The sequence below is a fragment of the Oerskovia flava genome (assembly GCF_026163685.1).
Lineage (GTDB): Bacteria > Actinomycetota > Actinomycetes > Actinomycetales > Cellulomonadaceae > Oerskovia_A > Oerskovia_A flava.
Genome location: NZ_JAOXSR010000001.1, coordinates 171,375 through 227,946, shown reverse-complemented (window position 1 = coordinate 227,946; position 56,572 = coordinate 171,375). Strand labels below are relative to the sequence as shown.

The window sequence follows — 56,572 nt, the reverse complement described above, 5'->3', positions numbered from 1 at the left end:
AGACCCACCGTGCCCGAGCTCGTCACTCCCTCCTCGTGGAGCCCGTCCCGTCGCGACGTCCTGCGCCTCGGCGGCCTCGGCGCCCTGGCCCTCGCCCTCACCGCGTGCGGCGGCCCGACCGTCGGCGGGACGGGGTCGAGCACCCCGTCAGCCGGCACCGGGATCGACTGGTCGTCGATCACGCCTGCCTCGGAGATCACGTGGTGGTCGAACCACCCCGGCGCGTCGAAGGAGGTCGAGGAGGAGCTCATCCGCCGGTTCACGGCGCAGCACCCCGAGATCTCGGTCCGACTGGTCACGGCCGGCGCCGGGTACGACGAGATCGCGCAGCGCTTCCAGGCAGCATCCGGCACCGACAACCTGCCCGACCTCGTCATCGCGTCCGACGTGTGGTGGTTCCGCTACATGATCAACGGGCAGATCATGCCGGTGGACGAGATCTTCGCCCACCTCGAGGTGGACGTGGCGGACTACAACCCGACGCTGTACGGCGACTACTCCTACGACGGCAAGCACTGGGCGGCACCGTACGCCCGCTCGATGCCGCTGTTCTACTACAACAAGGAGATGTGGGCGGCCGCCGGCCTGCCGGACCGTGGCCCCGAGACGTGGGCGGAGCTCGAGGAGTGGGCGCCCGCGCTGCGCGAGCAGGTGCCCGCCGACGGCGCCCCGCTCGGCCTCGGCACGGGCACGTCCTGGTCGGCGTGGTGGTTCGCGAACATGCTGTGGGGTCAGGGTGGACAGTACTCCCAGGAGTGGACGGTCACGCTCGAGACGCCTGAGGCCGTAGCGGCGGGCCAGTTCGTGCACGACCTGTTCCACGCGAAGGAGATCGCGGCCGTCGGTACCGACACGAACGCGGACTTCGCGGCTGGTGTCTTCGCCTCCGTGGTGGGCACGACGGGCAGCCTCACCGGTCTGCTCGACACCGTCTCCTTCGACCTCGGTGCCGCGTACATGCCCGACGGCCCCGCAGGGACGGGCGTTCCCACGGGCGGCACCGGCCTCGCGATCCCCTCCTCGCGTACCCCTGAGCAGCAGCTCGCGGCCGCGATGTTCCTCGCCTTCATGACCGATCCTGAGAACACGGCGTACTTCTCGCAGAGCACGGGCTACATGCCTGTGCGAACCTCAGCACAGGAGGGAGAGACGATGAGCGCGATCTACGACTCCACACCGCAGTACCGCACCGCCGTCGATCAGCTCGCGACGAAGGCCCGGTCGCAGGACTGGGCGCGCGTCTTCGTCCCGTCCGGGGACCAGATCCTCACCGACGGGATCGAGGAGATCGTCCTCAAGGGGACGGACCCGGCTGAGGCGCTGGCCGCACTGACGCCTCGGCTCGAGCGCGCGTTCCGCGAGAACGTGGAGCCGTACCTGTGACGGTGCTGCGACCGGCAGGGGCCACCGAACCGGTGGTGATCGCCCACCGCGGGAACTCGTCGGTGGCCCCGCAGAACACGCTCGCCGCGTTCGAGTCGGCATGGCGTGCCGGCGCGGACGCCATCGAGCTCGACGTGCGCCTGTCCCGCGACGGTCGCGTGGTCGTGATCCACGACAGCACGGTGGACGACACCACGGACGGCAGCGGGGCGGTGGAACAGCTCGACCTCGCGACACTGCGCGCGCTCGACGCCGGCTCGTGGTTCTCGCGCGCCTTCGTCGGTCAGCGGGTCCCGACGCTCGACGAGGTGCTCGCCCTCCTCGTCGAGCGTCCCGGGACGGATGTGCTGCTCGAGGTCAAGGGCGCCTGGACGCCGACGGAGGCGCGCCGCGTCACCGACGCGGTAGACGCCGCCGGCCTGGCAGAGCGAGTGGTCGTGCAGAGCTTCTGGCCCCAGACCGTCGAGGCCCTTCGCGACGCCGCCGAGCACCTGCCCCGCGGACTGCTCCTCGCGCTTCCGCCCGACGGTCCGGACGAGCTCCTGCGAGTCTGCAAGGAGCTCGACGTGGTGACGTGCAACCCGGCCGGCACGCTGCTCGCCGCCGATCCGGGCCTCCTCGACCGCCTCCGTTCCATGGGCCTGCAGGTCATGGTGTGGACGGCGAACGAGCCCGCCGAGTGGGAGCTGCTGTGCGAGGCGGACGTCGACGCCATCATCACCGACCGGCCCGACAGGCTGCGGGGGTGGCTGGCAGGCCGTCGCTGACGCCGACCGGCCGCCTCAGCCGCGCGACGCCTCGCCGTGGTGGTCGTGATGGTGGTCGTGGTTCTCGTGCGGGCCGTCCTCGGCGGCGTGCTCCTCGCGCTCGTCGATGACGTCCTGACCGGGCCCTGTGAACGCCCGCGAGCGCTCGACGGCGGCCAGGCTCCCGGTGAACATCGCCGACTCCGCCGCCGCGGGGACCTCGCGCGTGCCCGACGACCGGTCGGCGGGTGCCGGCCCGTCATTGACCGGTTCCAGCAGCAACGTCTCGACGACGTCGTCCGGCACGGCCCTCCGGACAGCGGTGCGGCGGGGGATCCGCGGACGCTCGGGCGGTGCGGGCTGCTCCCGGTCGCCGCGGCCGGGTGCGGCGACGGTCCCGTCGGACGGGGCGTCGTCGGGCAGCACGGGCTCGCCCAGGTCGACCGGGGCGGACGTGTCGACGGACTTCTCGACCGGGGCCGCGTCCTCGACCTGCGCGGCGACGCCACCCTCGAGGCGGGTCCGTGGCAGCGCGCCGGGCGCGTCACGCTGCAACCAGTCGACCAGACCCTCCCGCACGAAGCAGCGCAGGTCGAACAGCGTCGGGGCGTCGTGGGCGCTGACGAGCGCACGCACGCGCACGGTGCCGCCGGTCGCCTCGGTCACCTGGAGGATGCCGACGCGCTCGTCCCAGAGCTCCGTGAGGCCGAGCAGCCGTTTGAGCTCCGTGCGCATCTCCCCGACGGGGACACGGAAGTCGAGGTCGAGCTCGACCGTGCCCAGCAGGTCGGCCGCCCGCCGCGTCCAGTTCTGGTAGGGCGTCGTCGTGAAGTACGTCGAGGGCATGATGAGGCGGCGGTCGTCCCACAGGTGCACGACGACGTACGTCATCGTGATCTCCTCGATCCGACCCCACTCGCCCTCGAGGACGACGACGTCGTCGACGCGGATGCCGTCGGTGAACGCGATCTGCATGCCGGCGAAGACGTTCGCCAGGGAGGTCTGGGCCGCCATGCCGGCGACGATGGAGATCAGCCCGGCGGAGGCGAGCAGGCTGGCTCCGGCCGCGCGCGCCTCCGGGAAGGTCAGGAGGATCCCGGAGAACGCGCACACCACGAGCACGGAGACGGTCAGCCGCCGCACCACCGTGATCTGCGTGCGCACCCGGCGCGCGTGCCGGTTGTCGGGGACGTCGGTGCGGAACCGCGACAGCGCGCGGTCCTCGAGGACGAACGCGAGCGCCCCTGCCAGCCACGCGCCCGTGATGATGAGCGCGATGAGCAGCAGGTGCTCGACGACGGAGCGCCAGCCCACGCTCGGGTCGGTCGACACGCGGACCGCGATCCACACCGCGACCACGACGAGCACCGCACGCACGGGCCGACGCATGTGCCGGGACAGGTCGTCCGCCCACGGCTTCGTCCGGCCCGCGCGCCGGACGAGGGCCGAGATCACCGTCCCGAGCACGAAGGCGACGACCACGGCAGCGGCCACGGAGCCCAGCATGACGAGGACGTTGGTGGCGGTCTCGATCTCTTCGTCCATCCGTCCAGGCTATGCGCAGCCCTGCCGTGCCCCGTTCAGCGGGACAACCACCCGGCCAGGAGCCGCGTGACCCGCGGCAGCACGAGGTACGTCATGACGGGAGTGAGGACGAGGGTCGTGACGAGCACGCGCGGCAGGACCGCCACGGTGTCCCAGTCCGGAACGAGGCGCCCGACGAGCAGCGCGAAGGCGAGGTTCACCGGGAAGAACCCGAGCCAGATGCTGACCGACTGCTTCCACCGGGCGGGTGCCGCCCCCGGCTCGTGCCGGTCCTCGGCAGGCCCGGGTGTGGCGTCGTCGACCCGGGACGGGTCGTCGAACCAGCCCTCGATGCCGGTCCGCCGCTCGACCCGTCGCTCCTCGACGAGTCCCCGCCCCTGCTCGAGCCAGCTCGCGCGGTCGTCTGAGGACTCCCACGCGTCGAGGGTCCCGGCGTCGGCGAACCGGTAGAGCATGTGCCACTCGGTCGAGTCCCTCGCGGCCCGGATCCACCCCGAACCGAGGAAGCCCGGGTACCGGTTGGCCAGGTTGACCCCGGCCTGCACCCACGACGTCGCGTCGGCGACGTTCTGCGGGCTGACGGTCCGATGGATGGAGACGGTGACGGGGACGTCCGCAACCCGCGCGGAGGCGGGGTCGCCGCCGGGCGCTGCATCGTGCGGGGGGTGTCCGGGGAGGGAGGTCATGGTCGCAGTACACGGTGCCGATGTTTCGACGACGCGTCGCCCGGTCCCCGTGGGACGAACCGTCCCGGTGCGTGGGCGAGCCGGACGCGGGCACCCTACGGTGGGGTGATGATCTCGTGGGACCGCGCCCGTGCCCTGAGGGAAGTCGGCGTCCGCTGGCATCCCGTCTCCGGAGACCGGTTCCGGCTGCTGGCGACCGGTGCGGGGGGTGACGTCTTCACGGTGAGCGACATGACGATCGAGCCGCACGAGTTCGACACCGGGGTGATCCTCGGCTTCAACGGAACCACCGAGTGGGCGCTCGACTCGGTCGCGCTCGACGACGCGCTGTGGCACCCGCTCGAGGAGCAGCTGCGCACCCTGCTCGGAGGCACTTTCCGCGCACTCGAACGCGTGGCGTCGGGCTACACGGTCCGCACGGAGCTTCTCGGCGAGCAGCGCTCGTTCACCTGCGACGACCCCGCCGACGCGTACGCCGACGCGCTGCTCGCGCTCGCCACCGAGGCGTCCGCACCTGCCGGCGCTTGACGTCCGTGGCTCCGTCGTCGGGGCGACGCTCGTCCCCTCTTCACCGTCTGGGCACGTTCTCGCCACGTCATCCTCGACGCTTCCGCGTGGTTTCCGGGGGCCGCCTTCAGGAAGATGGTTGAAGATGAGACAACCGGCAGGCGCTCGGAGGACCATCCGCGGCGCCTGTCTGCACGCACCGAGCCCGGCGGCGACCCCGACGGTGGCGCGGTGAACACCTGCTGAGCCAGGAGGCGCACAGCCTCCGGCCCGAGCGTGCCCCCGTGCCCGCGCCTCGAGCGCGACGGACCCTGCACGCCTCGCTCAGCCCGAAGAACGGAACCTTGCGTGAACCCTGCACGAGAGCATGCACGAGGCCTTGGTGTGACCGAGCCCTCCGCGCAGCGCGCCACGAGCGGCACCTGCCTGCCCCTCGTCCTGCGTGCGCCGGAGGGTGGTCGCTGAATGGGTCGTCACACCGCACCCCGTCGTACCGCACGCCGTCGCACCCCGCAGGCCGTGACGACCTTCCGGCCCCACCGGTCGACCTTCGGCGTCGCCGCCTCGCTCACCGCGATGGCTCTGACGACCGCCGTCGCCACCGCGGGATTCGCCTCCCCCGGCGGCGCGACCGCCCCCTCGGCCGACGCCCCGACCGATCCGACGACGTCCGCGCCTGACGCAAGCACCACCCGCACCGCGTCCGGTGCCGGCTGGCAGGCCCCGCGCACCGCGGCTGGCGGAACCTTCGGCCTCGTGGTCGAGTCCACCGACCCGCAGGACGACGGGCAGGACTCGGCCGAGACCGATCCCCTGACGGAGGCCGTCGAGGAGGCGAGCGCGGCGCTGGCGCGATCCGAGATGCTCGCCGCCCAGAGCACGGGCGCCGTCTCCGCCGACCGGCTGGAGAAGATCAACGCCGAGACCGCCGCCCTGCGCGAGCTGGTCGACACCACCCGGTCCACGCTGGAGGACGCCCTCGGCCAGGAGACCGGCGCCACGCCCGGTGACGTGCTCGACCCCGAGATCGACCTCGACACGCCCGAGCTCGAGGTGCCCGAGCCGCTCCTCGCAGCGGACTCGACCGACCGCACCACCGAGCGCGCGAGCCGCGACAGCGAGCGCAGCCCGCTCACGCTCCTCGAGGACGACGCCGACGCCACTGCCGGGACCGACGCCGAGGAGGTCGACGCCGAGCCGCGTCCGACCGACACGCAGGCCGACGACGCGGCCGACACGGACGCCGACGCGGGGACCGCCGAGCCCGACGCCGCCGAGTCCGACGACGCGGCCGAGGAGGCCGAGGAGGCCGAGGCCGCCGGGTCGCAGGCCCCGACGCCTGAGGAGATCGCCGCGACGACGAAGAGCCTGACGGCTCTGCTCGACGGCGCCAGCTCGGACCTCGCGGTCCAGGTCGAGCCCGCACCGCCGACGGCGGAGGAGATCGCCGCGGAGCGTGCGGCCAAGGCGGCCGCGGAAGCGGCGAAGCTGGAGGCCGAGCTCGAGGAGCGCGCGGCCGACGCCGCCGCCATGACCGCCGCGGTCCAGGGGTACTCGAACGGCAACATCCCCACCGACCTGCTCCACACGCCGTCCTTCGCGCCGGGGCACTACGTCCGCGCGGACGCCGGGGTGGCGCTCGAGGCCCTCAACGCGGCCTACCGTGAACAGTTCGGACGGGACATCTCGATCAACTCGTCCTACCGCTCGTACGCGACCCAGGTCGCCGTGAAGGCGGAGAAGGGCTTCTTCGCCGCGACGCCGGGGACCTCCGACCACGGGTGGGGGCTGGCGATCGACCTCGGCGACGGGGTCAACTCCTACGGCACCGCCCAGTACGCGTGGATGCGCGAGAACGCGCCGCGCTACGGCTGGGACAACCCCGTATGGGCGCGCGCCGGCGGGTCGAAGAACGAGCCGTGGCACTGGGAGTTCGACACCGGTTCCTGAGCACCGGCGTCGCGCGCCTCAGCCGAGGGCAGTCCACAGGAGCAGCATCGTCACGCAGAACCCCGTGACGAGGTTGAGCCACAGGAAGGTCCGCCACCCGGCGTTGGCGCGCTCGCAGTCGTCGTCGCGCACGGTCCAGAACCGGAGCACGTTGACGACGTACGGCAGCGGGAGCACCGCGGCGAGCACTCCTGGCCACGGCAGCGCGAGGAGCACGGCGGCGGCGGCGAGATAGGTCGCGGCCGCCGCGACGACCGTGCTGTGCGCGCCGATCACGGTCGCCACCGAAGCGATCCCGCCCTCGCGGTCGGCCCGTACGTCCTGCACCGCACCGAAGGCGTGCGAGGCCATGCCCCAGGCCACGAACGCGGCGAGGACCGGCCACACGGTCCGCGCACCGAGCGGCGCGTCGACGAGCACCAGCGCGTAGAGCAGCGGCCCGACGAAGTGCATGGCCGACGTGAACGAGTCGAGGAACGGGCGCTCCTTGAACCGCAGGCGCGGCGCGGAGTACGCCACGACCAGGAACACGACGAGCGCGAGCACGAGGTTCGCCGCCGCCCCGCCGAGCAGGACCAGAACCACGAGGAACGGCACGTTGGTCACGACGCACGCCACGAGGATCAGGCGGTGCGTGACGCGCGCCGTGGCGGGGTCGGCGAGCGCCCCCTCGATACCGCCCTTGCGCGGGTTGCGCAGGTCGCTCGCGTAGTCGAACACGTCGTTCACGCCGTACATGAGCAGGTTGTAGGGCACAAGGAAGTACAGCGTGCCGACGACGAGCGCGACGTCGAACCGCCCGTCGGTCGCGAGCAGGTAGCCCGCCGCGAACGGGAACGCGGTGTTGATCCACGAGAACGGGCGCGACGCGGCGACGACGTCCCGCACCCCCGTCGCCCGGTGCGCCACGGCGGCGCTCACCTCTGCGCCCCGTGGCTCGTCGACGAGTCGGCGGGACGGTCGCTCGCCGCCCGCCGGTCGCCCAGCCACGTCCACACGGCGGGCACGAGGAGTACGGCCGCGAGCGGGTACGCGAAGTCCTCGAGGGGCGCCCCCCAGATCCAGATGCCGAGGATCTTGTCTGGTGCGTACACGTACAGGCCGACCGCGATCATGAGGGTGTCGAAGACGAGCGTGAGCAGGAGCATCACGAGCGCGGCGGCGACGAGCGGCCGGGTGCGGCCGCGACGCAGCGTCCGGAACGTCACGGCCGACAGCACGCCGAGGACGACGACGTTGAGCACGATGTTGGTCATGCCTCGCCTCCCGCCGCCGCGCGCACGGGCCACCGCCGGGCGAAGGCACGCCAGACCAGCAGGGTGTTGTAGCAGAGCAGGGTGAGGAACACCGCCTCTTCCACCGGCAGCTCCGGGGCCAGGAGCAGCCCGGTCATGTGCGGCGAGTCGCCCCGGGCGAAGATGCCGAGGAGCAGCCCCGCGACGTCCCACAGCAGGAAGAACACGAGGCCGACGGCGAGGGTCAGGGCCGTCCGGCGCCAGTCGTGCCAGAACGCGAGCCGGAAGCGTCGGTCCAGGACGGCGAGCCCGCCGAGCGAGACGAGCAGGGCACCCAGGTAGACGAGCCCGATCATCCGGCGCTCACCGGGCCGTCCTGGTCGCGCGCGGCCGGCTCGGCCGCGGTACGGCGCGAGGCCGGACGCCGGCTCGCGGCGAGGAAGCCGGGACGCAGCGGTGCGGGCAGCGGCCGCGAGGAGGTCTCGCCGAGCAGCCGCTTCGCGACGAGCTCGGCGCTGATGAGGCACATCGGCAACCCGACGCCGGGGGCCGTGCCGCCACCGGCGTAGTAGAGGCCCTCCACCCGTCGGGAGACCCCCGCGGGCCGGAACATCGCGGACTGCCGCAGCGTGTGCTCCATCCCGAGGGCCGTCCCGCGCCATGCCGAGAACGAGTCGGCGAAGTGCGCGGGACCCACGACGCGGCGCAGCACCACCCGCTCGCGCAGGTCGTCGATCCCCGCCCACCGGCCGACCTGGTCGAGGTACCCGTCGGCGAGGGCGTCGAGGCTGCGACGTGACGGGACGTCCCCCCCGAGGTCCGGGTCCGCCGGGAACGGCACGAGGAGGAACAGGTTCTCGTGGCCCGGCGGCGCGGCCGGGTCGGCGGTGTCGACGGTGTCGGTCGCCGAGGTCCGCGAGACGTACAACGAGGCGGGCTCGGGCACGCGGAGCTGCGCGACGGGGCTGTTCGTGTCCTGCCCGAGGATGTCGGCGAAGTTCCCCGGCCAGTCCCGCGTGAAGAACAGCGAGTGGTGCGCGAGCTCGGGCAGCTCGCCGCGGACCCCCGCCATGACGAGGAGCGCGCTGATGCCGGGGCCTCGCCTCTCCCAGTACTCGGCCGGGTACGTGGCGTGCTCCGGTGCCAGGAGCTGCGTCTCGGTGTGGTGCAGGTCCGCGGCGGAGACGACCACGTCGGCGCTCAGCACCTCGCCACCGGCGAGCCGCACGCCCGTGGCGCGGCCTCGGCGTCGGGCAGGTCGACCGAACGCGCCGCGCGCCGGGTCGTCCTCGACCTCGATCCCGACGACGTCCGCGCCCGTGCGGACCGTGACCCCCTGGGCGCGGGCGATCTTCTCGAGAGCGGAGACGATCGTGTACATCCCGCCGCGCGGGAAACGTACACCGTCCACCAGGTCGAGGTGGCTCATGAGCGAGTAGAGCGCGGGGACCCGGTACGGCGAGGACCCGAGGAACACCGCGTGGTACCCGAGCACCTGGCGCAGGCGCTCGTCGGAGACCGTGCCCGCGACCTTGCGGGCGAGCGTCGAGCCGAGCAGGCGCGCGAGCCGGGGCAGCCGTCGCAGCACGTCGACGCCCACCGCCCGGTCCGTGCGCTCGAACGTCGTGTAGAGGAAGTGGTCGAGCGCCATGCGGTACGCCTCGGAGGAGTCCGCGGCGTACGCACGCATCCGCTCCCCCGCGCCCGGCTCGATCGCGTCGAACGTCGCCCAGTTCTCCTCCTGGTCCCGCACGACGTCGAACGGCGTCGCCGCGCCGCCGTCCACCGGCTCGGGGAACACCCGGTAGGACGGGTCCAGGGGCACGAGGTCGAGGTGCTCGTCGACGTCCTCGCCGAAGAGCGCGAAGAAGTGCTCGAACACCTCGGGCATGAAGTACCACGAGGGCCCGGTGTCGAAGCGGAAGCCGTCGACCTCGAGCGTCCCCGCCCGGCCGCCGACCTGGTCGTGGCGCTCGAGCAGCGTCACGCGCGCGCCGCCGCGCGCCAGCAGCGCCGCCGTCGCGAGACCTGCGACACCACCGCCGACGACCACCACCTCCTGCTGGGCGCTCACGCCGCACCACCCTGCGCACGGTCGGCGCCGGGCGCGAACGAGCGGACGACCACGCGCGCGACCACGAGCACCTTCTCCGCGTCCGGAACACGCACCCGGCAGCGCAGGAGCTCGGCGGGGCTGGTCGCGGCCAGCTTGGTCAGCAGCCGCTCGTAGAGCGCGAGCGTCGACGCCACCGCGATGCGCGGGCGGCGCGGGAGGTACGGCAGCGCCTCGCGCGCGGCCTGCACGTCGGCCCCGATCTCGGCCAGGATCGCGTCCAGGTCGTCCGTGCTGAGGGACTGCGGCGTGACCCCGGGGAGGTAGCTGCGGCCGAGGGTCTCGACATCGGTGCGCAGGTCGCGCAGGAAGTTGATCTTCTGGAACGCGGCCCCCAGGGCACGGGCTCCCCGCACCAGGCGGGCGTCGCCCCCGATCAGCGGCTCGTCCGGTCGGCGGTCGGCATTGAGGAAGACCGCCAGGCACATCAGCCCCACGACCTCGGCCGAGCCGAACACATACTGCTCGTAGCTGGCCTTGTCGTGGACCGACACCGTCAGGTCCATGCGCATCGAGGCGAAGAACGGGTCGATCTCGGCGTGCCCGATCCCCACCCGCCGAGCCGTCCGTGCGAACGCGTGCACGATGAGGTTCGTCGAATATCCCCGCTCCAGCGCGAGGGCCGTCTCCTCCTCGAGCGCGTCCAGGAGGTCGCCCGCGGTCGCGCCGCGGTGGGTGTCGACCACCTCGTCGGCGACTCGGACGAGTCCGTAGACCGCCTCGATGTCACGGCGCATGCGCTCACCGAGCAGACGCGACCCGGCACCGAACGAGGTCGAGTAGGTCGCGAGCACGGCCCGGCTAGCACGGGCCGCGGTGCGGTCGTAGAGGGAGGGGGGTGTGGCACGGGGGGAGGTCATGCGGGCCTCTCGATCAGGCGGTCCGGTCGGCGAGCGCGTCGGCGAGGTGGGTGAGGTAGGAGGTCAGATCGGGGGGCAGTCCGCGCGACGCCGCCGCCCGGGCGTCGTCGAGGCGTTCGCGCGCGACGTCGCGCACCTCGCGGACAGCTCCGCTCGAGTGCAGCGCCTCGCGCACGAGGGCGGCCCCGGCCTCGTCGAGGTCCGGGCGCCCGACGTGCGTGTCGAGGACGGCGCGCTCGGACGGCGTCGCACGGCGGTGGGCGAGCGCGAGCAGATGCGTCCGCTTACCCTCGCGAAGGTCGGACAGGACCGACTTGCCCGTGACCGCGGGGTCTCCGAACACACCGAGGTGGTCGTCGACCAGCTGGAACGCGACCCCGAGCGCCGAGCCGTAGCGCTCGAGCCGTTCCCGCTCGCTCGTGCCGGCACCGGCGAGGACGGCACCGGACAGCAGGGGGATCACGCAGGTGTACGACGCGGTCTTGAGCTCCGCCACCCGCAGGGCGTCGACGTCGCGGGCCGGGCGTGCCTGCCCTGCGACGTCGAGCAGCTCACCCGCCACGGTGGTGTGCACAGAGCGGACCAGCAGCGAGATCATCTCGAGCTTCTCGTCCGGCTCGAGTTCGCCGCGCACCACGACGTCGACCGCGCTGATGAGCGCCAGGTCGCCGCCGAGGAGCGCCGCGGACTGGACCTGGTCGTCGGCGCGACGGCCGTCGAGCCCGGCCGCCGCGACCCGTCGCCGGTAGGTCCCGGCGAGGTTGGGCCGCCCGCGTCGTACCTCGTCGTGGTCGAGCAGGTCGTCGTGGACGAGCATCGCGGTGTGCAGCAGCTCGTGGGCGACCGCGGCGGAGCGGACCCGACGGGCGTCCTGCCCGCCGAGACCCAGGTATGCCGCATACATCAACCGCGGCCGCAGGAATTTCCCGCCGACCTGCCCGCCGAGCGTCGCCCACAGGGCGCCGTACGCGGCGTCGGTGTCCTTGGCGTCGGCGGTCGCGTCGTCCAGGTACTCGTCCAGCGCGACCCGGGTCACGTCGAGCGCCGCGGCGACCCTGACCTCGAGGCCCTGGCCCACGGGGCGTGAGCCCGTCGCGTCCGCGGCCGACCGAACGCCACCGACCTCGGGGGCGAGCTGCTCCCCGGGGTCCCGCAGGCGCTCCGGCGCTCTCGCCGTGTCCGTGTGCTCCATCGACTCCCCGCTCCTCGTAGATGCTCAGCATACTGAGCATTTACGGGGGTGTCATGACGCCCCGGTCAGCGTCGACCTTCAGCCATCGTCACACATCGATGCGCCGCGGTCCTGCCTGCCACGCCTCCCAGGCCGAGGAGATGATCTCCGGGAGGGCCTTCGAGCCGCGCCAGCCCAGCACCTCGTTGATGCGCTCGGGTGACGCGACGAGCTGGGGCGGGTCCCCCGCACGCCGCGGGAAGATGTCCGCCGTCACGTCGAGGCCGCTCGCGACACCGATCTCGTCGATGACCTCGCGCACCGAGGACCCCGTGCCGGTCCCGACGTTGAAGACGTCGAACGGACGCGCCTCCACGCCCAGGTAGTCGATCGCCGCGAGGTGCGCCTCGGCCAGGTCCAGCACGTGGATGTAGTCCCGGATGCAGGTGCCGTCCGGCGTCGGGTAGTCGTCCCCGAAGATCTTCGGGCGCTCGCCGCGCGCGAGCCGGTCGAGCACCATCGGCACGAGGTTGAGGACGGCCGGGTCACCGAGGTCGGGCCAACCCGCCCCAGCGACGTTGAAGTAACGGAGCGCGACGAACCGCAGCCCCCAGGCACGGCTGGCGGAGCGCCCGAGCCACTCCCCCACGAGCTTGGTCTCGCCGTACGGGTTGATCGGTTCCGCGTGCAGCTTCTCCTCGACGAACGACACCGACGGCATGCCGTACGTGGCGGCGGAGGACGAGAAGACGAGTCGGTCCACGCCCGCCGCCTCCATCGCCGACACCAGGTTCGTGAAGCCGCCGACGTTCTGCTGGTAGTACCAGGCCGGCTTCTCGACCGACTCGCCGACCTGCTTGCGGGCGGCGAAGTGGATCACCGCACGGACGTCGTGCTCCCGCAGCGTGCGCGTGAGCACGTCCGCGGCCTCCGGGCTCGCGACGTCGAGCTGCACGAGCGTCGCGTCGCCGATACGCCCTGCCTCGCCCGTGCTGAGGTCGTCGACCACCACGACCTGCTCGCCCCGCTGCTGCAGCAGCCGCACCACGTGCGCGCCGATGTAGCCCGCTCCACCCGTCACCAGAATCGTCATGGTGCCCAGCCTAGTCAGCCGTCGGGCTTCGCTCCGTGTGCGTTCACCGGTGGGCGGAGGTCTCCGCGTGCCGACGTTCGGGCGGCTCGACCTGGAACGTGCAGTGGTCGACGTCGAAGTGCCCGCGCAGGCACGACTGGAGCTGGTCCAGGACGGCCGTGCCCTCACCCCGGGCGAGGCGGTCGGGCTCGACCTCGACGTGCGCGGACATCACCGGGACGCCGGACGTGATGGTCCACGCGTGCAGGTCGTGGACGCCCACGACGCCCGGGACCTGCTCGATGTGCCGCCGGACCTGGTCGAGGTCGACACCGTCGGGGGTCGACTCGAGGAGCACCCTGGCGACCTCGCGGAGCAGGAGGAGCGCCCGCGGGAGGATCATCAGGCCGATGGCGATCGAGGCGAGCCCGTCCGCGCGCGGGAAGCCCGCGGCCACGGCGACACCCGCCACGATCACCGCGACCGAGCCCAGGAGGTCGCCGAAGACCTCGAGGTAGGCGCCCCGCACGTTGAGGCTCTCCTTCTGGCCGCCGGCGAGGAGCCGCAGGCACACCGCGTTCGCCGCGAGGCCCACCAGCGCGACCACGACCATCAGGCCGGCGTCGATCTCGGGGGCGGGCTCACGGACCCGGGCGACACCCTCGACGATCACGACCACCGCCACGAAGCCGAGCAGCAGGGCGTTCGCGAGCGCGGCGAGGATCTCGGCGCGCTGCCATCCGAAGGTGCGGGCCGTCGTCGTCGGCCGGGTCGCGAGCCAGCTCGCGAAGAGCGCGATCCCGATGCCGGTCGCGTCCGTCAGCATGTGGCCCGCGTCCGCGAGGAGCGCGAGCGAGCCGGAGACGAGCGCCCCGACCACCTCACCGACCATCACGACGAGGGTCACCACGAGCACGACGACCAACCGGCGGCGGTGGGCCGCCGTCGCCGTGCCGTGCGCGTGCGAGTGCCCGGTCACGGCGCACCGGCCGCGGCGTCGACGACCCGCTCGGCGTCGGCGAGGAGGTGCGCGACCTCGGGTCGTACGAGCCGGTACCAGGACGCACGGCCCTCGCGCCGCACGGCCACGACACCGACGTCCCGCAGCATCACGAGGTGGGCGGAGACGGTGGACTGCGCGAGGCCGAGCGCCGCGGTGAGGTCGACGACCCGGCGCTCGCCCTCGGCGAGGAGGTGCACGAGGGCGAGGCGGTTCGGGTCCGCGAGGGCGCGCAGGAGGTGCGCGACGGCGTCGTGGTCGTGGGCCGGGCCGCTCGCCCGCCCGGCGGCCTCGTCGTGCGCCGGCACCTCCTCATTCATCGTCATGTAGCGATGATATCGATGAACGACGATGCTGTCACACCTGGCTCGTCACGCCCATCCGAGCTCGTGCAGCCGGTCGTCGTCGATCCCGAAGTGGTGCGCGATCTCATGGACCACGGTGACCGCGACCTCGTCGACGACCTCCTCGCGCGTCTCGCAGATCGCGAGCGTCGGGTTGCGGTAGATCGTGATCCTGTCCGGGAGCGCCCCGGCCGCCCACATGAGGTCCCGCTCCGTGAGGGGCACCCCCTCGTAGAGGCCGAGCAGCTCCGGGTCGTCCGCCGGCGCGTCGTCCTCGACGAGCACCACGACGTTGTCCATCCGCTCCGCGAGGTCCTGCGGGATCTCGTCGAGCGCGTCTCGGACGGCATCCTCGAACTCGGCACGTGTCATCTCCACCACACCGCCCATCCTCCCCTGTCCGCGCCACCGGGCCGACGTCGGGCCGTCAGCAGAACTGTTTTGCGCAGGGCCGCCCCCGGACCGTATGCTGACCGAGGTCTTCGACGGTTCGCGCCCGTGCAACCACCCGGGCGAGCCCGGGCAGTCAAGGACCTAGGCCCCCATCGTCTAGCGGCCTAGGACCCCGCCCTTTCACGGCGGTAGCACGGGTTCGAATCCCGTTGGGGGTACGTGATCCACCCGCCGCAGCGCACGATTTACGGATCGCGCGATCGGTACGGTAAGATTCACGCGGTTCCTCAGGGAGCCACGCAAGGCCCTGTAGCGCAGTTGGTTAGCGCGCCGCCCTGTCACGGCGGAGGTCGCGGGTTCAAGTCCCGTCAGGGTCGCTCGACGGCGAATCGCCCGGTCGTCGGTCATCGACAACCGGGCTTCGCTGTTCGGGGCTCTGTAGCTCAGTTGGTAGAGCGTTCGACTGAAAATCGAAAGGTCACCGGATCGACGCCGGTCGGAGCCACCACATCGAACCCCCGCCCGGGTACCGGGCGGGGGTTCGTCGTCTTGCGACCAGCACGCAGGGAGTTGCGAGCGCGCACCCCGCCCGGTTGAGTGGGACGAGACTCACCTCGAGAAGGGCGACCACCATGAGTGACTGGGACGACGGGCGCACACCGCCCACCACCGACAAGCCGACGATCGGACGGCTCGTCGAGCAGCTCTCCGAGCAGGCCACACGACTCGTCCGCTCCGAGATCGCCCTCGCGAAGACCGAGCTGACCACGAAGGCCACCCGCGCAGGGCTGGCGATCGGCCTGTTCGTCGCAGCCGCCGTCCTGCTGCTCTACGCCCTCGGGTTCCTGCTGCACGCGGCGATGTCCGGGCTCGCGACTGCGCTTCCGCTGTGGCTCGCCGGACTGATCGTCGGCGTGGCGCTCGTGCTCGTCGCCGTCGTGCTCGGCCTCGTGGGCCGCAGCCAGCTCAAGAAGGGGATCCCCCCGACCCCCGAGTCGGCGACCCGCAACATCAAGGAAGACATCGCCACCGTGAAGGAAGGGCTGCACCCGTGACCGAGTCGAGCTCCCCGAAGGACACCAAGAAGTCGCAGGCCGAGCTGGAGGCCGAGATCGCCGTGACCCGCAAGGAGCTCGCGGCGACGATCGACGACCTCACGACACGGCTCGACCCTCGGGTCGCCGCCTCCCACGCCGCGCACCAGGCCAAGCAGGCAGCGGTCGACACGGGAAACCTGCTGAGCGGCGGCGGGCTCCCGGACCGGGACCCCGCCAGGAGCCGCAACGTGAAGGTGCTCATCGGTGCCGTCGTCGCCGGTGCTGCCCTCGCCGTCGCTGCGATCGTCCGCCGGAAGTCCTGAGCTACTCCGACGCTGCGGTGCCGTAGCTCGCGCTGCCACCTCGCCGTGGCGCCGCTTGTGCCGCCCGCTGCCGTGTCACTCCTTGGTGTCCTGACCCTCCGCGTTCTCGCTCGCCGCGCCCAGCAGGGCGCGGACCTCCGACTCGCGGTACCGGCGATGCCCACCGAGCGTGCGGATGGACGAGAGCTTGCCGGCCTTGGCCCAGCGGGTCACGGTCTTGGGGTCGACACGGAACAAGCTCGCCACCTCAGCCGGTGTGAGCAGGACCTCGGACTCTCCGTGGACGGACATCACTGCACCTCCTCCTAGCGGCGTACTGGTCCGACGGTGACGTCGGATCACGACGACAGCCCGTCGCTAGTCCTCACCATTGTTGCAGCATGCGGATTTTGCACGACTTGGCAGACAGGGTGAAATAGGTTTGGTTCTCCGGGTACAGGCGGTAGGCGTGGTGATCACCCCATTCCCACCATGTGGAGACAGTGTGACGAGCCCCGCGTTCGGGTCTTCCGAGTGGCTGGAATAGCCGCGGAGCATGTACCGTTGGACTCTGAACAGACGAAACTACACCCCGGGGCCGCACGTCTGAGTACGTTGCCGCCCCGCTTCTACGTTGAGGGGGTCGGAGCCATGGGCCGCGGCCGTCAGAAGGCTAAGCAGACCAAGGTCGCTCGTGCGCTGAAGTACTACAGCCCCGAGACGAACTACCAGGCTCTCGAACAAGAGCTGACCGGTCATAGCCACACCGATCTCGCGACGGAGTCCCGCTTCGGCGGTGAGGATCGTCGAGACCTCGAGAGCTATGACCAGCGGTACACCGACTGGTCGGACGACCGCTGACGGACACCCGTCGGTCCTCGCTCTGCAGAGACCTCGTGCTCTCGAGCACAGTGTGCGCAACCCCCCCGCACCTCCGACGGACGACCATCCCGTCATGAGGCTCGTGGACTGCGGTAGGTCATGAACGGACGACGGCGCCGGTTCCCCTCCTGAGAGGAACCGGCGCCGTCGTCCGTCGCGATCGTTCGAGGTCCTCGGTCAGCGGTAGTCGCCGACGAGCCGGACCGCGCCCGCCTGGACGCCCTTCGTGCCCGCGACAAGGCCCTCCTGGCCGGCGGCCGGGTCCTCGGCCGCGACGGTCCCGAGCGTCCACGCCGGGACACCGAGGGCAGCGCACCGGGCGAGGGCGGCGTCCGCGCCGTCGGCACCGACGATCGCGACCATGCCGACACCGAGGTTGAGCGTGTTCTCGAGGTCCGTGCGCGGCACGGCACCGAGCTCCCGCACGACACGGAAGACCGGCGGCACCTCCCAGCTCGCCCGGTCCACGGTCGCGACGAGGCCGGCCGGCAGGACGCGGGCCAGGTTGGCGGCGAGTCCACCACCCGTCACGTGCGTGAACGCGTGCACCTGGGCGGCGTCGTCGTGCGCGAGCGCGAGGCAGTCGCTCGCGTAGACCCGCGTCGGCTCGAGCAGCTCCTCACCGAGCGTGCGGCCGAACTCGTCGACGTGCCGCTCCAGTCCCCAGCCGGCGTGCTTGACCACGGCGCGCACGAGCGAGTAGCCGTTCGAGTGCAGCCCCGAGGACGCCATGGCGATGAGGACGTCGCCGTCGCGGACCCGGTCGGGCCCGAGGAGCGCGTCCGCCTCCACCACACCGGTCGCCGCGCCCGCGACGTCGTACTCGTCGACGCCGAGGAGGCCGGGGTGCTCGGCGGTCTCACCGCCCACGAGGGCGGTCCCCGCGACCTCGCAGGCCGCGGCGATCCCGCGCACGATGTCCGCGATGCGCTCGGGCACGACCTTGCCGCACGCGATGTAGTCGGTCATGAACAGCGGCTTCGCGCCGACCACGACGATGTCGTCGACCACCATGCCCACGAGGTCGAACCCGATGGTGTCGTGGGTGTCGAGCGCCTGGGCGATCGCCACCTTCGTCCCCACGCCGTCCGTCGAGGTGGCCAGCAGCGGCTTACGGTAGCGGGCGACCTCGGCGAGGTCGTAGAGCCCGGCGAACCCACCGACGCCTCCCAGGACCTGCGGCCCCTGGGTGCGGCGCACGGCGTCCTTCATCAGCTCGACGGCCTTGTCGCCGGCCTCGGTGTCGACCCCGGCGGCGGCGTAGGTCAGGCCGTCGGGCCGGGGCTCGAGGGATGCGTCAGGCACGAGTTCTGCTCCTGGTTCGGGGGGCGCGGCGGGACGCCACGACGAGTCGGTGGTGCGTGGTCACGTGGTCGAACGTCACGAGTGGTGGAGGGTCACGAGCGGGGGGTGGTCACGGGTGGTCGAGCGCGGTCGCGCCGCCGACGCCCACCGACAGGGTGCGCAGCCCGTCCTCGGGCGCGCCGAGCGGGAGCTCGTTCTGCTCCAGCAGGTGCTTGCCGAGCTGGTCGTCCGGCGGCAGCTCGATCGGGTACTTCCCGGTGAAGCACGCGGCGCAGAGCTGGGACGCCGGCTGCTCGGTCGCGGCCACCATCCCTTCCTGGGAGATGTACCCGAGCGTGTCGGCGCCCAGCGACTTGCCGACCTCCTGCGGGCCGAGGCCGTTCGCGATGAGCTCGGCGCGCGACGCGAAGTCGATGCCGTAGAAGCACGGCCACTTCACGGGCGGCGAGCTGATGCGCACGTGCACCTCGGCGGCGCCGGCCTCGCGCAGCATCCGGATGAGCGCGCGCTGGGTGTTGCCCCGCACGATGGAGTCGTCGACGACGACGAGCCGCTTGCCGCGGATGACGTCGCGCAGCGGGTTGAGCTTGAGGCGGATGCCCAGCTGGCGCAACGTGTCCGACGGCTGGATGAACGTACGTCCCACGTAGGCGTTCTTCGTGAGGCCCTGGCCGAACGGGATGCCGGACTCCGCCGCGTAGCCGACCGCGGCCGGGGTGCCGGACTCGGGCACGGGCATCACGAGGTCCGCCTCGACGGGGTGCTCGCGCGCGAGCTGGCGGCCCATCTCGACGCGCGCAGCGTGCACGGACCGACCGTTGATGGTCGTGTCGGGGCGCGCGAGGTAGACGTACTCGAAGACGCAGCCGGCGCGCTCGATCGGCGCGAACCGGGTGGAGCGCAGCCCGTCGGCGTCGATCGCGATGAGCTCGCCGGGCTCGACCTCGCGGACGAACGACGCCCCCACGATGTCGAGGGCGGGCGCCTCGCTCGCGACGACCCACCCGCGGTCCAGGCGGCCGAGGACCAGGGGGCGCACACCCTGCGGGTCGCGGGCCGCGTACAGCGTGCGCTCGTCCATGAAGACGAGGCTGAACGCGCCGCGCAGGCGTGGGAGCACCTCGAGCGCGGTCGCCTCGAGGGTGTGGTCGACGTCGCCGGCGAGCAGCGCCGTGACGAGGGCCGTGTCCGTGGTGTTGCCGCGGGCGAGCTCGCCGCGGCGCTGGGCGCCGTAGCGCTCGGCGACCAGGTTGACGAGCTCGGCCGAGTTGGTGAGGTTGCCGTTGTGCCCGAGCGCCACCGTCCCGGAGGCGGTGGGGCCGAGCGTCGGCTGCGCGTTCTCCCACGTCACGCCACCGGTGGTGGAGTACCGGCAGTGCCCGACGGCGATGTGCCCCGTCAGGGCGTTGAGCGCCGTCTCGTCGAAGACCTGCGAGACGAGTCCCATGTCCTTGTAGACGAGGATCTGCTCACCGTTGCTGGTGGCGATGCCGGCCGACTCCTGGCCACGGTGCTGCAGCGCGTACAGGCCGAAGTAGGCGAGCTTGGCGACCTCTTCGCCGGGCGCCCAGACTCCGAAGACGCCGCAGGCGTCCTGCGGGCCTTTTTCGCCGGGCATCAGGTCGTGGGTGAGAAGTCCATCTCCGCGGGGGGCCACGTTCCCCAGTCTCCCACAGAGGTACCCCGGCGACCGAAGCGGCCGGTCAGCGACCCGTCGACGGGAGGGTCAGCGCCTGCGCAGGCTGCGCCGGTCCGCGAGGACGGCCCAGAGCCCGGCGAGGAGCACCGTGACCATCGTCGTCCCGAGGACCGTCACCGTGAAGTAGACGCCTGGCTTGAGGAGACCTGACGCCTGCGGGTTCGACAGCAGGACGGCAGCGAGCACCGAGCCCAGGACGATCCCGGCGATCGCCCCGGTCCAGAAGAACGCGCGGTAGCGCGGGGCGCGCCGCACCGTCGCCGGGTCGACGGCCGACTCGATCTCGACCGACGGCGCGCCCGACGTCTCGGTCGGTTCGACCCGCTCGGTCGGGGCGTCTCCGTCCGGCGCCGGGCTGGGGGCAGGGGCGTTCGTGCTCACGGCACGACCCTACCCGGCGGTGCTGAGTACTCCCTGAGCCGCCGACTCGCCCCGGGACGGCGTCGGGCCCCGGCCGACGTGGTCGACCGGGGCCCGACGAGGTGTGTCAGCTGCAGCTGATCACGTCGAACGGCACCGTGTACTCCTCGGTCCCCTCACCGTCTCCGAACGAGCCGGTGACCGTGACCTCGCCCGCCTCGACGGACGTGGAGCGGGTGTTGAAGGACTGGTACGCGGACGCACCCGGACGCACGTTCTTGTACGTCTTGCTCCCGTAGGGCGTCGCGATCGTGATCTCGACCGGGACGTCCTCGCCGTTGACGGCGCGGACCGCAAGGTGCACGAACCTGCCCGTGCAGCGCGGCTGCGCCTCGACGCTCTCGAGCTCGACGCCGGACGGCACCGACGCCTCGACGGTCAGCGGCAGCCTGGTCGTGGTGCCGCTGGGCGACGCCACGACGTACAGGGCGTGCTCACCCGCCGGGGTGCTCTCCGGGACGACGACCTCGAGGGTCGCCGCACCGTCGGTCACGGTCGCGGAGCCGAGGGCGTCGCCCGGTGCGGCCGGGTCGAACGTCTCACCCTCGGGCACGAGGTAGGCCTCGACCGCGGTGTTCTGCGGTGACCCGAGAGACGTGAGGTCGAGCCGCGAGAGGCTCGCGCTCACGGTTCCGCCGGCCTCGACGGCCCCCGGGAGCTCGTCGACGACGACGCCCGTGCGGGCGAACGACGGCGAGACCGGCGAGTTGTTCTCGAGGTAGGCGATCCAGGCCTCCCGGTCGATGAGACCCGAGTCGCGGGCGTTCGTCCCCTCGGTGAAGACCCGGAAGTTGTCACCACCGGTGGCGAGGAAGGAGAACGTCGCGACCGTGTACTCGCCCTGCGGGTCGAGCGGCTCCCCGTTGATCGTCACGGAGGTGACGTTCGAGCCGGGAGTCGCGTTCACGTCCGCCGTGGCGACCGTGTAGGAGACGTTCTCCGAGAGCCCGAGGGCCAGGTACGGGCGAGACGGGCGGTTGCCCTGGGCGTCCGTCTGCCACTGCTGCTCGAGGAGCTCGACGACCTGCTCACCGCTCAGCGTGACGGTCCAGAGGTTGTTGACGAACGGCAGGACGCCGTTCGCCTCGGCGTACGTGATGACGCCGTCGTCGCCGTAGTACAGCTCACCGCGCAGGCCGCCCGGGTTGACGACGCCGATGTCGGCGCCGCCACGGTCGGGGTCGGCGAGGGTGGCGAGGAGCGCGTCGGCGACGAGGTTGCCGAGCGTCGACTCCGACGCGCGATCGTCCCGGCCTCCGCCGGTGTAGATCCCGTCCACGTAGGACCCGCCGGCGAACGCGGTCGTGATGTCGGCCGTGACCTCGCCGACGGGCTGAGCGCCGATGATCTCGGCCTCGGCGAGCGCGGCCTGGACGATCTGCTGGACCTCCGCGACGCGGGGGTACGCAGCCACCAGGTCGGCGTCCGCCGTGGTGGTGCGCGCGACGTTCACGCCGGTCGCCTCGAGCACCTCGAGGGTGTCGGAGTCGATCGTGAGCGTCGCGTGCCCGAGGTACTCGCCGTAGCTGCCGGTCTGGATGATCGGCCGCGTCCGCTCCGGAGAGCCGGGCAGCGGCGCGTCCCACGCGTACTGCTTGTGGGTGTGGCCGGTGTAGATGGCCGCGACCGCAGGGTCGGTCTCCTCGACGATGTCGGCGAAGATCCCGCCCGCGGCGACCTCCTCCTCGAGGGTCGAGCCGTCCGGCGTGCCGGCGCCCGCACCCTCGTGGTAGAGCGCGATGAGGACGTCGGCCTCGCCGTTGGACTCGTCCCCGTCGGTGAGCTGGGCTGCCACCCGGTTGACGGCCTCGACCGGGTCACCGAAGTCGATGTCGGCGATGCCTGCCGGGGTGACGAGCGCCGGCGTCTCCTCCGTCACGGCACCGATGATGCCGAGCCGCACGCCGTCGACCTCGATGACGTCGAACTCCTGGAGCGCCGGGTTCAGCGTGCCCTTGTCGTAGACGTTGGCACCGAGGTGGTTCCAGTCGCTCGCGTCCTCGACGCGACCGGTGAGGTCGTCGAGCCCTTGGTCGAACTCGTGGTTGCCCACCGCGGAGCTCGCGAGGTCGAGCGCGTTGAGGACGTCGATCGTCGGCTGGTCGTTCTGCGACGCCGACGCGAAGACCGACGCGCCGATGTTGTCGCCCGCCGACAGGAAGAGCGTGTTGTCGGGGTTCTCGGCGCGCAGCGCCTCGATCGTCCCCGCGAACTTCACGGTGTTGCTGTCGATCCGACCGTGGAAGTCGTTGATCGCCAACAGGTCGATCTGCGTGGTGCCGGACTGCTCGCCGGCCAGGTCGAGCCCGACGACCAGCGGGTCGTGGTCGGAGGAGCGGAACGGCGAGGTGTCGTAGAGGATCGTCGCGTTGTAGTTGTAGCGCGAGTACTCGTTCGCGATCGGCTCGACCGAGTTGATGTTCCACACGTCCGCACCGGTGACGGTCGCTGCCGCGGCCGGCGAGGCGAAGATGTGGTCGAGCGATCCGACGAGGCCACCGAACAGGTAGGTGTTCTCCCCGGTCGCGGCGCCCAGGCTCGTGTACTGCGCGTCGCGGAAGACCTCGAGCGGGTCCTCCTGGTCATAGGCGTTGAAGTCGCCGGCAAGCAGGATCTTGTCCGTCCCGGCGTCGTCGGCGACCTCCTGCGCGAAGTCGACGAGGGACGTTGCCTGACGCACGCGGGACGCGTTGGACGCCCCCTGGCCGTCGCCCTGGTCGGCGTCCTCACCCGTGCCCGAACCCTTCGACTTGAAGTGGTTCGCGACGACGAGCACCTCGCTGTCGTCCCCGCCGTCGACCGGGCGGAACACCTGGGCGAGCGGCTCGCGAGCGTTGGAGTACGCCGGGTCGTCGAGGAGGATCTGCGAGTCGCCCACGAGCTCGGCCGACTCCGCGCGGTAGATGAACGCGGTGCGGATCACGTCCTCGTCGGCGGGCACCGCTGCCGGGGAGGGCGCGAACGCCCACACCCCGTCACCGGCGACCTCGTTGAGGGCGTCGACGAGGTCGGACAGCGCCTGGTCGCGGTCCTTGCCGAACGGCTCGGAGTTCTCGATCTCCATGAGGGCCACGACGTCGGCGCCGAGCGCGTCGATCGCGGCGACGATCTTGGTCTCCTGGCGCTCGAGGTTCTCGGCGTCGGCGGCCCCGCGCGCGAGGCAGCCGGTCCGGACGGTGACGGGGTTGCCCTCACGGTCCGTGTAGTACTGGCAGCCGTTGAGCTGGTCGCCCGTCGTCGTGAAGTAGTTCAGCACGTTGAAGATCGCGACCTGCATGTCGCCGCCGACGTCCTCGGGGGCGTCGGTGCGCGTGTCGGCGAAGGTGGCGGGCTGGACGCCCTCGGCGTTGTCCGCCGTGAGACGGGTGAGCGGCTGGTAGGTCCAGGCGTCGAACCGGTAGTCGAGGATCACCGGGGTGACGAACTCGACCGCGGCACCCACCCGCACGGGCGCGTCCGGGGTGAGGTAGGGCAGCGGCGTGGCCTTGTTGGCCTGGGTGTTGAAGTTCGTCGTCGCGCCGTCGTCGAGCACGACGCCGCGGGCTGCGGCGTCCGCGACGGCCGCGGCGGCCTCCGGGCTGCCCGGGCGACCGGCCGCGGTGGGCTGGAGGAGGGGGGTGGTCCCGGTCGCCAGACCGATCGAGCCGTAGAAGTTCGTCGAGTAGTTGTCGGCGACGACGTGGTCGCCGGCCGGCTGCAGCAGCATGCCCTCGAGCGTCTCGCGCTGCGCGTCGTCGGCCGGGAAGGCGACGTTCGCGGGCTTGACGGCCTCCGCGGGCTCGTCGAGGACCGTCCACCCGCCGGCGGCGGGCGCGATCTGCGTCAGGGTGAAGTACTCGGAGACCGTGCCCGTCACCTCGACGTGGTCACCGATCTCGAGATCGGCGGCGGCGGCCGCGGAGTAGACGAAGATCGCGTCGGAGGCGTCGTGCTCCTCGAGGTCCAGGTCGCCGCCGGTGCCGGGCGTCTGGATGTACAGGCCGTCGTAGCCGCCGGTCGGGTACGACGCCGTGACGACGCCGCGAGCGGTGACGGTCTGGCCCACGCAGGGGCTCACGTCGCCGGTCCCCTGGATCTCGGCGATGGTCTCCGCCTCGCACACCTCGGGCTCGGGGTCCGGGCCGGGGTCGCTGCCGCTGTTCTGGGGCGTGACCGCGTCGAGGACCGCGAAGTCGGCCGAGTTGTCGTCCGTGTCGACGAAGCCGGTCCGGTTGAGGGACCCGCCCGCGTTGTTGGCTCGTCCCGCCGGTCCGGCCGCCGTCTCGAACGTGTTCGAGGTGCCGTATCCGAGGAGGTCCACGATCCGGTCGTCGGCTCCGACGACGTCGCCTGTGGGCAGCGTGATCGCGGCCGGGGCGTCGACCAGCGCGATGGTGCCGTTCTGGCCCTGGAAGTTCACCGAGCCCGAGGCGTCGGGCTCCGGCAGCGCCGCACCGTTGGTGCCGTTGGAGCCGCCCGCGACGAGGTAGTAGCCCTCGGCGTCGATGGTCCCGCTGAGGGCGACCGTGCCGTTCGACGCACCGGTGCCGGTCGCCGAGCGGTACTGCAGCGACCAGCCGTCGAGGTCGACCGGCGCGTCCGTCGGGTTGTACAGCTCGACGAACTTGGTCGAGTACGGAGCGTTGGCGCTCCCGCCCGACAGGTACGCCTCGTTGATGACGACGGTCGTGGCGTCGTCGACCGCGGCGCTCACGGCGGTCGGTGCCCCGGGGGCGGCGACGGCGGCGGACGCGGTGGGCACGGCGAGCGCCATGCTCAGCGCGGCAGCCACCACCACCCTCCGACGTCGCAGGTTCTGGTGGTGGTACACGCTGACTCCTTCATCTGGTGCGGACGGCACCGACGCGCGACCCGTTGTCCACGGACCGGACGCACGACGACCAGGTTCATCGAAGCGCACCCGTGTGAACTGTCGGTTGCGGCCGGGTCACGACCTGTCGAACGCCTGCGCACGTCACTGTGCTCGCGGCGTCCGACCGGCGTGTGCCGATCATGCCCAGTGACGCTAGCCGCCCGCCCGCCGGGACGCCACCCTTGGCGGCCGGAACGTTACCGATCAGTAGCCCTGCGGGCCACGGTGCCGACGAGGTGCCGACCGAGGTACCGCTGGACAACGCCGCTGACGTCGGTAACGTGGCGTGGACGCGACCCACCGATGTGCCCTCTGGGAGGTGCCCGAGACAGCCGCGCCGCTCGTCGACCTATGCCGTACTCCTGCTCCGCCCGGACCTGGGCCCGCGCCCGGCCTCCTCCGCAGCGCCCTGCCCCTGCTCAGGACGAACGCCGCCGAAGGAGACCGTATGACGACGCAGACGCCCGCATCCCCGACCGCACCGCAGACCGCCGAGACCGCGCGGCGGGACCTCTACCCGACGAGAGTGACGACGTCGGCCGGCACGATCGCCCGCGAGCACCCCACCGTGTGGGGCACCGAGGCGGACGGCCCGTTCGACGCCGCCGCGCTCGCCGCCCACGCCGAGCGCGGCTTCACGGTGCTCGAGGAGGTGCTCACCGCCGACGAGGTCGTCGCGTACCGCCAGGAGCTCACCCGGCTGACCACGACGCCGGCCGTCGTCGCCGACGAGCGGACCGTCACGGAGCAGTCCTCGGGCGAGGTGCGCTCCGTCTTCGAGGTGCAACGCCTCAGCCCGGCCATCGACGCCCTGTCGCGCGACCCGCGGATCCTCGGCCGTGCCCGCCAGCTGCTCGGCTCGGACGTCTACCTGCACCAGACCCGGGTCAACTACATGCCGGGGTTCAAGGGCACCGGCTTCTCCTGGCACTCCGACTTCGAGACGTGGCACGCGGAGGACGGCATGCCGATCCCCCGCGCCGTGAGCTGCTCGATCGCGCTGACCGACAACTACCCGTTCAACGGGGGGCTGATGGTCATGCCGGGCTCGCACCGCACCTTCGTGCCGAGCCTCGGCGAGACACCTGCGGACAACTACCGGTCCTCGCTCAAGGAGCAGAAGGCCGGTGTGCCGTCCGAGGAGGACATCTCCGAGCTGGCCCATCGCCTGGGCATCGAGCAGTTCACCGGCCCCGCGGGGTCCGCGCTGTGGTTCGACGCGAACATCATGCACGGGTCGGGCAACAACATCACCCCGTTCCCCCGCTCCAACATCTTCTTCGTGTTCAACAGCGTCGAGAACGCGCTCGACGAGCCCTTCGGGGCGTCGGGTCACCGGCCGTCGTACGTCGCCGCCCGGGACGCCACGCCCCTGCGCTGACCTGCACGTGGGTCCGGCGGTCGGACGCTTTGCCCTCCGGCCGCCGGTCGTCCACGATGTTCCGATGACTCACGACACCGCGCTCCTCGACGACTTCCGCCGCCGCACCGAGGAGCAGGACCTGGGGGTCTACGGGGTGCACGTCCACCGCGAGGGTCACGATCCGCTGGAGCACCGTTTCCGCGCGGACGACCGGGTGCACGTCTGGTCCGGGTCCAAGACGTTCACCGCGGTCGCGATCGGCATCGCGCGCGGTGCGGGTCTGCTCGACCTCGACGACCCGGTGCTCGACCACTTCGCCGACCACCGCGGCCGGGTGGGCGCCGGCGTCGACCAGGTGACGATCCGCCATCTGCTGCAGATGACGTCGGGCAGCCCGGTGACGTGGTTCGAGCTGCCCGCGGACGCGCCGCACGACGTCGCGGCGACGTTCCTCTCGGCGGACCTCGTGACCCGGCCGGGCGAACGGTTCGACTACTCGAACGCGTCGACCTACCTGCTCGGACGCGTCGTCGAGCGGGTCAGCGGCGAGGACCTGCGCGACTACCTCGTCCCCCGGCTGTTCGACCCGCTCGGCATCGCCAACCCGCAGTGGCTGCGCTGCCCGCTGGGGTTCAGCGAGGGGGCGAAGGGCCTGCACCTCACGACGAGCGAGCTCGCCCGCCTCGGCCGCCTCCTCCTGCAGCGCGGGACCTGGGAGGGAGTTTCCCTCGTCCCGGCGGACTTCGTCGACGCGATGCACACCGACGTCGTCAGCACCGCGCACTTCTCGACCGACCCCGAGTCGGCGGGCGGGTACGGCTACCAGGTGTGGACCTCGACGCCCGACGGCGCGTGGCGGGCCGACGGCCGGTACGGCCAGTTCTCGATCGTGCTCCCCCGCCAGCGCGCCGTCGTGACCGTCACGGCCCACAACGAGCGCAACGCCAACGACATCCTGCGCGCCGTCTGGGACGGCCTGCTGCCGGCCCTGTCCGCACCCGCGGCCTGAGGCTCAGTCCCGGCTGCGCGCCGCCTGCAGCGGCAGGAGCCCCGAGAGGTCGGCGCGCTCCCCGGACGCACGCACCCGCCCGTCGGCGACCGCGTCGGCCCAGGCCACCGCACCGGTCACGAGGCCGAGCCACGTCTGCGGGTCGGTCTCGACGACGTTCGGCGGCGTGCCGCGGGTGTGCCGCGGCCCCTCGACGCACTGCACCGCGCCCGACGGCGGGACGCGTACCTCCACCGAGCGGCCGGGCGCGACGTCGGCGATCTCCTCGAGCGTGAAGCGCACCGCGGTCGTCACGTCGGTCGTCATCGCGGTGCCCTGCCGCCACGCCGCCAGGGCGAGGCGTCCTACGGCGGGGTCGGTGCGTCGTCGGGCAGGCATGGGCACAGCGTACGCAGGGCGCACGGGTCTCGACGGCCGAGGCGACGACGCTCGGGCGACGACCGCTCAGGCGACGACGAAGCGGACGCGCCGCTCGGGGACCGACGCCTCCGCCAGGCGCACCCGCAACGGGTCGCCGAGCGGCAGCTCCGCGCCCGTCACGGTGGCCCGCACCGCCGGGTCGGCGAGCACGACCTGCCCGACGCGCGCGGGCGACCCCGCGGCGGTCCCGCCGTCCTCGCCACCGTTCTCGGCGCCGGCCTCCCGCTCGAGGCGGCGCTCACGCTCGGCGTCGTCCTCGACGTCGACGACGACCCCGTCGAACTCCTCGCCCTCACGGCCGTGCAGGAGCGCGGCCTCCACGACGTCGACGCTCGACCGCTCGTACGTCCCCGCGCGCTGACCGGTGCGCGCCATGGTGCGCGGCAGGCCGGGCAGGGCGTCCAGCACCCAGCGCGGCACGGGATCTCCCGCGCACAGCGCGAGGCACACCTCGGTCCCGTAGCGGTCGACGAGTCGGCGCAGCGGCGCGGTCACGTGCGCGTACTCGGCGGCGATCGCGGCGTGCGCGGCGTCGTCGGGCACGCCCGGCTCCTGGCCCGTGGCGCCGAACGGCGCGTAGGAGGCGCCGCGGAACAGCGACGTCGCCTCGTTGAGGAAGGCCGCGTGCCGGGACGCGCGCGAGTCGAGCGTCGGCAGCAGGTCCGCGTAGGTGGTCTCCTGCGGCCAGTCGATGCCGAGCGCGCGAGCCGTGCGGCGCAGTCGCGCGACGTCCCGCGGGTCCGCGTCGCGCAGGGTGCGGAAGATCCCCACGCCGCCCGCCCGCATGATGCCGGCGGCCGCGATCCCCGTCAGCAGCGAGATCTGGGCGTTCCAGCCCTCGGCCGGGAGCGTCGAACGCAGCTCGAGACCGAACGTGCCGTCCTCGGCCGTGGTGATCTCCTGCTCGGGCACGTCCAGCGACACCCCGCCGCGCTCCCGCTCGAGGCGGCGCCGCCCCTCCCCGACCGCCGCCAGCAGGGCCAGCGACGCGGCCTCCCGGGGCCCGACCGTCGCGTCCGGCTCCGCACCGCCGTCGACCCACGCCTGCACCTGCGCGTAGTCGAACCGGGCGACCGAGCGGACCAGCGCACGCCGGACCTGCGCGTCGACGACCTCCGTGCTCGCGTCCAGCACGACCCGCCACACCGCGGCCGGACGGTCCTGCCCCGGCAGGAGGCTGGCCGCGCCCTCGGACATCACGGGCGGGTGCAGCGGCGTGCGGAGGTCGGGCCCGTAGAGCGTCATGCCCCGCTGGTTCACCTCGGCGTCGAGCGCCCCACCGGGCTCGACGAACGCCGCGACGTCCGCGATCGCGTAGTGCACGACGAACCCGTCGTCCTCGCGCGCGAGATGCATCGCCTGGTCGAGGTCCATCGACCCGGGCGGGTCGATCGTCACGAAGGGCAGGTCGCGCAGGTCGTCGCGCGAGCCCGCGACCCCGTCGACCGCGCGCTCCGCCTCCGCCAGCACGTCCGGCGGGAACTCGGCCGGGACCTCCATCTCCGCGCGGAGCGCGGTCAGGGCCGCGCGGACCGCCGCGGCCGGGGCGGACGTGCTGGGCGCGAGGTGCAGATGACGGCTGGGCACGGGGCCGACTCTACGGCGTCAGGCCCTCACAGGCCCGCGGTCCCGAACCGGTCCCGCCCCGGGTCCTGGACCGTCCCGCCCGCAGCGGACGCGGCGAGCTCGGCACGGACCTCGTCGCGCAGCCTTCCCTGGTTCCCCGGGTCGGGAGACGCCGACAGCAGGAGCTTCGTGTACTCGTGCTGGGGGTCGAGGATCACCTCGTCCGACGGTCCGCGCTCGACGATGGTGCCGCGGAACATCACGAGGATCTCGTCGCTGAAGTGCCGTGCGGTCGCCAGGTCGTGCGTGATGTACAGGACGCCGAGGTTCTCCTCGCGCTGCAGCCGGGCGAGCAGGTTGAGCACCCCGAGGCGGATCGACACGTCCAGCATCGAGACCGGCTCGTCCGCCACGAGGAAGCGGGCACCCGGCGCGAGCGCCCGGGCGATCGCCACCCGTTGACGCTGACCGCCCGAGAGCTCGTGGGGACGGCGCTTGGCCATGACCTCCGCAGGCGTGAGGTTCACCCGCTCGAGCAGCGCGTGGATCTGCCCCTCGAGCTCTCCTCGCCCCTTCGCCCGCTTGTGCAGCTTCAGCGGGCGTTCGAGATGGTGCTCGATCGAGTGGAACGGGTTGAGCGAGGCGAACGGGTCCTGGAAGACCATCTGCACGTCGTGCCGGTAGCCGTCGAGACCCCGGCCACGCGTGGCGCTCGGGACCCCGTCCAGCAGGATCTCCCCCGACGACGGCGTCTCCAGCTTCGCGATCATCCGCGCCACCGTGGACTTGCCGGACCCCGACTCCCCCACCAGCGCGATCGTCTTGCCGGGCTCGAGGGTGAACGACACGTCGTTCACCGCCCGCAGCTTCGAGCGCTTCAACCCCTTGCGGACCGTGAAGTCCTTGACCAGGTCCTTGACCTCGAGGACGCTCATGCTCAGGCCACCTCTCCCGACTGCTCTCCCGTGCGGACGAACGCCCCGCGGTCGCCCGTGAGGCTCGGGAAGGAGCTCAGGAGCTTGCGCGTGTACTCGTGCTGCGGGTTCGTGTAGATGTTCTCGGCGCTGTCCAGCTCGACGATCTCGCCGGCACGCATGACCGCGATCCGGTCACTGATCTCGAGCAGCATCGGCAGGTCGTGGGTGATGAAGACGACCGCGAAGTCGAACTGCTCACGCAGGCGCATGATCTCCCGCAGGATGCCGCGCTGCACCACGACGTCGAGCGCCGTCGTCGGCTCGTCCATGATCATGACCTGGGGCCGCAGGGCGAGCGCCATCGCGATCATCACCCGCTGACGCATGCCGCCGGAGAACTCGTGCGCGTAGGAGCCGAGTCGCGCCGGGTCGACCCCGACGGTCCGGAGCAGCTCTTCGCTGGCCGCCTTCTTCTCCTTCGTCGACATCCCGGGGCGGTGCGTCGAGAAGATGTCGTAGAGCTGCGCCTTGACGCTGATCACCGGGTTGAGGGAGTTCATCGCTCCCTGGAACACCATCGAGATCTTGTCCCAGCGGAACGCCCGGAGGCGCTCGCCGTCGAGACCGACGACGTCGATGTCCTCGCCGTTCTTGTCGTGGAACGTGATCTCTCCCGACCGCATCAGCGCGGGCGGCTTGAGCAGCTTGTTCAGTCCGTAGGCGAAGGTCGTCTTGCCGCAGCCGGACTCGCCGGCCAGGCCGAGGATCTCACCACGGTGCAGCGTCAGCGAGACGTCCTTGACCGCGTGGACGACCGGGGTCACCTCGTACTCGATCGAGACGTTCTTCGCCGTGAGAACCGGTGTGAGGACCGGGGTGCCGCCCGGCGCCCGGGTGACCACCGGCTCCCGCTCGGGCTCGCGCGTGCTGCTCATGCCTCCACCTTCTTCTCGTCCTCGGCGACCGCCTTGGCCGCCTTCCGCACGCTCTTCACGGCTGCCGGCGCGGTGCGCAGCTTCGGGTTGACGACCTCGTCGATGCTGAAGTTGATGAGCGAGAGCCCACAACCGAACAGGGCGATCATGAGACCCGGTGGGACGAACCACCACCAGGCTCCGCGGGTCAGGGCCGCGCCCGTCTGCGCCTCGTTGAGCATCGTTCCCCACGTGATCGACCCGGAGGGTCCGAGCCCGAGGTAGGCGAGGCCTGCCTCGTTCATGATGGCGAGGATCACCGCGCCGATGAACTGCGCGGCGAGGAGGGGCAGCAGGTTCGGGAGGATCTCGACCCCGATGATCCAGTGGGGCTTCTCCCCGGCGACGCGCGAGGCCGCCACGTAGTCACGGACGCGCAGGGACCTCGCCTGGGAGCGCAGGACGATCGCGGCGCCCGGCCAGGCCGTGAGCCCCAGGATGATGGCCACGAGCCACAGGCTCCGCGACATGAACTGCAGGGCGTCGGACTGCTGCGCGAACGAGGCGAGCACGATGATGAGGGGCAGGCCCGGCAGGACGAGCATGACGCTCGTGAAGGCCGAGAGCCCTTCGTCCGTCCAGCCGCCGACGTACCCGGCGAGGATGCCGAAGATCAGCGAGAGCACCAGGGCGATCGCGCCGGCGACCAGGCCGACCATGATCGATCCCTGGGCGCCGTGCGCGAGCTGCGCGAGGACGTCCCGCCCGAGGGACGTCGTCCCCAGGACGTGCCCGTCGCTGCCCGGCGGCAGGAGCGCGGGGTTGTCGGAGTTGCGAGGGTTCTGCGTGAAGAGCGGCCCCAGGAAGGCGAAGAGCAGCGTGCCGACCACCAGGACGAGGCCGGCGAGCAGCTTCCCCGACTTCCGTGGCATGAAGTCCGTGAGTCCGCGTCGCCGCGTCGGGCCCCCGAGCACGTCGGCGGGCGTGACGGTCTCCCGGTCGCGGATGTCGTCCTTAGCCATTGTGCCGTGTCCTCGGGTCGATGAAGCCGTAGATCAGGTCCATGAGGAAGTTCGCCGCCAGCACCGCGATGGTGATGACGAGGAACGTGCCCTGCATGAGTGCGTAGTCGTTGCCCTGCACCGCGGTGATCATCAGCTTGCCGAGGCCGGGATAGGAGAAGACCTGCTCGGTCACGATCGATCCCGCGACGACGAACGCGAGCGCGATGCTGAAGCCGGCCATCGAGGGAAGCGCCGCGTTCCGTGCCGCGTACGTCGTGAGGATGCGTGAGCGCTTGAGGCCCTTGGCCTCCGCCGTCGTGACGTAGTCCTCCGACAGCGTCGCGACCATCATGTTGCGCATCCCGAGCAGCCAGCCTCCGAACGAGCTGATGACGATCGTCAGCGCGGGCAGGGTGCCGTGATAGACCACGCTGCCGACGAACGCCCAGCTGAGCTCGGGACCGGAGAAGGAGAAGGGGTCGTAGTTCCACGCGATCGGGAACCACCTGTTCGTCACCGCGAAGAGGTAGACGAAGATCATGGCGAGCCAGAAGTACGGCACCGCCTGCAGCAGGGTCGAGGCCGGGACGAAGCTGTCGACCCAGGTCCCGCGCTTCCAGCCGACGAACGCACCGGCGCCGACACCGAGGACGAACGAGATGACGGTCGCGAGACCGACCAGACCGATCGTCCACGGCAGCGCCTGACCGATGAGCTCGGTCACCGGGGCGGGGTACTTCGTCACGGACACCCCGAGGTCGCCGCGGAAGAGCTGCCCCAGGTAGGCGACGTACTGCTCCCAGAGCGAGGATTCGTCCGGGTTGCCGAAGAGGAGCTCGATGCTTCGCAGGGTCGATTCGGGGATGTCCCCGGACCGGCCCATCCGCGCGATCATGGTGCTCATCGCATCGCCTGGCATCAGGCGCGGAAGGGCGAAGTTGAGGGAGATGGCGGCCCACAGGGTGATCACGTAGAACGTGATCCGCCGCACGTAGAACTTCATCGTTGCTGTCGTCCCGTCGTCATCGGAGCTCCTCTTCGGCGTGCAGTCAGCGCGGTGTCACCGGGTGCGTCACTGGCCCGCGAGCTTGCCGAGGATCACGCCCGAGGACGGGTTCGACCACGCCGGCGGGAAGACGAACGTGTCGTCCTCGGTCGGCCACCCCGTGAAGTCGCTCGTGTCGAAGAAGGTCTGCGTCGCGTTGATGACGATCGGGATGTACGGCAGGTCCTCGACGATGTGCTCCTGGATCGTCGCGTAGGCCGCCTGCTTCGCCGCCTCGTCGTTCGTCGCGGCGGCAGCCTTGACGGCGTCGTTCACCGCAGGGTTGTCGTAGCGGGAGAAGTTCCACTCGCCCGGCTGCAGGATCTCGCCGACCGGCTGGGTGTACTCGCCCGAGAACCAGTCGCGGTAGATCTGGAACGGGTCGGCGACGGACGTGCCCACGACACCGCCCATGACGAGCTCGAACTCACCGGACTGGCGGGAGTCGGAGAACTCCTGCCACGTCACGGTGCTCGCGGTCAGGCCGATGCCCGCGGCACGGGCGCTCTCCTCGATGAGGCGGGCGGCGTCGTTGTAGTCCGTCCACCCGTCGACGGACGTCAGCTCGAGCTCGAGCTTCTGGCCGTCCTTCTCGAAGATGCCGTCCGCACCGAGCTCGTAGCCGGCGTCCTCGAGGATCGCCTTCGCCCCGTCGACGTCAGCCGTCTGCGGGCTCACGCTCTCGACGTCCGGCGAGATCCAGTGGTCGTCGCGACCGAGGAGCGCGAAGGTCGGGGAGATGTCGGCAGCGAGGCCGACGAACGCCTTCTCGTTGATCTCGCCGCGGTCGATGGCCAGGTTGAGCGCCTGGCGCACGGCCTTGTCGGTCTGCGGTCCCTCGCACCCGAGGTCCACGTTCGCGCAGGTGTACAGGACCGTCGGGTCCTGCGGGGTGTTGAGGTAGCCGAGGCGGCCGTCGGCGAGCACCGCGTCGACGTCCGGGATGAACATGGTGGCCCAGTCGATCTGGCCCGAGGTGAGCAGGTCGGACGCGGTCTGGTTCTGGTCGACGCCGAGGTAGCGGATCTCCGAGACCGCGGGCTCGCCACCCCAGTACCCAGGGTTCGCCGTCACCGTGTAGGCGTTGTCGGAGACCGTGTCCACGATGTACGGACCGGTGCCGACCGGGTTCTCGTTGACGATCTCGATCGGGTTCTCGATGCCCGACCAGATGTGCTCAGGAACGAGCCAGGAGGCCCCGAGGAGCGCGAACTCGCTGGTGAACTGCGGCCCGTCGAACGTGAACGTCACCGTGTGCGGGTCGACCGCCTCCACGGACTTCACCCAGTCACGCTTCACGTGCTCGGCCGTGAACGAGTAGATGACGTCCTCGGCGTCGAAGTCCTCGCCGTCGCTCCACTGCACACCCTGGCGGAGGACGACGGTGAGCTCGGTGCCGTCGTCGTTGAACTCGGCGCTCTCGGCCAGCATCGGGATCGGCGGGTCGTCCTGCACCTTGTTGTAGACGAAGAACGTCTCGTAGACCCCGCCCAGCGCGGCGTGGAGCACGCCGGGTGCGTAGGGGTTGAAGTTCTCGACGATCGGCGTCTGGCTACCCGCCCAGACGTTGAGCGTGCGGGCCTCGGCGGTGGACGGCGCGTCCCCGTCGTTCCCTTCGTCGTTCGACGACGACGAGCAACCGGCCGCCAGGAGCGTGAGGCCGGAGGCCAACGCGACGGCAGAAAGCAGGCGCTGGCGCCCCGTGCTTCGGATCATCTTCGGTCCCTTTCGAGTGTGGTCGACGCGTCCTCGCGTCTGTCTGCGGTGGGCCCGGGAGGGCTTGTGCAGGAACACTAACGAATTCTCATCCGCAGTCGGAGAATACATCAGGAAAGTTACCTAACTGAAACACGCTCGACTCCTGCGCCCACGCCCGGCCGACCGCGACCAGGGGCACGACACCGCACGGCCCGCAGGATCCTGCGGGCCGTGCGGTGTCGAGGCGTGGAGCGCGGGGTCAGACGCCGATGCGTGCGGCCGCCACCGCGGCAGCGCCGAGCGCCACGGCGTCGGCGCCGAGCGACGAGCGGTGAACGCGCACCTCGGCGCCCGAGACGGGCGGTCGCGCGTCGATCCCCCGGCGGATCGCGGGTGCCAGGAGGTCCCATGCCTGCGCGACACCGCCTCCGACCACGACCTCGGTCACGTCGACCAGCGTGGCGACCATCACCGCGGCGCACCCGACCGCGAGGCCGGCCTCCTCGACCACGGCGCGCGCGGCGAGGTCCCCCGAACGGGCCCGGGCCGCGACCTCGGCAGCGGTCCATCCCTCGGGCGGGGACGACATGCCGTGGGCGAGGCGCCGCTCGGCGTACCGGCGGGCGATCGACAGGCCGGAGGCGAGCGTCTCGAGATGACCTCGCTGCCCGCAGGTGCACGGCAGGTCACCGAACCCCGGGACGTGCCCGATCTCCCCCGCGCCGCCGTGCGGGCCGCGGCGCAGCGTCCCGTCGAGCACGAGCGCCCCGCCGACTCCCGTCCCGAGCGTGATCCCCAGGACGTCGTCGACCCCGCTCACCGCGCCGTGCGCCCGCTCTCCCGAGACGAACGCGTTGACGTCGTTCTCGACGACGACGCCGACCGCGAGCGCCGCCTCGAGCTCGGCCACGAGGGGGTGCCCGACCCAGTCGTGGAACGAGTCGGAGGCGGCGAGGACCGCTCCGGTGGTGGGGTCGATCACCCCGGCGGCTCCGACGCCGACGCCGACGAGCTCGATCCGACCCTCGCCCGCGTCACCCCCGCCCGCGTCCCGGAGCGCGGCCCGGACCACCTCGGCGGCGGCCCGGGACATGGCGGCCCCGCCCTCCTGGGCCGGGGTACGACGTCGGGCGGTCGCGAGCACCTCGCCGGCGCCGGAGACGACGACCGCGGAGGTCGACGTCCCGCCGATGTCCACTCCGGCGACGGCCCGGTGCGCGGCACCCCGCCGTCCGCTCCCGGTCGTCGGTGCCGCTGCGACCCGTGTCGTCGTGGATCCCATTCAGCGCCCCCCGAGCCCGGCCGTCGCGATGCCCTTGACCAGGTGCTTCTGCAGTGCGATGACGATGATCGTCGTCGGGACCATCGAGATGATCGCAGCCGCCATCTGCAGGTCCCAGCGCGTCCCGTTCTGCCCGGAGAAGGTGGCCAGACCGATCGGGAGCGTCCCGTGCGACTGGTAGTCCACGACCGTGATGAGCGGCCAGAGGTAGCTGTTCCAGAACGCCATGAACGTGAAGACCGCGAGCACCGCCACGGCGGAGCGCGCGAGCGGGAGGATGATCTGCAGGAACGTGCGCAGCGGGCCTGCGCCGTCGACCCGGGCGGCCTCGTCGAGCTCGAACGGGATGCCGCGGAAGAACTGGCGCATGAGGAACGTCCCGAACGCGGTGAACGCGAAGGGGAAGATCAGCGACTGGTAGGTGTCCACCCACCCGAACCACTGCATGACGATGAACATCGGGACGACGAGGACCTCCTGCGGGACCATGAGCGTCACGAGGAACACGAGGAAGATGGCGTCCCGTCCTCGCCAGCGCAGGCGGCCGAACGCGTACCCGGCCGTCGTCGAGACGACCAGGACGACGAAGGTCCCCGAGAGCGCGACGAAGAACGAGTTCGCGATGTACGTCGCGAACGGCCCGTAGGTGAACACGTCGACGAAGTTGCTCCACCGGACCTCGGACCCGACGAGCGTCGGGGGCATCGAGAAGATCTCGGTGTTCGGCTTGAGGGCCGAGAAGAACGCGTAGACGAGCGGCATGATGAAGATCGCCGCCGCGAGCACCACGCCGACGTGGGCGAGGACGAGCCGCACGCACCCGGAACGCTGCCCGGCGACGCGGGTGTCGAGTGCCTCAGTGCTCATAGTGCACCCACCGCTTCTGCGCCCGGAACTGGAACGCGGTCAACAGGATGATCAGGACGAACAGCACCCATGCCGCGGCAGCGGCCAGGCCGAGGTCCTGGAACCGGAAGCCCTGGTTGTAGATGAACTGGACGAGCGGCATGGTCGCGTTCCCCGGCCCCCCACCCGTGAGCAGCTGGGGCTGGGCGAAGACCTGCAGGGCCGTGATGACGGTCATCACCGTGGCGAAGAAGATCGCCGGCGAGAGCATGGGGAGCACGATGCTGCGCAGCATCCGCACCCCCTGGGCGCCGTCGATGCGGGCCGCCTCCACCACGGGCGCCGGAAGCTGTTCCAGCGCGGCGGAGAAGATGAGCATGTTGTAGCCCATGCCCTGCCAGACGGACATGACGACGACCATGATCATCGCCCAGTTCTGGTCCGCCAGGAAGTTCGGCAGCTCGTAGCCGAACACCGTCATCGACACCCCGTTGAACAGGCCCTGCGGCTGCAGGAGCATCTTCCACACGAGGGCGTTCGCGACGATCGGTGTGACGACGGGGATGAAGAAGAGCACCCGGAACGCTCCGCGACCGCGGATCCGCGGACCGAGCGCGAGGGCCAGGCCGAGCGCGACGACGAGGTTGGCCGGCACGTACAGGAGCGTGAAGACCGCCGAGTTGCGCAGCGCGGGCCAGAAGTCGGGGCTCTGCGTGAAGAGCGTCTCGTAGTTCCCCAGGCCGGCGAAGCTCCGGTCGCCGAACGCCGGCCAGTGGAACAGGCTCATGACGATCGAGAGCCCGACAGGGACGATGGTGAAGAGGGCGAGCCCCACCAGGGCCGGGCTCATGAAGCCCAGCGCCTGGCGGGACTCGACCTTGCTCAGCGCGCTGCGGCCACGGCCGCGCGACGCCTGCTGGCGAGTCATGAACATGGGACGAGGTTCCTCGGCCTCACTGGCCGAACTGCTGCTGGACCTGCGCGAGGACGTCGGCCATGGTCGCCTGGTCGTTGTAGACGCTCACGAGGCTCGGCTGGAGCGCCGTGTTCACCTGGTCCCAGTCGCTCGTGGAGCGCTGACCCTCGACGTTCGCGAACGCGGCGTCGAACGCGGCCTGGACGTCGTCACGGACGGACTCGTCGAGCGACTCGAAGTACAGCGGCTGGGAGGAGACCCGCGCCGGGTAGCTGCGGCCCGACGACGCGATCTCGTCCTGGGCGGCCTCGCCCACCAGGGAGCCCAGCACCTTCAGCGCGGCCTCCTTGTCCTCGCAGTCCTTCGCGATGCCGTAGCCGGACCCCAGCACGAGGGCGGTGTTGCCCGCGGGGCCCGAGGGCAGGTTCGTCATGCCGGCGGCGAAGCCGGTCTCGTTGTCCAGGTAGCTGACGGCGTTCCAGGTGCCGTCGACCGCCATCGCCGCGTTGCCGGCCGCGTACTCGTTCTCGCCCCAGCCCGTGTCGGACGCCGACGGAGCCGGGGAGGCGACCTCGTCGACGGTCACGAGCTCGGCGTACCAGGAGGCGGCCGCCTCGAAGTCGGGGTCGGTGAGAGCGAGCGCACCGCTCTCGTCGACGGGCTGCTTGCCCGACAGCGCGATGGGCAGCGCCATCCACTGGAACTCGCCCATGCCGACGGCGAAGCCCTTGTGCGTGTCCGTCGTGGCACCCTGCGCCGTGGCCTCGAAGTCGTCGAAGGTCCAGTCGAGCTCGGGGTCCGGCGTGCCGGCCTCCGCCAGCAGGTCCTTGTTGAAGTAGACCATCATCGCGGCGACGTCGTAGGGGATCCCGTAGAGGTCGCCGTCGTAGGACATGATGTCGAGCGAGCCCTCGGTGAAGTCCGCCGGGTCGATGCCCGCGGTCTCGAGGTCGGCGTCGGTGAGCGGCTCGAACGCGCTCGCGTAGCCCGACAACCGCTGACCGTTCATCGAGGTCACGCAGGCCATGTTCCCCGACGACAGGTTCGTCGTGAGCTTCGTGAAGTAGTCGTTCCACGGGGCGGTCTGCAGTTCGACCTCGAGGTCCGGGTTCTCGGTCCGGACGATCTCGAGGGTCGCCTCGAGCGCGTCGATGTCGCTCTGGCTGCCGGCCCACATGTCCCACACGATCGTGGACGACGCGTCGCCGGAACTGCCAGAACCTCCGGAGCCGCAGGCTGCGGTGAGGGCGAGCACGGCGAGCGCCGCCGTGCTGACGGAGACTGCCTGGGGGATGCGCATGAAGGTGTTCCTCTCTCGTACTGCGTGGGGTGTCGCTGACGGGCGGCCGGAGAGCCGGGTCAGGTGCGGGGCGTCGTCGCCCCGCCGTCCTCGGACTTGAGGAAGATCTCGACCACCGGGACGAGGACGTCCGGTCGGGTGGTCGGCAGGTGCAGGGTGAGCGTCCCGGGCGGCTGCCCGCCGGGCGTCGTGTTCCACGCCGCCTGGGACGGGTCGGTCCGGGAGGTGCGGATCTCGGACGCGTCGTGCAGGAGCTGGGCGTGCAGGACGTCGTCGGCCAGGCCGGACAGGTGCAGGTGCAGGTGCCCGAACGGCCAGGCCAGCAGGTGCACGTAGAGCCGCCCCGGTCGCTGCGTGACGACGGTCGCGGGCGGTGCGGGGACGTCGCTCGCCCCGGCGCCGATCACGGCGCGGTGGTGCAGGTCCATCCACCCGCCGATCGCGGTGAGGGTCGCCGCGTCGCGCGGGCTGAGGGCACCTCGACCGTCGGGCCCGACGTTGAGCAGGAGGTTGCCGTCCTTGGAGACGGTGTCGACCAGCATGCGCACGAGCAGGTCGGGGGTCTTGAAGGCGGTGTTGTCCCGGTCGTAGCCCCAGCTCCCGTTGAGGGTCTGGCACCCCTCCCAGACCTGCGGCGTCCCGTCCGCCGCGGTCATCGGCGCGTCGGGCTGGTACTGCTCGGGCGTGACGAGGTCGGCGGGGATCCCCAGGCGGTCGTTGACGACGATCCCGGGCTGCAGCTCGCGGACGAGCGCGAGGAGCCCGTCGGCGTCCCAGTCCTGCGGGTACTTCCCCCGCCACCCGTCGACGTCCTCGGCGTAGGTGAAGTCGAAGAACAGGTAGTCGATCTGCCCGTACCCCGTGAGCAGCTCGCGCACCTGGGCGTGCAGGTACGCCCGGTACCGCGCCATGTCCTTGCCGGCGTTGAGCTCGCGGGCGTCCGCGGCGTCGCGCTGGGGGTGGTGGTAGTCGATCGTGAAGTCCGGGTGGTGCCAGTCGATGAGCGAGTGGTAGAGGCCCACCCGCAGCCCGGCTGCCCGCGCCGCCTCGACGAGCTCGGCCACGAGGTCGCGGCCGACGGTCGTCTGCGTCGAGTAGTCGCTCTCGCGGGTGTCCCACAGCGCGAAGCCGTCGTGGTGCTTCGTGGTGAGCACGACGTAGCCCATCCCCGCCTCCTGGGCGGCGCGCACCAGCGCGGGGGCGTCGAACCGGTCGGGGTCGAAGACCTGGGCGTAGCGCTCGTAGTCGGCGACGGGGATCTGCTCGCGGGTCATGACCCACTCGTGCCGGGCGGCCACGCTGTAGAGGCCGAAGTGGACGAAGAGCCCGAAGCGCGCCTGCGTGAACCAGTCGAGCTGCGCGCCGGCTCCCGCGGCAGCGGTACCGGGTACGGGGGGTTGCGTCACGGTCTCTCCTCGTCGAGTCGGTCGCCCGTCGTCCGGGCACAGACCCATAACATCATATGAATCGAAGAAAGTGAACGAAGTACGTTAAGATCATGTAACAGTTCGAGTACATTCACCGATCAGGTGTCGAGGCGGGCCGATCCGCGCCATGATGGTGGCTCGCACACTTTGTTCGAGGGCGAAGGAACCACCATGACGTCGACCGGTCCGCTCCCCGTCCCGCGCGACGCCGCCGGGCAGGACGCCTCGGTGAGCTCGCAGATCGTTGCGCTCGTCTCCGCGGGTGTCGCCACGTCCCGCGCGGACCTCGCCCGCGAGCTGTCCCTCGCGCCGTCCACCATCTCCCTGCGCGTCCAGGAGCTCATGGACGCCGGCGTGGTCGACGACGGCGGGATCGGCGCCTCGCGCGGCGGACGGCGACCGCGCCTCCTGCGCATCCGTCCCGAGGGCGGGTACGTGCTCGCCGCCGACCTCGGCGGTGCCCACGCCCGGATCGGGGTCGTCGACCTGACGGGTGCCCTGCGCGCCGTGCAGGAGCTGCCCGTCGACGTCGCCGCCGGGCCCGCTCCCTCGCTGGAGTCCGTGCTCGCGGCGGCGCTCGACCTCGCCGCGACCGTCGGCCCGGTCACGACGCTGCGCGGCATGGCCGTCGGGCTGCCGGGCCCCGTGGACGTCGAGGCCGGGACTGTCGAGTCGCCCGCGCGCATGCCCGGCTGGAACGGCTTCGCGGTGACCCGGTGGCTGGAGGAGCGCGCCCAGGTCCCGGTCCTCGTCGACAACGACGTCAACCTCATGGCGCTGGGCGAGCACTTCGCGTCCCCCCGGCCCCTGCGCCACAGCGTCACGGTCAAGGCCGGTACCGGTATCGGCAGCGGGCTCATCGCGTCGGGCCAGCTGCACCGGGGCGCGAACGGTGCGGCCGGGGACATCACCCACTCCCGGGTCAGCGCGGCCGGGGAGATCCCCTGCTCGTGCGGCAAGCGCGGCTGCCTCGAGACCATCGCGTCCGGCGCTGCGATCGCCCGCGAGCTGCGCGAGCGTGGCATCGACGTGCGGTCGACCGCCGAGATCGTCGAGCGCGCCCGGGACGCCGAGCCCGAGGTCACGACGCTGGTCCGCGAGGCCGGGCGCCACCTCGGGGAGGTGCTGTGCACCGTCGTGAACTTCGTCAACCCCGACGCCGTCTTCCTCGGCGGCGCCCTGTCCACCCTCGAGCCGTTCGTGGCGATGGTGCGCAGCCAGCTCTACGAGGGCTGCCACCCGCTCGTGACGCAGAACCTCCTCATCACGCCCGCGACGACCGGGCCGGAGGCGGGGGTGATCGGCGGCGGGCGCCTGATCCTCCAGCACGTGCTCACCGACCCGGCCGCGCACCTGCTCGCGGACTGAGCGCCCGGCGGCCGGCCGCCGGGTGGTCGACCGGCCGGCCCGTCAGGCGGTCGCGACGCGCAGCACCACGGCGCTCTCGTCGCGCAGGCCGGCGGGCACCTCGAGCGCGCCGTCGGCGCGGCGGTGGGCGGTGGATCCGTCGACGAGCCAGCGCACCGGCCGGCCCGTGTCGAGCTCCGGGGCGAGCAGGACGCGACCGCGGCCCGGGTCCAGCACGTGCACGAACACCTCGCCGTCACGGCGGGTGTACGACACGCGGCTCGCCGTCGTGTCGGGTGCGCCCGTCACCGCGTGGGCCGGGGTGTCGCCGTGCCGCACCCACGGCCGGGTCCCGTAGACGGCCTCGCCGTTCGTCGCGAGCCAGCGACCGAGGTGCGCGAGGCGGTCACGCTGCAGCGGTGGGATCGAGCCGTCCGCGCGGGGCCCGACGTTGAGGAGCAGGTTCCCGTTCTTGCTCACCACGTCGACGAGCAGGTGGATGAGCTCGGTCTCCCCGATCGTGTGCTCGGGGCCCTCGGCCGCGTTGTAGCCGAACGACCACCCGAGGCCCCGCGTGGCCTCCCACGGCGTGGGCAGGATGTCGGGGACGTGCGTGTACTCACGCGTGAGGTAGCCGTGGACCGGCACGCCCCACCGGTCGTTCACCACCCCGTGGGGAACGGCCTCGAGGTACTCGCGGAACAGCGCGGCGAGGGCGTAGGGCGCACCGGACTTGCCGTCGTCGGGCCAGTCGATGTCGTTCCACAGCACGTCCGGGGCGAACCGGGTCACGAGCTCGCGCAGCTGCGCGGCCGCGTAGCGCGCGAACGCGGGGTCGTTGCGGCGCGAGCGGAACAGGTCGGTGGACGACTCGATCGGGGCGAGCTCGGAGACGTGCCAGTCCAGCGCCCCGGAGAAGTAGAGTCCGAGGCGGGCGCCGGCGGCGCGCGTGGCCTCGGCGATCTCGCGCACGAGGTCCCGGCGCGGGCCGCGCCGCACCGCGTTGAACGGGGTCGTGGACGTGTCCCAGAGCGCGAACCCGTCGTGGTGCTTGGTCGTCGGCACCACGTAGCGGCCACCCGCGTCGACGAGGTCGCCCACCAGCCGGGTCGCGTCGAACCCGGTGACGTCCCACCGGTCGGCCAGGTCCTCGTACGTCGTCCCGACGCCGTAGAGCTCCTCGTGCCGACGGCGCGTGGGGCTGCCGGTGATCCGCACGGTGTTGGCGTACCACTCGGCATACTGGTGGTGGGCGTAGGCGTCCTCCTCGGCGACGGTGCCCTCCGCGTGCGGTGTCCCCCAGGCCGGCACCGAGTAGATGCCCCAGTGGACGAAGAACCCGAGCTTGGCATCCCGGAACCACTCGGGGACGTGCAGGTCGGGGTACTGCGGGGCGTCGGCGCCCTCGAAGACGGGGCCGACACGGTGCTCGAAGGTGATCATCGGTGTCCTTGAAGATCCGGAGGGATACAAACGTCAGATGACTATGCGCCGCGGCGTCGCAGCACGGGCGTCAGGTCGGGGTCGGCCATGTCCGGGTCGAACGGGAACAGCGGTCGGACGACCTCCCGGTGGCCGAGCCGCAGCAGGTCCTGGTCGACGCCGCCCGGCGTGAGGGCGAGACGCCAGTCGGCCGCCAGGTCGTAGAGCTCCGGCTCGAGGTAGCCGATCTTCACGACGAGCACGTCCACGCGGTGCGGGTCGATCCCGAGCGCGGTGAAGTCCCGGAGGTGGTGGTAGGGCTTGCGCCGCTCGGTCACGATCGCGAAGAGCCCGCCGCGACGGATCACGACGACCGTGCCGCCGTCGGGGTCCCCGGGCGTGACGGAGTACACCTCACCGGCCAGCCGGACCGGCCCCCGCGACCGCCCGTCGACGCGCCCGCCCACGTGCACGTCCACATGCCCGCCGACCCCGGCGGCCTCGGCCACCGCGACCACGGCCGGGTCGAACACCGACGCGTGCACGACCGTGACGAGCCCGTCCTGCAGGCGCGGGTGCTCGAGGAGCTCGCCGAGGGTCCAGGTGACGTCGCCGGCGCCACCGGCGGTCGGGTTGTCGCCGGAGTCCGAGACGACGAACGGCCGAGGCGCGTCGGCGGGCCGACCGAGCGCCACGTCGAGGCACCGGTCGAGCGGCAGAGCCGGCGCGACGAACGCGAAGTCGCGCCGCGCGGCCCAGAACGCTTCGGCGAGCTCGCGCGCCTCGCGGGCGATCACCTCCTGGTCGTCGCCCGTGACGACGACGGCGGCCTGGCACCGCGGCTCGTCGGCCCAGGCGTACCCGATCCAGATACCTGCGTCGAGCACGCCGTCGAGCGCCTGCACGGCGGGAACCCGCTCGTAGAGGCCGAGCGCGGGCTCGATCCGGGTGCTCGTCTTCTCACCGGGCAGCAGCACCGGTACCTGGACCCACGCCTGCCAGGGGCGACGGGCGACCGGGTCGGTGCCGTGCGCCCCGCGCAGGCGCTCGAGCAGGTGGTGGACGGCCCGTTCGCGGGTGTTGACCTCGTCCTCGTGCGGGGCCATCCGGTAGCAGGTGAGGAGATCGACCTGCTGGGCGAGCTCGGCCGAGACGTTGCCGTGCAGGTCCATCGAGGCCGAGACGAGGGTGTCCGGCCCGAGCGCGGCGCGCACGGCCGTCGCCAGGTCGGCCTCGGCGTCCGCCATCCCGACGACGCTCATAGCCCCGTGGAGGTCGAGGTACATCCCGTCGAGAGGTCCGTGCCGGTCGGTCTCGGCGACGATCCCGGCGACGATCTCGTCGCGCATCGCGCGGTAGACGTCGGCGTCGACCGCGCCTCCGGGCAGCGAGCGGCCGTGCAGGAGCGGTACCCACCGGGCGGCGTCACCGCGGGGGGTGCCCGGCGCGAGGAACTCGTACCGGTCGAGGAGCTCGCTCCCCCGCCGGACGCGGAACGCCTCCCACCCGCTCACGTGCGGGGAGAACGTGCTCGACTCGATCGCGATCCCGGCGATCGCGATGCGCGGCTGCTCGAGCCCGTCCGGGTGGACGGGCCCGAGCGGCGGTGACCAGACGGCCGAGGCCAGGGGCTGCGTCATGGGAGGCTCCTCGGGGCTCGCAGCAGATCTTCGGTCGATCTCGATTAAAGATCCGATGTATCGGGCAACAGACTCGCACTATAGCCCGTGAGCACGCCGAATCGCCACAAGACATCCGATGTCTAGCGAGAAGTGCTCAGACGGGCTGCGAACCCGCCGCGACCCCGGCGTCCGCGAGCGCCGTCGCGGCGGCGAACGCCACGCGCGGGTCGGTCACCTCGTAGCCGTCGTCGCCCCCGCCGCCCGGACCGCCGTCGTCGGCCACGGTCGCCTTGGCCGAGAGGTGGATGGCGTCCACCCCGGCGGCCACGAGGTCGGGAACGTCCTCGATCCGCACGCCGCCCCCGGCCATGACCTGGATCCGGCCGTCAGCGTGCTGCGCCATGAGCCGCAGCCGCTCCAGCCCGTCGATGCTGCGGGCGGCGCCACCCGACGTCAGGACACGGGTCACGCCGAGCTCGACCAGCAGGTCGAGCGCGGTCACGACCGCGGCCTCGCCCGCCACGACGTCGATCGCCCGGTGGAAGGTGACCTCCCGGCCGTCGGCCGCGGCCACGAGCGCGCGGACGGCCCCCTCGTCGACGAGACCGTCGGGCGTGAGCGCGCCGACCACCACCCCGTGGACCCCGGCGGCGACGGCGGCCTTGACGTCCCGCACCTGGATCTCCAGCTCAGCCGCGGAGTAGACGAAGCCGCCGGGGCGGGGCCGCACCAGCGGGTGCACCTCGACGCCGGCGTCCGCGGCGGCGAGGGTCGCCTCGATCAGTCCCATGCTCGGCGTGATCCCGCCTGTCGCGCCCAGCGCGGAGCACAGCTCCACGCGCAGCGCCCCGACCTCGGTGGCGACCTGCGCGCCGGCAGGGTCCTGCACCGCGAGCTCGAGCGCCACCGTGGTGGCGTCCTGCCCGGCCTGGCCGTCGTCCTGGCCACCGGCCGGTCCGTCCACCAGGCCGTCGTTCCGCACGTCGTTCTGCACCGTTGCCGCTCCCACCGTCAGGCCGGGGCTCTCGCACAGGCCCCGGGCTCCGGTCAGCGTAGACGACCTCCGGTGCAGAAGACCGTCGGACGACCGCTCAGACGACCCCGAGGGCGAGCATGGCGTCGGCGACCTTGGTGAAGCCCGCGATGTTCGCACCGGCCACGTAGCTGCCGGGCGTGCCGTACTCGTCCGCGGTCTCGAGGCAGCGGTCGTGGATGCCCGCCATGATCTGGGCGAGACGGTCCTCGGTGTGCTCGAACGTCCACGAGTCGCGCGACGCGTTCTGCTGCATCTCGAGGGCCGACGTCGCCACTCCCCCGGCGTTCGCGGCCTTGCCCGGGGCGAAGAGCACCTTCGAGTCCTGCAGGAGGGCTGCGGCCCGGCGCGTCGTGGGCATGTTGGCGCCCTCGGCGACCGCGATCACACCCTGGGAGAGCAGGCGCTTGGCCTGGTCCTCGTCGAGCTCGTTCTGCGTCGCGCAGGGCAGGGCGACGTCGGTCGGGACGTCCCAGATGCTGCCACCGGCGACGAACGCCGCGCCCTGGCGGCGCTCGGCGTAGTCGGCGACGCGTCCGCGCTCGCGCTCCTTGACGTCGCGCAGCAGCTCGACGTCGATGCCCCGCTCGTCGACGACGTAGCCGGCGGAGTCGGAGCAGGCGATCACCCGCGCACCGAGCTCCTGCGCCTTGGCGATCGCGTGCACCGCGACGTTGCCGGACCCCGAGACCACGACCCGCAGGCCGTCGAGGGAGCGTCCGTGCGCCGCGAGCATCCGCTCGGTGAACAGCACGGTGCCGAACCCGGTGGCCTCGGTCCGCACGAGCGACCCGCCCCAGGTGACGCCCTTGCCGGTCAGCACCCCCGACTCGTAGCGGTTGGTGATGCGCTTGTACTGCCCGAAGAGGTACCCGATCTCCCGGCCGCCCACACCCGTGTCCCCTGCCGGGACGTCGGTGTGCTCGCCGAGGTGGCGGTAGAGCTCGGTCATGAACGACTGGCAGAACCGCATGATCTCGCCCTCGGACCGGCCGCGCGGGTCGAAGTCGGCGCCGCCCTTGCCGCCGCCCAGTGGCATCCCCGTGAGCGAGTTCTTGAAGACCTGCTCGAAGCCCAGGAACTTGACGATCCCGAGGTAGACCGACGGGTGGAACCGCAGCCCGCCCTTGTAGGGGCCGAGCACCGAGCTGAACTCGACCCGGAAGCCCCGGTTGATGCGGACCTGGCCCGCGTCGTCCACCCACGGCACCCGGAAGATGATCTGCCGCTCGGGCTCGCACATCCGCTCGAGCACGGCGGCCTCGACGTACTGCGGGTGCTTGCGCAGCACCGGCCCGAGCGAGTCGAAGACCTCGCGCACCGCCTGGTGGAACTCGGTCTCGCCGGGGTTGCGGGCGATCACCTCGTCGAACGCGGACTGCAGCCTGGCGTCCATGGAGCCTCCTTCTCGCGGGGCCACCGTCGCGGACGCGGGCGTGGCCCGCCTCCCGAGGACGCTACGACGTCGTGCACGCTTCCGGTACAGGCGTCCCACTACAGGAGACGGCTCACCAGGACCAGCCGCGAGCACTCAGCTCGAGCTCCTCCCGGAAGCGCTCGTCGTCCCCGACGCGCAGCCCGGCGCGCAGCGGGACGTCCTCCACCGGCAGGCCCGTGAGACGGCAGGCGTCGCGCAGCAGCGCGTCGTACGCACCCTGGACGGCGAGGTAGTGGTGCGCCCGGCCGTAGAGCACGGGATCCTGCTCGATCCGGCGCATCTCGTCCGCGAGCTCGCTGAGGCGGACCTGGAGCTCGAGCGTGACGATCGGGTCGATCTCTTCGCCACCACGTGTCCTGGCACGGGTCCCGGCGGGCTGCGTCCAGCGCGCGGCGATGCGGGCGGCCGCTCGGGCCGCTCCGTCGACCAGGAAGAGCCACGTCATCGTCGCCGTCCTCTGCACGCAGGGTTCCTTCGATCGTACGGTCGAAGGTCGCGCGTTTCCAGGGATCGAGGCGGGCCCGCAGCACCCGCGCCGGTCAGCAGGCGCCGCCCACCCGCCCTCAGGACGAGGCGGGCACCTGCACCGTCACGGCGAGCGCCTTGTGGTCGGAGCCGGGCACGGTGAGGGAGACGACGTCGTCGATCGCCATGGTCCGCTCGGTCACCACGTGGTCGAGGTCGAGCAGCGGGAGGTTACCCGCACCGTGCGACCAGGAGAGGTTCAGCCCGTGCCCCGCGGTGCGGGTGGCGTCGTGGAACCGGTCGCCGAGGAGCGCCCGGAACGAGGCGTGGTCGTGGGTGGCGTTGAAGTCGCCCGCGAGGATCTGCGGGGTGTCGTCGGCGTGGGCGCGCTCGGCGAGCAGCGCGGTCTCCTCGTGCCACACGTGCGTGATCTCGGGCAGCGGCGGGACGGGGTGGACCGCCGTGACGCGCACCGGCGTGCCCCCGACGTCCACGAGGGCGGACGGCATGGCGAACGTCGAGAACTCGGTCGTGTCGGGGTCGTGGAGCTCGGTCGCGCTCCACAGCCCGCTGCCCGCTGATCCGGTCCCCACCTTGGCGTCCACGTGGTGCGGCAGGACGTCCGCGATACCGGCGGCCTCGAGCCGTGCCTCGAAGTCCGTCGTCAGCTCGACGACCGTCAGCACGTCGACGTCCTGCTCGTGGACCATCCGCACGACCGCAGCGGCGTCCGCCTGCCCGAAGTACGCGTTGACCGCCAGGACCCGGACCGTGGGGCCGGCGTCGGGGTCGATCCCCGGGCCGGGGACGACGAACGGGACCAGCCAGGCCGCGTACGCGACGGTCGCCACGCCCAGCAGGCCGGCGAGGGCCCGGCGCCGGGCCACCAGCGCCGCCACGAGCACCACGACCGCGCCCAGCGCCGCCCACGGCGTGACCCCGACGACCTGCGCGAGCGGGGTGACGCCGTCGTACGGGACCGCGCGGACCACCGCGACCCCCACGACGGGGACCGCCGCCGCCCAGAGCACAAGACCCAGCGGACGCCCGCCCGGGCGCCGACGCCGCGACGAGCCGTCCGCGCGCACGACGGGGGCTGCCACCACGGGGGCCGGCGAGGAGGGTGACGGCGCGGAGGACGTCGGGACGGACCGGTCGCTGCTCATGCGCGCAGGATGTCAGGTCGGACCGGCGTGGCGGGCGCCGGGACGCCCCTCTTCACAGGACCTCCCGCGGAACGACGTGATCGCTCCGCGGGAGTGCCCCGGTTCAGCCGAAGATGCCCGGCAGGGTCGCGCGGAAGGCCGCGTCGGCCTCGTCGAGGCCGATCGTGAACAGGCCCTCGATCTCGAGCGCCTCGCCCGTCTCGGACGCCTGCGCGGGGTCGGTGCCGGTCTCGCCGATCTTCAGGTACGGCACGCCGCGCGCGACGCACGCGTCGACGAGCTGCGACTCGGCGCTGCGGCCGTTCGCGTGCGGCACCGCGACGAGCACGCGGGCCGTCGACTCGGAGAACAGCGCCTCGAAGGGGGTGACGCCGTCACGCTGGGCGATGCCGTCGATCGAGACCTTGGCGCCGACGCCGAAGCGCAGCGACGCCTCGAGCAGACCCTGGACGAGCCCGCCCTCGGACAGGTCGTGCGCGGCGGTGACGAGGTCGTCGCGGCTCGCGTTGACGAGCACCCCGGCGAGCGCCTTCTCCGCGGCGAGGTCCACGCGCGGCGGGACACCGCCGAGGTGGGAGTGCACGACGTCGGCCCACGCCGACCCGTCGAGCTCGCCTCGGGTCGTGCCGAGCAGGAAGATCGACTCCCCCGCCTCGCGCCAGCCCGAGGGCGTGGCGTGCGCGACGTCGTCCAGCACACCGAGCACCCCGACGACGGGGGTGGGGTGGATGGACGAGTCGATCTGCCCGGCCTCGCCGGTGCCGTTGTACAGGGAGACGTTGCCGCCGGTGACGGGGACGCCGAGCTCGGCGCAGGCGTCGGCGAGGCCCTCGATCGCCTCGACGAGCTGCCACATCGAGTCCGGGTCCTCGGGCGAGCCGAAGTTCAGGCAGTCCGTGACCGCGAGCGGCCGGGCGCCCGTCGTGGCGACGTTGCGGTACGCCTCGGCGAGCGCGAGCTGGGCGCCGGTGCGGGGGTCGAGCTTGCCGTACCGGCCGTTCGCGTCGGTCGCGAGCGCGACGCCGAGCCCGGTGGACTCGTCGACGCGGATCACGCCCGAGTCGTCGGGCTGCGCGAGCGCGGTGTTGCCCTGGACGAACCGGTCGTACTGGTTCGTCACCCACTCCTTGGAAGCGAGGTTCGGGGAGGCGAGCAGGCGCAGCGCGGTGGCGCGCAGCTCGTCGGCCGAGGACGGGCGCTCGAGGCGCGCCGCGCCGTCGGGCCCCGAGACCGTGTCGGCGTTGAGGCCGTCCTGCCACGCCGGGCGCGCGTAGGGGCGGTGGTAGACCGGGCCCTCGTGGGCGACCGTCTTGGGGTCGACGTCCACGATCCGCTGGCCGTGGTGGTCGATCGTCAGTCGGCCGGAGCCGTTGACCTCGCCGATGACGGCGGTCTCGACGTCCCACTTCGCCGTGATGGCGAGGAACTCGTCGAGCTTGTCGGGCGCGACGACCGCCATCATGCGCTCCTGCGACTCCGACATGAGGATCTCGCCGGCGTTGAGCGTCGGGTCGCGCAGCAGGACGTCGTCGAGCCACACGTGCATCCCGCCGTCACCGTTGGAGGCGAGCTCGCTCGTCGCGCACGAGATGCCCGCGGCGCCGAGGTCCTGGATGCCCTCGACGACCTTCGCGGCGTAGAGCTCGAGGCAGCACTCGATGAGCACCTTCTCCATGAAGGGGTCACCGACCTGCACGCTCGGGCGCTTGGCGGGGACACCGTCCTCGAACGTCTCCGACGCGAGGATCGACGCGCCGCCGATGCCGTCGCCGCCCGTGCGCGCACCGAAGAGGATGACCTTGTTGCCGGTACCCGACGCGTTGGCGAGGTGGATGTCCTCGTGGCGCAGGACGCCGAGGCACAGCGCGTTGACGAGCGGGTTGCCCTGGTAGGACGCGTCGAAGACGAGCTCGCCGCCGATGTTCGGCAGGCCGAGGGAGTTGCCGTAGCCGCCGACGCCGCTCACGACGCCGTGCACCACGCGCGCCGTGTCAGGGTGGTCGACGGCGCCGAAGCGCAGCTGGTCCATGACGGCGACCGGGCGCGCGCCCATCGAGATGATGTCGCGCACGATGCCGCCGACGCCCGTCGCGGCGCCCTGGTAGGGCTCGACGAACGACGGGTGGTTGTGCGACTCCACCTTGAACGTCACGGCCCAGCCGTCACCGATGTCGACGACGCCCGCGTTCTCACCGATGCCGACGAGCAGGTGCTGCTTCATCTCGTCGGTCGTCTTCGCGCCGAACGTGCTCAGGTGCACCTTCGAGGACTTGTAGGAGCAGTGCTCCGACCACATGACCGAGTACATTGCGAGCTCCGCGGCCGTGGGACGACGCCCCAGGATGTCGCGGATGCGCTGGTACTCGTCGGGCTTGAGGCCGAGCTCGGCGAACGGCTGGACCTCGTCGGGCGTGGCGGTGGCGTGCTCGACGGTGTCGAGCGTCGGACGAGCAGCCGGACGCGCGGCGGGGCGTGCGGAAGCCTGGGGTGCCTGGGCAGTCATCGGTTCCCTCGGGTGGGCGCGGAAGGGGGCGCACGACGGCGCGGGGCCCAGTCTACCGGGGCGTGCCGAAGCGCTCGGCACCCTTCCAGGCGAAGGGCTCGAGCGCTGCCAGCGCCCCCGCCACGACCGCGGACGCGAGCGCGACCCGCGTGTGCGGGAGGCGGGTCCCACGGGCGCGGAGCCGCTCGCCGCGCCGGTAGAGCCACTTCTCGCCCGCGACCGCGAGCGCCACCGACCCCGCCACGACGCCGAGCGTCGCCGCGCCGATCGCCACCGGGGACGGGCCGGTCTCCCGGCCACGTCCCGTCGTGTCCGCGTCAGGCTCCTCGCGCTCGGGCACCGAGACAGCAGGGTCGGCGGTCGGGTCGGCGGGCAGGGTCTCGCGCAGCGACCCGAACGCCTCGCGGGCGCGGCGGCCCTCGATCGTCGACGTGGTGGACAGGACGCCGCCCGCGACGAGCACCCCCGTCTTCAGCAGGGCGCGCGCACCCCGGTGCCGGACGACGTCCGGCACGGCGTACCAGGCGAGCGTCGTGAGTCCCGTGATCGCGATCGCCCGCGGGTCGACGGGGTGCTCGGTCGAGAGCTCGCCGTCCGGGCCGGTCGTCGTGCGCGCCTCGTTCGTCATGCCACCTCCACGTCGTCGCGCGGCTCCCGGCCGCGCGTCCTGGTCCTCCGGGTCGTCTCTGTCGTGTCCTCGTCCAACGGCCGGGGGCGGTCGCGAGTTCCGCCCGCGGACGACCCGACGACGTCCCGCAGGCTCTCGCGCAGGTATCGCACCGCGGGGGCGGCCGTCATGGTCGCGCGCCAGACGGCGCTGACGGGCCGGGTCGGCACCGGTTCGCCGACCGGCACGGCGACGACCTCGGCCGGCAGGGGCCCGCGGCCGAGCCGGGGCACGAGCGCGACGGCGAGGCCGCGCGCCACGAGCTCGACGTGCGAGGCGAACTCCAGCGACCGGAAGTCGATGCGCGGCACGCGGGCCTCGCGCGCGAACATGTGGCAGAACCACTCGTAGCAGATCGTCCCGTCGGGCGTGCAGACCCACGTCTCGTCGAGCAGGTCACGCGGGACGAGCCGGTCACGGGCGGCGAGCGGGCTCTCACGGTGGACCAGCACGTCCGCCTCGTCGCGGAAGAGCTCCTCCGAGCGCAGCGCGGGCGGGATCGCGAGGCCCACCCCCTCCCAGCGGTGCACGAGCGCCAGGTCGAGCCGGCCCGCCGCGACCTCGGCGACGGCGTCCCACGGCTCGACCTCGCGCACGACGAGCCGCAGGTCGTGGGCGTCGGCGCGCACGACCTGGACGAGGGGCGCCACGATCCCGCGCACGGCCGTGGAGAACGCCCCGAGCCGCACGGTCCCCGACGGGCGTTCCCCCGCGGCGTGCAGCCGCGAGCGCAGGGACTCGACCTGGTCCCGCAGCGTCCGGCCCTCCTCGACGACACGGCGGCCGGCGGCGGTGAGGACGACGCCGCGACCGGCGCGGTCGAGCAGGCGCGTGTCGAGGTCGCGCTCGAGCCGCTTGATCTGCTGGGAGACGCCGGACGGGGTGAAGCCGAGGTCCGCCGCCGCCCCGTGGACGGAGCCCGCGCGCTCGACGGCGATGAGCGCCTCGACGGCACCGAGATCGATCATGCAGCGATGCTACCGAGAACACGGCACGAATACTCGCTGGACGTGCACGGTCGCGTGGCCGCAGGATCGGGGCATGCCCCTGCGCCACACCCTCCTCGCCGTGCTGGTCGCCGTCGTGTGGGGCGCGAACTTCGTGGTGATCGACCTCGGGCTCGGCGACGTCCCGCCGACGCTGTTCCTCGCGATGCGCTTCGTCGCCGTCCTGGTGCCCGCGGTCTTCCTCGTCCCCCGCCCGGCGGCGCGCTGGCGCGACGTCCTGCTCGTCGGGGCCTTCATGAGCCTGGGGCAGTTCGGGCTGCTGTACACGGCGCTGGCGCTCGGGATGCCGCCCGGTCTCGCGTCGCTCGTCCTGCAGGCGCAGGTCGGGCTGACCGTGCTGTTCGCCGCGATGGCGCTGCGCGAGGTGCCGACGCGCGCCCAGCTCGTCGGCGTCGTCGTCGGCGGCGCCGGGCTCCTCGTCGTCGGCCTCGGGCGCAGCGCGGCGACACCGGCCCTGGCGTTCGTGCTCACGCTCGCGGCGGCGGCCTCGTGGGCGATCGGGAACGTGATCTCCCGCCGGACGGGGAGCGCGCGCCCTGCCGTCGCCGGCACCGCCCTGCCCACCGAGCCGGCCGCGCTGGCAGGGCTCTCGATGACGGTCTGGTCGGCGCTCGTCGTCCCGGTGCCGATGGTCGCGCTGTCGCTCGTCGTCGACGGGCCCGCCGCGGTGGGTCACGCGCTGACCCACCTCACGCTCGCGCCGCTGCTGTCCACGGCGTACACGGCCTGGCTGGCCAGCCTGGTGGGCTACGGCATCTGGAACACGCTGCTCGGCCGCTACCCGGCGTCGGCGGTCGTGCCGTTCACCATGCTGGTCCCCGTCGTGGGGATCCTCATGGCATGGTGGGTCCTCGGCGAGGTCCCGAACGCCGCGGAGGCCGGCGGCGGCGCGGTGCTGCTCCTCGGCGTCGCGATCACGACCCTCCGACGACGTCGCCGCCACCGGGCGCGGACGCTCCCGAGCGGCGCCGGCGAGCAGGTGGAGGGATCGGGTCGAGGTCCGGACGGCCGTGCCGGTGTCACGGGCGTCCGGGCGGGCGCCGACCTCGGGCAGTAGGGTCGTCGCGGCAGCCAGCCAGCACCCCGACCGGAGGAGGAGCGTCGTGCCGCACCCCGAGCACCCCGAGCACCCCGGCTCGCCCGACCTCCCGTCCCTGCAGGCGAGGCTGGCGGCGCTCGACGTGCCCGACGTCGTCGACGAGCTCGGCCGGATGGGTCGCGGCGACCGCGCGGTGGCGTTCCGGCTGCTGCCGAAGGGGCGGGCGTTCGAGGTCTTCGAGGACCTCGACCCCGCGCTGCAGCGCGAGCTGGTCGCGGCGCTGCGGGACGAGGCGACGGCGGAGATCTTCGCCGAGCTCGACCCGGACGACCGAGCCCCGCTCCTCGACGAGCTCCCGGCCGGTGTCGCGACGAAGCTCCTGGCGGGGCTGACGCCCCGCGAGCGCGCGGCGACGACCGTCCTGCTCGGCTACCCCGAGGACAGCGCCGGGCGCCGGATGTCGCCCCAGGTCGCCGCGCTGCCGAGCGGCGTGACGGTCGCGGAGGCGCTGGACCGCCTGCGCGGCCTCGGGGACGAGGTGGAGACGATCTACTCCGTGCCCGTCGTGGGCCCGGGCCGGCGGGTCGACGGCGTGGTCTCCCTGCGCCGCCTGCTGCTGAGCGACCCCGACGCACGCGTCGACGACGTCATGTCCGAGCCGACGACCGTGCGCGCCACGGACGACCAGGAGGACGCGGCGAACGTCGTGCGCGACGGCGGGTACGTCGGCGTCCCGGTCGTCGACGACGAGGACCGGCTGCTCGGCATCCTCACCGTGGACGACGCGATGCGCGTGCTCGAGGCCGAGGACGACGAGGACTCCGCCCGCGTGGGCGGCTCGGAGCCGCTGCGCCGCCCGTACCTCTCGGTCTCGGTGCTCGGCCTCGTCCGGACCCGGATCGTGTGGCTGTTCGCGCTCATCGTCGCCGCGACCCTGACGGTCGGGGTGCAGAGCCATTTCGAGGCGGAGCTGGACGCCGTCGTCGCCCTCGCGCTGTTCATCCCGCTCCTCATCGGCACGGGCGGCAACGCGGGCTCGCAGGCCGCGACGACGGTCGTGCGGGCCATGGCGGTCGGTGACGTCCGACCGATCGACCTGGCGCGGGTGGTGGGCCGCGAGCTGCTCACCGGCCTGCTCCTCGGCCTCACCCTCGCCCTGGTCGGGTTCGGCCCGGCAGCGCTGGTGGCGGGCACCGACATCGCCGCCGTCCTCGCCCTGACGGTGGTGTGCGTGTGCGCGCTGGCCACGACGGTCGGCTCCACCGTCCCGATGGTCGCCCGCCGCGTCGGCATCGACCCCGCCATCGTCTCCGCGCCCTTCATCTCGACGTTCGTCGACACGACGGGCCTCATCATCTACTTCTCGGTCGCGAAGGCGATCCTCGGGATCTAGACGTCCCCGCGACATCGACCCGGAGCACCCGTCAGGACGACAGCGTGGCCAGCCGTACCGAGGCGACCCTAGATCTCCCGGGAGCCGCGCACCCACCCTCCACGGGGACGTGACCACCCGTCCGCAGTCGTGACGGGCGGGCCTGGTGCACGATGCTGCGGCCGTCCGGTCGTGCCGGGTTCGGCTCCGGGTGGAGCGACCGGGGCCTGAGCCGCATCGGGCAGGATGGGCGGGTGCCTCTCGACCCCCGCCGCCGGATCC

General features: G+C 72.2%; 51 protein-coding genes and 3 tRNA genes (1 of these 54 running past the window's edge). 16 read left to right on the top strand and 38 right to left on the bottom strand.

From position 1 onward, the window contains the following. Nucleotides 1-9 precede the first annotated feature (9 nt). Together OHL10_RS01010 and OHL10_RS01005 are read left to right on the top strand one after the other, a co-directional pair. Nucleotides 10-1,383 carry an ABC transporter substrate-binding protein gene (locus tag OHL10_RS01010; RefSeq protein ID WP_265520286.1) on the top strand — a complete coding sequence of 458 codons (1,374 nt, stop codon included), beginning with the start codon at nt 10-12 and terminating at the stop codon, nt 1,381-1,383. Then, nucleotides 1,380-2,150 carry a glycerophosphodiester phosphodiesterase gene (locus OHL10_RS01005; protein ID WP_265520285.1) on the top strand — a complete coding sequence of 257 codons (771 nt, stop codon included), beginning with the start codon at nt 1,380-1,382 and terminating at the stop codon, nt 2,148-2,150. The genes OHL10_RS01010 and OHL10_RS01005 overlap by 4 nt, the downstream gene beginning before the upstream one ends. 15 nt (nt 2,151-2,165) lie before the next feature. Here the strand turns inward: OHL10_RS01005 and OHL10_RS01000 are convergent, their stop codons facing one another. Next, nucleotides 2,166-3,674, bottom strand: a complete 1,509-nt coding sequence (locus OHL10_RS01000) for a mechanosensitive ion channel family protein (RefSeq protein ID WP_322645506.1) — start codon at nt 3,672-3,674, stop codon at nt 2,166-2,168. A 35-nt stretch (nt 3,675-3,709) separates the two neighbouring features. Beyond that, a complete protein-coding gene (locus OHL10_RS00995) occupies nt 3,710-4,360 on the bottom strand; it encodes an antibiotic biosynthesis monooxygenase (protein ID WP_265520284.1) in 651 nt (216 codons plus the stop codon). Nucleotides 4,361-4,468: 108 nt separating this feature from the next. Between OHL10_RS00995 and OHL10_RS00990 the strand changes: the two genes are divergently transcribed. Both OHL10_RS00990 and OHL10_RS00985 read left to right on the top strand, forming a co-directional pair. After that, nucleotides 4,469-4,888 (top strand): pilus assembly protein CpaE, encoded by a 420-nt coding sequence (locus tag OHL10_RS00990; RefSeq protein ID WP_265520283.1) that lies wholly within the window; start codon nt 4,469-4,471, stop codon nt 4,886-4,888. A 444-nt stretch (nt 4,889-5,332) separates the two neighbouring features. Next, nucleotides 5,333-6,817 carry a M15 family metallopeptidase gene (locus OHL10_RS00985; RefSeq protein ID WP_265520282.1) on the top strand — a complete coding sequence of 495 codons (1,485 nt, stop codon included), beginning with the start codon at nt 5,333-5,335 and terminating at the stop codon, nt 6,815-6,817. Between the two features lie 18 nt (nt 6,818-6,835). On the opposite strand, the gene OHL10_RS00980 is transcribed toward OHL10_RS00985, so the two are convergent. From OHL10_RS00980 to OHL10_RS00935, 10 genes are all read right to left on the bottom strand, one after another. Continuing rightward, complete coding sequence (locus OHL10_RS00980; RefSeq protein ID WP_265520281.1) at nt 6,836-7,738, bottom strand: prenyltransferase; 903 nt, start codon at nt 7,736-7,738, stop codon at nt 6,836-6,838. Continuing rightward, complete coding sequence (locus tag OHL10_RS00975; protein WP_265520280.1) at nt 7,735-8,073, bottom strand: lycopene cyclase domain-containing protein; 339 nt, start codon at nt 8,071-8,073, stop codon at nt 7,735-7,737. The genes OHL10_RS00980 and OHL10_RS00975 overlap by 4 nt, the downstream gene beginning before the upstream one ends. Next, nucleotides 8,070-8,408 (bottom strand): lycopene cyclase domain-containing protein, encoded by a 339-nt coding sequence (locus OHL10_RS00970; RefSeq protein ID WP_265520279.1) that lies wholly within the window; start codon nt 8,406-8,408, stop codon nt 8,070-8,072. The genes OHL10_RS00975 and OHL10_RS00970 overlap by 4 nt, the downstream gene beginning before the upstream one ends. Then, nucleotides 8,405-10,126 (bottom strand): phytoene desaturase family protein, encoded by a 1,722-nt coding sequence (gene crtI, locus OHL10_RS00965; protein ID WP_265520278.1) that lies wholly within the window; start codon nt 10,124-10,126, stop codon nt 8,405-8,407. Before crtI ends, OHL10_RS00970 begins: the two co-directional genes overlap by 4 nt. Beyond that, nucleotides 10,123-11,025 carry a phytoene/squalene synthase family protein gene (locus OHL10_RS00960; RefSeq protein WP_265520277.1) on the bottom strand — a complete coding sequence of 301 codons (903 nt, stop codon included), beginning with the start codon at nt 11,023-11,025 and terminating at the stop codon, nt 10,123-10,125. The genes crtI and OHL10_RS00960 overlap by 4 nt, the downstream gene beginning before the upstream one ends. 13 nt (nt 11,026-11,038) lie before the next feature. Then, complete coding sequence (locus tag OHL10_RS00955) at nt 11,039-12,217, bottom strand: polyprenyl synthetase family protein (protein WP_265520276.1); 1,179 nt, start codon at nt 12,215-12,217, stop codon at nt 11,039-11,041. Nucleotides 12,218-12,305: 88 nt separating this feature from the next. After that, entirely contained in the window at nt 12,306-13,289 is a 984-nt protein-coding gene (galE, locus tag OHL10_RS00950; RefSeq protein ID WP_265520275.1) for a UDP-glucose 4-epimerase GalE, read from the bottom strand. A gap of 43 nt (nt 13,290-13,332) precedes the next feature. After that, nucleotides 13,333-14,247 (bottom strand): cation diffusion facilitator family transporter, encoded by a 915-nt coding sequence (locus OHL10_RS00945; protein ID WP_265520274.1) that lies wholly within the window; start codon nt 14,245-14,247, stop codon nt 13,333-13,335. Continuing rightward, a complete protein-coding gene (locus OHL10_RS00940; protein WP_265520273.1) occupies nt 14,244-14,594 on the bottom strand; it encodes an ArsR/SmtB family transcription factor in 351 nt (116 codons plus the stop codon). Before OHL10_RS00940 ends, OHL10_RS00945 begins: the two co-directional genes overlap by 4 nt. Before the next feature lie 45 nt (nt 14,595-14,639). Then, nucleotides 14,640-14,984 carry a metallopeptidase family protein gene (locus OHL10_RS00935; protein ID WP_425498944.1) on the bottom strand — a complete coding sequence of 115 codons (345 nt, stop codon included), beginning with the start codon at nt 14,982-14,984 and terminating at the stop codon, nt 14,640-14,642. A gap of 166 nt (nt 14,985-15,150) precedes the next feature. Here OHL10_RS00935 and OHL10_RS00930 point away from each other — a divergent pair. The 5 genes from OHL10_RS00930 to OHL10_RS00910 all read left to right on the top strand — a co-directional run bounded on the left by OHL10_RS00930 (nt 15,151) and on the right by OHL10_RS00910 (nt 16,365). Continuing rightward, nucleotides 15,151-15,223, top strand: a tRNA-Glu gene (locus tag OHL10_RS00930). Nucleotides 15,224-15,308: 85 nt separating this feature from the next. Next, nucleotides 15,309-15,382 (top strand) — tRNA-Asp (locus OHL10_RS00925). A 55-nt stretch (nt 15,383-15,437) separates the two neighbouring features. After that, nucleotides 15,438-15,513 (top strand) — tRNA-Phe (locus OHL10_RS00920). Nucleotides 15,514-15,637: 124 nt separating this feature from the next. Continuing rightward, on the top strand, nt 15,638-16,060 hold the full coding sequence (locus OHL10_RS00915; RefSeq protein ID WP_265520271.1) for a phage holin family protein: 423 nt from the start codon (nt 15,638-15,640) through the stop codon (nt 16,058-16,060). Next, nucleotides 16,057-16,365, top strand: coding sequence for a DUF3618 domain-containing protein (locus tag OHL10_RS00910; RefSeq protein ID WP_265520270.1), 309 nt, complete (start codon nt 16,057-16,059; stop codon nt 16,363-16,365). The genes OHL10_RS00915 and OHL10_RS00910 overlap by 4 nt, the downstream gene beginning before the upstream one ends. Before the next feature lie 75 nt (nt 16,366-16,440). Here OHL10_RS00910 and OHL10_RS00905 read toward each other — a convergent pair whose 3' ends face one another. Further along, nucleotides 16,441-16,656: a BldC family transcriptional regulator gene (locus OHL10_RS00905; RefSeq protein ID WP_265520269.1), complete on the bottom strand. Its 216-nt coding sequence runs from the start codon at nt 16,654-16,656 to the stop codon at nt 16,441-16,443. Nucleotides 16,657-16,995: 339 nt separating this feature from the next. Between OHL10_RS00905 and OHL10_RS00900 the strand changes: the two genes are divergently transcribed. Next, entirely contained in the window at nt 16,996-17,205 is a 210-nt protein-coding gene (locus tag OHL10_RS00900) for a DUF3073 domain-containing protein (protein WP_265520268.1), read from the top strand. Between the two features lie 198 nt (nt 17,206-17,403). Here the strand turns inward: OHL10_RS00900 and purM are convergent, their stop codons facing one another. The 4 genes from purM to OHL10_RS00880 all read right to left on the bottom strand — a co-directional run bounded on the left by purM (nt 17,404) and on the right by OHL10_RS00880 (nt 25,460). After that, entirely contained in the window at nt 17,404-18,531 is a 1,128-nt protein-coding gene (purM, locus tag OHL10_RS00895) for a phosphoribosylformylglycinamidine cyclo-ligase (protein ID WP_265520267.1), read from the bottom strand. A gap of 109 nt (nt 18,532-18,640) precedes the next feature. After that, on the bottom strand, nt 18,641-20,188 hold the full coding sequence (purF, locus tag OHL10_RS00890) for an amidophosphoribosyltransferase (protein WP_265520266.1): 1,548 nt from the start codon (nt 20,186-20,188) through the stop codon (nt 18,641-18,643). Between the two features lie 69 nt (nt 20,189-20,257). Further along, the gene (locus OHL10_RS00885) at nt 20,258-20,611 is read right to left on the bottom strand and encodes a hypothetical protein (protein WP_265520265.1); all 354 of its coding nucleotides are present in this window, start codon (nt 20,609-20,611) and stop codon (nt 20,258-20,260) included. A 106-nt stretch (nt 20,612-20,717) separates the two neighbouring features. Further along, the gene (locus tag OHL10_RS00880) at nt 20,718-25,460 is read right to left on the bottom strand and encodes an ExeM/NucH family extracellular endonuclease (protein WP_265520264.1); all 4,743 of its coding nucleotides are present in this window, start codon (nt 25,458-25,460) and stop codon (nt 20,718-20,720) included. A 490-nt stretch (nt 25,461-25,950) separates the two neighbouring features. On the opposite strand from OHL10_RS00880, the gene thpD reads away from it, so the two are divergent. Both thpD and OHL10_RS00870 read left to right on the top strand, forming a co-directional pair. After that, entirely contained in the window at nt 25,951-26,883 is a 933-nt protein-coding gene (gene thpD / locus OHL10_RS00875) for an ectoine hydroxylase (RefSeq protein WP_265520263.1), read from the top strand. Between the two features lie 64 nt (nt 26,884-26,947). Beyond that, entirely contained in the window at nt 26,948-27,874 is a 927-nt protein-coding gene (locus OHL10_RS00870) for a serine hydrolase domain-containing protein (protein WP_265520262.1), read from the top strand. Between the two features lie 3 nt (nt 27,875-27,877). On the opposite strand, the gene OHL10_RS00865 is transcribed toward OHL10_RS00870, so the two are convergent. The 12 genes from OHL10_RS00865 to OHL10_RS00810 form a co-directional block, all read right to left on the bottom strand. Beyond that, nucleotides 27,878-28,252 (bottom strand): sterol carrier family protein, encoded by a 375-nt coding sequence (locus tag OHL10_RS00865; RefSeq protein ID WP_265520261.1) that lies wholly within the window; start codon nt 28,250-28,252, stop codon nt 27,878-27,880. A 66-nt stretch (nt 28,253-28,318) separates the two neighbouring features. Then, nucleotides 28,319-29,881, bottom strand: a complete 1,563-nt coding sequence (locus OHL10_RS00860) for an RNB domain-containing ribonuclease (protein ID WP_265520260.1) — start codon at nt 29,879-29,881, stop codon at nt 28,319-28,321. Nucleotides 29,882-29,907: 26 nt separating this feature from the next. Continuing rightward, nucleotides 29,908-30,795 carry an ABC transporter ATP-binding protein gene (locus OHL10_RS00855; RefSeq protein WP_265520259.1) on the bottom strand — a complete coding sequence of 296 codons (888 nt, stop codon included), beginning with the start codon at nt 30,793-30,795 and terminating at the stop codon, nt 29,908-29,910. A gap of 2 nt (nt 30,796-30,797) precedes the next feature. After that, on the bottom strand, nt 30,798-31,712 hold the full coding sequence (locus OHL10_RS00850) for an ABC transporter ATP-binding protein (RefSeq protein ID WP_265520258.1): 915 nt from the start codon (nt 31,710-31,712) through the stop codon (nt 30,798-30,800). Continuing rightward, nucleotides 31,709-32,713 carry an ABC transporter permease gene (locus OHL10_RS00845; RefSeq protein ID WP_265520257.1) on the bottom strand — a complete coding sequence of 335 codons (1,005 nt, stop codon included), beginning with the start codon at nt 32,711-32,713 and terminating at the stop codon, nt 31,709-31,711. Before OHL10_RS00845 ends, OHL10_RS00850 begins: the two co-directional genes overlap by 4 nt. Next, nucleotides 32,706-33,698 carry an ABC transporter permease gene (locus OHL10_RS00840; protein ID WP_265520256.1) on the bottom strand — a complete coding sequence of 331 codons (993 nt, stop codon included), beginning with the start codon at nt 33,696-33,698 and terminating at the stop codon, nt 32,706-32,708. The genes OHL10_RS00845 and OHL10_RS00840 overlap by 8 nt, the downstream gene beginning before the upstream one ends. A 69-nt stretch (nt 33,699-33,767) precedes the next feature. Beyond that, the gene (locus OHL10_RS00835) at nt 33,768-35,456 is read right to left on the bottom strand and encodes an ABC transporter substrate-binding protein (protein ID WP_265520255.1); all 1,689 of its coding nucleotides are present in this window, start codon (nt 35,454-35,456) and stop codon (nt 33,768-33,770) included. Between the two features lie 241 nt (nt 35,457-35,697). Next, complete coding sequence (locus OHL10_RS00830; RefSeq protein WP_265520254.1) at nt 35,698-36,720, bottom strand: ROK family protein; 1,023 nt, start codon at nt 36,718-36,720, stop codon at nt 35,698-35,700. Then, nucleotides 36,721-37,587 carry a carbohydrate ABC transporter permease gene (locus OHL10_RS00825; protein ID WP_265520253.1) on the bottom strand — a complete coding sequence of 289 codons (867 nt, stop codon included), beginning with the start codon at nt 37,585-37,587 and terminating at the stop codon, nt 36,721-36,723. Further along, on the bottom strand, nt 37,577-38,500 hold the full coding sequence (locus OHL10_RS00820; protein ID WP_265520252.1) for a carbohydrate ABC transporter permease: 924 nt from the start codon (nt 38,498-38,500) through the stop codon (nt 37,577-37,579). The genes OHL10_RS00825 and OHL10_RS00820 overlap by 11 nt, the downstream gene beginning before the upstream one ends. Before the next feature lie 19 nt (nt 38,501-38,519). Continuing rightward, entirely contained in the window at nt 38,520-39,782 is a 1,263-nt protein-coding gene (locus tag OHL10_RS00815; protein WP_265520251.1) for an ABC transporter substrate-binding protein, read from the bottom strand. Between the two features lie 59 nt (nt 39,783-39,841). Next, nucleotides 39,842-41,188, bottom strand: coding sequence for an alpha-L-fucosidase (locus tag OHL10_RS00810; protein ID WP_265520250.1), 1,347 nt, complete (start codon nt 41,186-41,188; stop codon nt 39,842-39,844). A gap of 192 nt (nt 41,189-41,380) precedes the next feature. Between OHL10_RS00810 and OHL10_RS00805 the strand changes: the two genes are divergently transcribed. Next, the gene (locus OHL10_RS00805) at nt 41,381-42,577 is read left to right on the top strand and encodes an ROK family transcriptional regulator (protein WP_265520249.1); all 1,197 of its coding nucleotides are present in this window, start codon (nt 41,381-41,383) and stop codon (nt 42,575-42,577) included. Nucleotides 42,578-42,619: 42 nt separating this feature from the next. On the opposite strand, the gene OHL10_RS00800 is transcribed toward OHL10_RS00805, so the two are convergent. The 9 genes from OHL10_RS00800 to OHL10_RS00760 form a co-directional block, all read right to left on the bottom strand. Further along, nucleotides 42,620-43,999 carry an alpha-L-fucosidase gene (locus OHL10_RS00800; protein ID WP_265520248.1) on the bottom strand — a complete coding sequence of 460 codons (1,380 nt, stop codon included), beginning with the start codon at nt 43,997-43,999 and terminating at the stop codon, nt 42,620-42,622. Nucleotides 44,000-44,040: 41 nt separating this feature from the next. Then, nucleotides 44,041-45,618: a M81 family metallopeptidase gene (locus tag OHL10_RS00795; RefSeq protein WP_265520247.1), complete on the bottom strand. Its 1,578-nt coding sequence runs from the start codon at nt 45,616-45,618 to the stop codon at nt 44,041-44,043. A gap of 136 nt (nt 45,619-45,754) precedes the next feature. Beyond that, nucleotides 45,755-46,507, bottom strand: coding sequence for a copper homeostasis protein CutC (locus OHL10_RS00790; protein ID WP_265520978.1), 753 nt, complete (start codon nt 46,505-46,507; stop codon nt 45,755-45,757). A gap of 184 nt (nt 46,508-46,691) precedes the next feature. Then, on the bottom strand, nt 46,692-48,029 hold the full coding sequence (gene gdhA, locus OHL10_RS00785) for an NADP-specific glutamate dehydrogenase (RefSeq protein ID WP_265520246.1): 1,338 nt from the start codon (nt 48,027-48,029) through the stop codon (nt 46,692-46,694). A 112-nt stretch (nt 48,030-48,141) separates the two neighbouring features. Next, nucleotides 48,142-48,516, bottom strand: a complete 375-nt coding sequence (locus OHL10_RS00780; protein WP_265520245.1) for a hypothetical protein — start codon at nt 48,514-48,516, stop codon at nt 48,142-48,144. 118 nt (nt 48,517-48,634) lie between these two features. Beyond that, nucleotides 48,635-49,702 carry an endonuclease/exonuclease/phosphatase family protein gene (locus OHL10_RS00775; protein ID WP_265520244.1) on the bottom strand — a complete coding sequence of 356 codons (1,068 nt, stop codon included), beginning with the start codon at nt 49,700-49,702 and terminating at the stop codon, nt 48,635-48,637. Nucleotides 49,703-49,805: 103 nt separating this feature from the next. Then, a complete protein-coding gene (gene purL / locus OHL10_RS00770) occupies nt 49,806-52,205 on the bottom strand; it encodes a phosphoribosylformylglycinamidine synthase subunit PurL (protein WP_265520243.1) in 2,400 nt (799 codons plus the stop codon). 52 nt (nt 52,206-52,257) lie between these two features. Continuing rightward, nucleotides 52,258-52,833 (bottom strand): hypothetical protein, encoded by a 576-nt coding sequence (locus OHL10_RS00765; protein ID WP_265520242.1) that lies wholly within the window; start codon nt 52,831-52,833, stop codon nt 52,258-52,260. Continuing rightward, complete coding sequence (locus OHL10_RS00760) at nt 52,830-53,840, bottom strand: LysR family transcriptional regulator (RefSeq protein ID WP_265520241.1); 1,011 nt, start codon at nt 53,838-53,840, stop codon at nt 52,830-52,832. The genes OHL10_RS00765 and OHL10_RS00760 overlap by 4 nt, the downstream gene beginning before the upstream one ends. A gap of 73 nt (nt 53,841-53,913) precedes the next feature. Here OHL10_RS00760 and OHL10_RS00755 point away from each other — a divergent pair, with 73 nt between their 5' ends. The 3 genes from OHL10_RS00755 to OHL10_RS00745 form a co-directional block, all read left to right on the top strand. After that, nucleotides 53,914-54,936, top strand: a complete 1,023-nt coding sequence (locus OHL10_RS00755; protein ID WP_265520240.1) for an EamA family transporter — start codon at nt 53,914-53,916, stop codon at nt 54,934-54,936. Between the two features lie 46 nt (nt 54,937-54,982). Beyond that, nucleotides 54,983-56,311: a magnesium transporter gene (gene mgtE / locus OHL10_RS00750; RefSeq protein ID WP_265520239.1), complete on the top strand. Its 1,329-nt coding sequence runs from the start codon at nt 54,983-54,985 to the stop codon at nt 56,309-56,311. Nucleotides 56,312-56,544: 233 nt separating this feature from the next. Continuing rightward, on the top strand, nt 56,545-56,572 hold the 5' portion of the coding sequence (locus OHL10_RS00745; protein ID WP_265520238.1) for a DUF2599 domain-containing protein. It continues 785 nt past the right edge of the window; the window shows 28 of its 813 coding nt (coding positions 1-28); it begins with the start codon at nt 56,545-56,547; the stop codon falls past the right edge of the window.

Excerpts from the sequence above, each read along its gene's own strand:
- OHL10_RS01000 (WP_322645506.1), bottom strand. The coding sequence starts at position 3,674 with ATGGACGAAGAGATCGAGACCGCCACCAACGTCCTCGTCATGCTGGGC.
- OHL10_RS00995 (WP_265520284.1), bottom strand. The coding sequence starts at position 4,360 with ATGACCTCCCTCCCCGGACACCCCCCGCACGATGCAGCGCCCGGCGGC.
- OHL10_RS00990 (WP_265520283.1), top strand. The coding sequence starts at position 4,469 with ATGATCTCGTGGGACCGCGCCCGTGCCCTGAGGGAAGTCGGCGTCCGC.
- OHL10_RS00985 (WP_265520282.1), top strand. The coding sequence starts at position 5,333 with ATGGGTCGTCACACCGCACCCCGTCGTACCGCACGCCGTCGCACCCCG.
- OHL10_RS00975 (WP_265520280.1), bottom strand. The coding sequence starts at position 8,073 with ATGACCAACATCGTGCTCAACGTCGTCGTCCTCGGCGTGCTGTCGGCC.
- OHL10_RS00970 (WP_265520279.1), bottom strand. The coding sequence starts at position 8,408 with ATGATCGGGCTCGTCTACCTGGGTGCCCTGCTCGTCTCGCTCGGCGGG.
- OHL10_RS00960 (WP_265520277.1), bottom strand. The coding sequence starts at position 11,025 with ATGACCTCCCCCCGTGCCACACCCCCCTCCCTCTACGACCGCACCGCG.
- OHL10_RS00955 (WP_265520276.1), bottom strand. The coding sequence starts at position 12,217 with ATGGAGCACACGGACACGGCGAGAGCGCCGGAGCGCCTGCGGGACCCC.
- galE (WP_265520275.1), bottom strand. The coding sequence starts at position 13,289 with ATGACGATTCTGGTGACGGGTGGAGCGGGCTACATCGGCGCGCACGTG.
- OHL10_RS00940 (WP_265520273.1), bottom strand. The coding sequence starts at position 14,594 with ATGACGATGAATGAGGAGGTGCCGGCGCACGACGAGGCCGCCGGGCGG.
- OHL10_RS00935 (WP_425498944.1), bottom strand. The coding sequence starts at position 14,984 with ATGACACGTGCCGAGTTCGAGGATGCCGTCCGAGACGCGCTCGACGAG.
- OHL10_RS00915 (WP_265520271.1), top strand. The coding sequence starts at position 15,638 with ATGAGTGACTGGGACGACGGGCGCACACCGCCCACCACCGACAAGCCG.
- OHL10_RS00905 (WP_265520269.1), bottom strand. The coding sequence starts at position 16,656 with ATGTCCGTCCACGGAGAGTCCGAGGTCCTGCTCACACCGGCTGAGGTG.
- OHL10_RS00900 (WP_265520268.1), top strand. The coding sequence starts at position 16,996 with ATGGGCCGCGGCCGTCAGAAGGCTAAGCAGACCAAGGTCGCTCGTGCG.
- thpD (WP_265520263.1), top strand. The coding sequence starts at position 25,951 with ATGACGACGCAGACGCCCGCATCCCCGACCGCACCGCAGACCGCCGAG.
- OHL10_RS00870 (WP_265520262.1), top strand. The coding sequence starts at position 26,948 with ATGACTCACGACACCGCGCTCCTCGACGACTTCCGCCGCCGCACCGAG.
- OHL10_RS00865 (WP_265520261.1), bottom strand. The coding sequence starts at position 28,252 with ATGCCTGCCCGACGACGCACCGACCCCGCCGTAGGACGCCTCGCCCTG.
- OHL10_RS00855 (WP_265520259.1), bottom strand. The coding sequence starts at position 30,795 with ATGAGCGTCCTCGAGGTCAAGGACCTGGTCAAGGACTTCACGGTCCGC.
- OHL10_RS00850 (WP_265520258.1), bottom strand. The coding sequence starts at position 31,712 with ATGAGCAGCACGCGCGAGCCCGAGCGGGAGCCGGTGGTCACCCGGGCG.
- OHL10_RS00845 (WP_265520257.1), bottom strand. The coding sequence starts at position 32,713 with ATGGCTAAGGACGACATCCGCGACCGGGAGACCGTCACGCCCGCCGAC.
- OHL10_RS00840 (WP_265520256.1), bottom strand. The coding sequence starts at position 33,698 with ATGAAGTTCTACGTGCGGCGGATCACGTTCTACGTGATCACCCTGTGG.
- OHL10_RS00835 (WP_265520255.1), bottom strand. The coding sequence starts at position 35,456 with ATGATCCGAAGCACGGGGCGCCAGCGCCTGCTTTCTGCCGTCGCGTTG.
- OHL10_RS00830 (WP_265520254.1), bottom strand. The coding sequence starts at position 36,720 with ATGGGATCCACGACGACACGGGTCGCAGCGGCACCGACGACCGGGAGC.
- OHL10_RS00825 (WP_265520253.1), bottom strand. The coding sequence starts at position 37,587 with ATGAGCACTGAGGCACTCGACACCCGCGTCGCCGGGCAGCGTTCCGGG.
- OHL10_RS00820 (WP_265520252.1), bottom strand. The coding sequence starts at position 38,500 with ATGTTCATGACTCGCCAGCAGGCGTCGCGCGGCCGTGGCCGCAGCGCG.
- OHL10_RS00815 (WP_265520251.1), bottom strand. The coding sequence starts at position 39,782 with ATGCGCATCCCCCAGGCAGTCTCCGTCAGCACGGCGGCGCTCGCCGTG.
- OHL10_RS00805 (WP_265520249.1), top strand. The coding sequence starts at position 41,381 with ATGACGTCGACCGGTCCGCTCCCCGTCCCGCGCGACGCCGCCGGGCAG.
- OHL10_RS00800 (WP_265520248.1), bottom strand. The coding sequence starts at position 43,999 with ATGATCACCTTCGAGCACCGTGTCGGCCCCGTCTTCGAGGGCGCCGAC.
- OHL10_RS00795 (WP_265520247.1), bottom strand. The coding sequence starts at position 45,618 with ATGACGCAGCCCCTGGCCTCGGCCGTCTGGTCACCGCCGCTCGGGCCC.
- gdhA (WP_265520246.1), bottom strand. The coding sequence starts at position 48,029 with ATGGACGCCAGGCTGCAGTCCGCGTTCGACGAGGTGATCGCCCGCAAC.
- OHL10_RS00780 (WP_265520245.1), bottom strand. The coding sequence starts at position 48,516 with ATGACGTGGCTCTTCCTGGTCGACGGAGCGGCCCGAGCGGCCGCCCGC.
- OHL10_RS00775 (WP_265520244.1), bottom strand. The coding sequence starts at position 49,702 with ATGAGCAGCGACCGGTCCGTCCCGACGTCCTCCGCGCCGTCACCCTCC.
- purL (WP_265520243.1), bottom strand. The coding sequence starts at position 52,205 with ATGACTGCCCAGGCACCCCAGGCTTCCGCACGCCCCGCCGCGCGTCCG.
- OHL10_RS00765 (WP_265520242.1), bottom strand. The coding sequence starts at position 52,833 with ATGACGAACGAGGCGCGCACGACGACCGGCCCGGACGGCGAGCTCTCG.
- OHL10_RS00760 (WP_265520241.1), bottom strand. The coding sequence starts at position 53,840 with ATGATCGATCTCGGTGCCGTCGAGGCGCTCATCGCCGTCGAGCGCGCG.
- OHL10_RS00755 (WP_265520240.1), top strand. The coding sequence starts at position 53,914 with ATGCCCCTGCGCCACACCCTCCTCGCCGTGCTGGTCGCCGTCGTGTGG.